The 55,198-nt window shown below is 70.2% G+C and carries 57 protein-coding genes and 1 tRNA gene (1 of these 58 cut by a window edge); 31 read left to right on the top strand and 27 right to left on the bottom strand.

Going from position 1 to position 55,198, the window contains the following annotated elements:
* Window positions 1-986, bottom strand: the 5' portion of a protein-coding gene (locus ACIQM3_RS32520; protein ID WP_401630747.1) for a SulP family inorganic anion transporter. Its footprint begins 547 nt before the window's first position; only the first 986 of its 1,533 coding nucleotides appear in the window; its start codon is at window positions 984-986; its stop codon lies off the left edge, out of view.
* 320 nt (window positions 987-1,306) lie between these two features.
* Between ACIQM3_RS32520 and ACIQM3_RS32515 the strand changes: the two genes are divergently transcribed.
* Window positions 1,307-1,717, top strand: coding sequence for a MerR family transcriptional regulator (locus tag ACIQM3_RS32515; protein WP_401631246.1), 411 nt, complete (start codon window positions 1,307-1,309; stop codon window positions 1,715-1,717).
* A gap of 155 nt (window positions 1,718-1,872) precedes the next feature.
* Window positions 1,873-2,184, top strand: a complete 312-nt coding sequence (locus tag ACIQM3_RS32510) for a hypothetical protein (RefSeq protein WP_401630745.1) — start codon at window positions 1,873-1,875, stop codon at window positions 2,182-2,184.
* Here ACIQM3_RS32510 and ACIQM3_RS32505 read toward each other — a convergent pair.
* Window positions 2,117-2,689 (bottom strand): TIGR03086 family metal-binding protein, encoded by a 573-nt coding sequence (locus ACIQM3_RS32505; protein ID WP_401630743.1) that lies wholly within the window; start codon window positions 2,687-2,689, stop codon window positions 2,117-2,119. The genes ACIQM3_RS32510 and ACIQM3_RS32505 overlap by 68 nt on opposite strands.
* A gap of 73 nt (window positions 2,690-2,762) precedes the next feature.
* Here ACIQM3_RS32505 and ACIQM3_RS32500 point away from each other — a divergent pair, with 73 nt between their 5' ends.
* Window positions 2,763-3,599, top strand: coding sequence for a DUF6597 domain-containing transcriptional factor (locus tag ACIQM3_RS32500; RefSeq protein WP_401630741.1), 837 nt, complete (start codon window positions 2,763-2,765; stop codon window positions 3,597-3,599).
* Window positions 3,600-3,790: 191 nt separating this feature from the next.
* Window positions 3,791-4,540 (top strand): Mut7-C RNAse domain-containing protein, encoded by a 750-nt coding sequence (locus ACIQM3_RS32495; RefSeq protein WP_401630739.1) that lies wholly within the window; start codon window positions 3,791-3,793, stop codon window positions 4,538-4,540.
* Window positions 4,541-4,559: 19 nt separating this feature from the next.
* On the opposite strand, the gene ACIQM3_RS32490 is transcribed toward ACIQM3_RS32495, so the two are convergent.
* Window positions 4,560-5,132, bottom strand: coding sequence for a TetR family transcriptional regulator (locus tag ACIQM3_RS32490; protein WP_401630737.1), 573 nt, complete (start codon window positions 5,130-5,132; stop codon window positions 4,560-4,562).
* Between the two features lie 107 nt (window positions 5,133-5,239).
* Between ACIQM3_RS32490 and ACIQM3_RS32485 the strand changes: the two genes are divergently transcribed.
* Window positions 5,240-6,718 (top strand): FAD-dependent oxidoreductase, encoded by a 1,479-nt coding sequence (locus ACIQM3_RS32485; protein ID WP_401630735.1) that lies wholly within the window; start codon window positions 5,240-5,242, stop codon window positions 6,716-6,718.
* Between the two features lie 32 nt (window positions 6,719-6,750).
* On the opposite strand, the gene ACIQM3_RS32480 is transcribed toward ACIQM3_RS32485, so the two are convergent.
* Window positions 6,751-7,251 carry a hypothetical protein gene (locus tag ACIQM3_RS32480; protein WP_401630733.1) on the bottom strand — a complete coding sequence of 167 codons (501 nt, stop codon included), beginning with the start codon at window positions 7,249-7,251 and terminating at the stop codon, window positions 6,751-6,753.
* A 199-nt stretch (window positions 7,252-7,450) separates the two neighbouring features.
* On the opposite strand from ACIQM3_RS32480, the gene ACIQM3_RS32475 reads away from it, so the two are divergent.
* On the top strand, window positions 7,451-7,786 hold the full coding sequence (locus tag ACIQM3_RS32475) for a YnfA family protein (RefSeq protein WP_401630731.1): 336 nt from the start codon (window positions 7,451-7,453) through the stop codon (window positions 7,784-7,786).
* Between the two features lie 78 nt (window positions 7,787-7,864).
* Window positions 7,865-8,623, top strand: coding sequence for an SDR family NAD(P)-dependent oxidoreductase (locus tag ACIQM3_RS32470; protein WP_401630730.1), 759 nt, complete (start codon window positions 7,865-7,867; stop codon window positions 8,621-8,623).
* Between the two features lie 47 nt (window positions 8,624-8,670).
* On the opposite strand, the gene ACIQM3_RS32465 is transcribed toward ACIQM3_RS32470, so the two are convergent.
* Window positions 8,671-9,864, bottom strand: a complete 1,194-nt coding sequence (locus ACIQM3_RS32465) for an RtcB family protein (protein WP_401630728.1) — start codon at window positions 9,862-9,864, stop codon at window positions 8,671-8,673.
* 172 nt (window positions 9,865-10,036) lie between these two features.
* Between ACIQM3_RS32465 and ACIQM3_RS32460 the strand changes: the two genes are divergently transcribed.
* The 3 genes from ACIQM3_RS32460 to ACIQM3_RS32450 all read left to right on the top strand — a co-directional run bounded on the left by ACIQM3_RS32460 (window position 10,037) and on the right by ACIQM3_RS32450 (window position 13,435).
* Window positions 10,037-10,858, top strand: coding sequence for a DUF3558 domain-containing protein (locus ACIQM3_RS32460; protein ID WP_401630726.1), 822 nt, complete (start codon window positions 10,037-10,039; stop codon window positions 10,856-10,858).
* A 220-nt stretch (window positions 10,859-11,078) separates the two neighbouring features.
* On the top strand, window positions 11,079-11,918 hold the full coding sequence (locus tag ACIQM3_RS32455) for a DUF3558 domain-containing protein (RefSeq protein ID WP_401630724.1): 840 nt from the start codon (window positions 11,079-11,081) through the stop codon (window positions 11,916-11,918).
* Between the two features lie 182 nt (window positions 11,919-12,100).
* The gene (locus ACIQM3_RS32450) at window positions 12,101-13,435 is read left to right on the top strand and encodes a DUF2637 domain-containing protein (RefSeq protein WP_401630722.1); all 1,335 of its coding nucleotides are present in this window, start codon (window positions 12,101-12,103) and stop codon (window positions 13,433-13,435) included.
* Window positions 13,436-13,503: 68 nt separating this feature from the next.
* Here the strand turns inward: ACIQM3_RS32450 and lysS are convergent, their stop codons facing one another.
* Entirely contained in the window at window positions 13,504-15,267 is a 1,764-nt protein-coding gene (lysS, locus tag ACIQM3_RS32445) for a lysine--tRNA ligase (protein ID WP_401630720.1), read from the bottom strand.
* 147 nt (window positions 15,268-15,414) lie between these two features.
* On the opposite strand from lysS, the gene argS reads away from it, so the two are divergent.
* Entirely contained in the window at window positions 15,415-17,184 is a 1,770-nt protein-coding gene (gene argS / locus ACIQM3_RS32440) for an arginine--tRNA ligase (RefSeq protein WP_401630718.1), read from the top strand.
* A 70-nt stretch (window positions 17,185-17,254) separates the two neighbouring features.
* Here argS and ACIQM3_RS32435 read toward each other — a convergent pair whose 3' ends face one another.
* Window positions 17,255-17,740, bottom strand: coding sequence for a carboxymuconolactone decarboxylase family protein (locus tag ACIQM3_RS32435; RefSeq protein WP_401630716.1), 486 nt, complete (start codon window positions 17,738-17,740; stop codon window positions 17,255-17,257).
* 133 nt (window positions 17,741-17,873) lie between these two features.
* Between ACIQM3_RS32435 and ACIQM3_RS32430 the strand changes: the two genes are divergently transcribed.
* Entirely contained in the window at window positions 17,874-18,851 is a 978-nt protein-coding gene (locus ACIQM3_RS32430) for an RNA polymerase sigma-70 factor (RefSeq protein ID WP_401630714.1), read from the top strand.
* A gap of 31 nt (window positions 18,852-18,882) precedes the next feature.
* Here ACIQM3_RS32430 and ACIQM3_RS32425 read toward each other — a convergent pair whose 3' ends face one another.
* Window positions 18,883-20,334, bottom strand: a complete 1,452-nt coding sequence (locus ACIQM3_RS32425) for a helix-turn-helix domain-containing protein (RefSeq protein ID WP_401630712.1) — start codon at window positions 20,332-20,334, stop codon at window positions 18,883-18,885.
* Window positions 20,335-20,727: 393 nt separating this feature from the next.
* Between ACIQM3_RS32425 and ACIQM3_RS32420 the strand changes: the two genes are divergently transcribed.
* Both ACIQM3_RS32420 and ACIQM3_RS32415 read left to right on the top strand, forming a co-directional pair.
* Window positions 20,728-21,462, top strand: coding sequence for a DUF4232 domain-containing protein (locus ACIQM3_RS32420; protein WP_401630710.1), 735 nt, complete (start codon window positions 20,728-20,730; stop codon window positions 21,460-21,462).
* Window positions 21,463-21,572: 110 nt separating this feature from the next.
* Window positions 21,573-22,229 carry a Type 1 glutamine amidotransferase-like domain-containing protein gene (locus ACIQM3_RS32415; RefSeq protein ID WP_401630708.1) on the top strand — a complete coding sequence of 219 codons (657 nt, stop codon included), beginning with the start codon at window positions 21,573-21,575 and terminating at the stop codon, window positions 22,227-22,229.
* Here ACIQM3_RS32415 and ACIQM3_RS32410 read toward each other — a convergent pair.
* Window positions 22,223-22,948, bottom strand: a complete 726-nt coding sequence (locus tag ACIQM3_RS32410; protein WP_401630706.1) for a helix-turn-helix domain-containing protein — start codon at window positions 22,946-22,948, stop codon at window positions 22,223-22,225. The genes ACIQM3_RS32415 and ACIQM3_RS32410 overlap by 7 nt on opposite strands.
* A 223-nt stretch (window positions 22,949-23,171) precedes the next feature.
* Between ACIQM3_RS32410 and ACIQM3_RS32405 the strand changes: the two genes are divergently transcribed.
* From ACIQM3_RS32405 to ACIQM3_RS32395, 3 genes are read left to right on the top strand one after another with little or no spacing between them, the layout of a single operon-like run.
* Window positions 23,172-23,843, top strand: a complete 672-nt coding sequence (locus tag ACIQM3_RS32405) for a DUF4097 family beta strand repeat-containing protein (protein WP_401630704.1) — start codon at window positions 23,172-23,174, stop codon at window positions 23,841-23,843.
* Window positions 23,844-23,854: 11 nt separating this feature from the next.
* On the top strand, window positions 23,855-24,817 hold the full coding sequence (locus ACIQM3_RS32400) for an ATP-binding cassette domain-containing protein (protein ID WP_401630702.1): 963 nt from the start codon (window positions 23,855-23,857) through the stop codon (window positions 24,815-24,817).
* Window positions 24,814-25,599 carry an ABC transporter permease gene (locus tag ACIQM3_RS32395; protein ID WP_401630700.1) on the top strand — a complete coding sequence of 262 codons (786 nt, stop codon included), beginning with the start codon at window positions 24,814-24,816 and terminating at the stop codon, window positions 25,597-25,599. The genes ACIQM3_RS32400 and ACIQM3_RS32395 overlap by 4 nt, the downstream gene beginning before the upstream one ends.
* A gap of 92 nt (window positions 25,600-25,691) precedes the next feature.
* Here ACIQM3_RS32395 and ACIQM3_RS32390 read toward each other — a convergent pair whose 3' ends face one another.
* The gene (locus ACIQM3_RS32390; protein ID WP_401630698.1) at window positions 25,692-26,132 is read right to left on the bottom strand and encodes a glutaredoxin domain-containing protein; all 441 of its coding nucleotides are present in this window, start codon (window positions 26,130-26,132) and stop codon (window positions 25,692-25,694) included.
* Between the two features lie 208 nt (window positions 26,133-26,340).
* Here ACIQM3_RS32390 and ACIQM3_RS32385 point away from each other — a divergent pair, with 208 nt between their 5' ends.
* Window positions 26,341-27,123 (top strand): Scr1 family TA system antitoxin-like transcriptional regulator, encoded by a 783-nt coding sequence (locus tag ACIQM3_RS32385; RefSeq protein WP_401630696.1) that lies wholly within the window; start codon window positions 26,341-26,343, stop codon window positions 27,121-27,123.
* Window positions 27,123-27,365 (top strand): DUF397 domain-containing protein, encoded by a 243-nt coding sequence (locus tag ACIQM3_RS32380; protein ID WP_401630694.1) that lies wholly within the window; start codon window positions 27,123-27,125, stop codon window positions 27,363-27,365. Before ACIQM3_RS32385 ends, ACIQM3_RS32380 begins: the two co-directional genes overlap by 1 nt.
* 23 nt (window positions 27,366-27,388) lie before the next feature.
* On the opposite strand, the gene ACIQM3_RS32375 is transcribed toward ACIQM3_RS32380, so the two are convergent.
* Window positions 27,389-28,522, bottom strand: a complete 1,134-nt coding sequence (locus ACIQM3_RS32375; RefSeq protein WP_401630692.1) for a winged helix DNA-binding domain-containing protein — start codon at window positions 28,520-28,522, stop codon at window positions 27,389-27,391.
* Window positions 28,523-29,036: 514 nt separating this feature from the next.
* Between ACIQM3_RS32375 and ACIQM3_RS32370 the strand changes: the two genes are divergently transcribed.
* The 6 genes from ACIQM3_RS32370 (at window position 29,037) to ACIQM3_RS32345 (ending at window position 33,544) form a co-directional block, all read left to right on the top strand.
* Window positions 29,037-30,956, top strand: a complete 1,920-nt coding sequence (locus ACIQM3_RS32370) for a hypothetical protein (RefSeq protein WP_401630690.1) — start codon at window positions 29,037-29,039, stop codon at window positions 30,954-30,956.
* Window positions 30,953-31,561 carry a hypothetical protein gene (locus ACIQM3_RS32365; RefSeq protein ID WP_401630688.1) on the top strand — a complete coding sequence of 203 codons (609 nt, stop codon included), beginning with the start codon at window positions 30,953-30,955 and terminating at the stop codon, window positions 31,559-31,561. Before ACIQM3_RS32370 ends, ACIQM3_RS32365 begins: the two co-directional genes overlap by 4 nt.
* Window positions 31,558-32,070: a dCTP deaminase domain-containing protein gene (locus ACIQM3_RS32360; protein WP_401630686.1), complete on the top strand. Its 513-nt coding sequence runs from the start codon at window positions 31,558-31,560 to the stop codon at window positions 32,068-32,070. The genes ACIQM3_RS32365 and ACIQM3_RS32360 overlap by 4 nt, the downstream gene beginning before the upstream one ends.
* A 33-nt stretch (window positions 32,071-32,103) precedes the next feature.
* On the top strand, window positions 32,104-32,619 hold the full coding sequence (dcd, locus tag ACIQM3_RS32355; RefSeq protein WP_401630684.1) for a dCTP deaminase: 516 nt from the start codon (window positions 32,104-32,106) through the stop codon (window positions 32,617-32,619).
* A 94-nt stretch (window positions 32,620-32,713) separates the two neighbouring features.
* The gene (locus tag ACIQM3_RS32350; RefSeq protein ID WP_401630682.1) at window positions 32,714-33,064 is read left to right on the top strand and encodes a hypothetical protein; all 351 of its coding nucleotides are present in this window, start codon (window positions 32,714-32,716) and stop codon (window positions 33,062-33,064) included.
* Between the two features lie 72 nt (window positions 33,065-33,136).
* Complete coding sequence (locus ACIQM3_RS32345; RefSeq protein ID WP_401630680.1) at window positions 33,137-33,544, top strand: SRPBCC family protein; 408 nt, start codon at window positions 33,137-33,139, stop codon at window positions 33,542-33,544.
* 21 nt (window positions 33,545-33,565) lie between these two features.
* Here ACIQM3_RS32345 and ACIQM3_RS32340 read toward each other — a convergent pair whose 3' ends face one another.
* A complete protein-coding gene (locus ACIQM3_RS32340; RefSeq protein WP_401630679.1) occupies window positions 33,566-34,882 on the bottom strand; it encodes a hypothetical protein in 1,317 nt (438 codons plus the stop codon).
* Between the two features lie 180 nt (window positions 34,883-35,062).
* On the opposite strand from ACIQM3_RS32340, the gene ACIQM3_RS32335 reads away from it, so the two are divergent.
* The 3 genes from ACIQM3_RS32335 to ACIQM3_RS32325 are packed head-to-tail and all read left to right on the top strand — an operon-like array spanning window position 35,063 to window position 37,706.
* Window positions 35,063-35,899 carry a lysostaphin resistance A-like protein gene (locus tag ACIQM3_RS32335; protein WP_401630677.1) on the top strand — a complete coding sequence of 279 codons (837 nt, stop codon included), beginning with the start codon at window positions 35,063-35,065 and terminating at the stop codon, window positions 35,897-35,899.
* Complete coding sequence (locus ACIQM3_RS32330; protein WP_401630675.1) at window positions 35,896-37,050, top strand: sensor histidine kinase; 1,155 nt, start codon at window positions 35,896-35,898, stop codon at window positions 37,048-37,050. Before ACIQM3_RS32335 ends, ACIQM3_RS32330 begins: the two co-directional genes overlap by 4 nt.
* Complete coding sequence (locus ACIQM3_RS32325) at window positions 37,047-37,706, top strand: response regulator (RefSeq protein ID WP_401630673.1); 660 nt, start codon at window positions 37,047-37,049, stop codon at window positions 37,704-37,706. Before ACIQM3_RS32330 ends, ACIQM3_RS32325 begins: the two co-directional genes overlap by 4 nt.
* Before the next feature lie 16 nt (window positions 37,707-37,722).
* On the opposite strand, the gene hemB is transcribed toward ACIQM3_RS32325, so the two are convergent.
* The 7 genes from hemB to ACIQM3_RS32290 form a co-directional block, all read right to left on the bottom strand.
* The gene (hemB, locus tag ACIQM3_RS32320) at window positions 37,723-38,718 is read right to left on the bottom strand and encodes a porphobilinogen synthase (RefSeq protein ID WP_401630671.1); all 996 of its coding nucleotides are present in this window, start codon (window positions 38,716-38,718) and stop codon (window positions 37,723-37,725) included.
* 77 nt (window positions 38,719-38,795) lie between these two features.
* Window positions 38,796-38,869 (bottom strand) — tRNA-Ala (locus ACIQM3_RS32315).
* Window positions 38,870-38,974: 105 nt separating this feature from the next.
* Window positions 38,975-40,642 carry a uroporphyrinogen-III synthase gene (locus ACIQM3_RS32310; protein WP_401630669.1) on the bottom strand — a complete coding sequence of 556 codons (1,668 nt, stop codon included), beginning with the start codon at window positions 40,640-40,642 and terminating at the stop codon, window positions 38,975-38,977.
* Window positions 40,639-41,625, bottom strand: coding sequence for a hydroxymethylbilane synthase (gene hemC, locus ACIQM3_RS32305; RefSeq protein ID WP_401630667.1), 987 nt, complete (start codon window positions 41,623-41,625; stop codon window positions 40,639-40,641). The genes ACIQM3_RS32310 and hemC overlap by 4 nt, the downstream gene beginning before the upstream one ends.
* Entirely contained in the window at window positions 41,622-43,112 is a 1,491-nt protein-coding gene (locus ACIQM3_RS32300; RefSeq protein ID WP_401630665.1) for a glutamyl-tRNA reductase, read from the bottom strand. The genes hemC and ACIQM3_RS32300 overlap by 4 nt, the downstream gene beginning before the upstream one ends.
* A complete protein-coding gene (locus ACIQM3_RS32295) occupies window positions 43,109-43,891 on the bottom strand; it encodes a redox-sensing transcriptional repressor Rex (protein WP_401630663.1) in 783 nt (260 codons plus the stop codon). Before ACIQM3_RS32295 ends, ACIQM3_RS32300 begins: the two co-directional genes overlap by 4 nt.
* Before the next feature lie 285 nt (window positions 43,892-44,176).
* Window positions 44,177-44,452: a glutaredoxin family protein gene (locus ACIQM3_RS32290; RefSeq protein WP_362928001.1), complete on the bottom strand. Its 276-nt coding sequence runs from the start codon at window positions 44,450-44,452 to the stop codon at window positions 44,177-44,179.
* A 144-nt stretch (window positions 44,453-44,596) separates the two neighbouring features.
* On the opposite strand from ACIQM3_RS32290, the gene ACIQM3_RS32285 reads away from it, so the two are divergent.
* From ACIQM3_RS32285 to ACIQM3_RS32275, 3 genes are all read left to right on the top strand, one after another.
* A complete protein-coding gene (locus ACIQM3_RS32285; protein ID WP_401630661.1) occupies window positions 44,597-45,538 on the top strand; it encodes an HAD family hydrolase in 942 nt (313 codons plus the stop codon).
* 396 nt (window positions 45,539-45,934) lie between these two features.
* On the top strand, window positions 45,935-46,720 hold the full coding sequence (locus ACIQM3_RS32280) for an ECF subfamily RNA polymerase sigma factor, BldN family (protein ID WP_401630659.1): 786 nt from the start codon (window positions 45,935-45,937) through the stop codon (window positions 46,718-46,720).
* Between the two features lie 209 nt (window positions 46,721-46,929).
* Window positions 46,930-48,126 carry a DUF5667 domain-containing protein gene (locus tag ACIQM3_RS32275; RefSeq protein ID WP_401630657.1) on the top strand — a complete coding sequence of 399 codons (1,197 nt, stop codon included), beginning with the start codon at window positions 46,930-46,932 and terminating at the stop codon, window positions 48,124-48,126.
* Window positions 48,127-48,220: 94 nt separating this feature from the next.
* Here the strand turns inward: ACIQM3_RS32275 and ACIQM3_RS32270 are convergent, their stop codons facing one another.
* From ACIQM3_RS32270 to ACIQM3_RS32235, 8 genes are all read right to left on the bottom strand, one after another.
* On the bottom strand, window positions 48,221-49,270 hold the full coding sequence (locus tag ACIQM3_RS32270) for a lysophospholipid acyltransferase family protein (protein WP_362928005.1): 1,050 nt from the start codon (window positions 49,268-49,270) through the stop codon (window positions 48,221-48,223).
* A 16-nt stretch (window positions 49,271-49,286) separates the two neighbouring features.
* Window positions 49,287-50,357, bottom strand: coding sequence for an NAD-dependent epimerase/dehydratase family protein (locus ACIQM3_RS32265; RefSeq protein WP_401631244.1), 1,071 nt, complete (start codon window positions 50,355-50,357; stop codon window positions 49,287-49,289).
* A gap of 228 nt (window positions 50,358-50,585) precedes the next feature.
* Entirely contained in the window at window positions 50,586-50,684 is a 99-nt protein-coding gene (locus tag ACIQM3_RS32260; RefSeq protein ID WP_003948845.1) for a 30S ribosomal protein bS22, read from the bottom strand.
* Between the two features lie 110 nt (window positions 50,685-50,794).
* On the bottom strand, window positions 50,795-51,007 hold the full coding sequence (locus ACIQM3_RS32255) for a helix-turn-helix domain-containing protein (protein ID WP_014046653.1): 213 nt from the start codon (window positions 51,005-51,007) through the stop codon (window positions 50,795-50,797).
* A gap of 128 nt (window positions 51,008-51,135) precedes the next feature.
* Complete coding sequence (locus ACIQM3_RS32250; RefSeq protein ID WP_401630654.1) at window positions 51,136-51,951, bottom strand: phosphatase; 816 nt, start codon at window positions 51,949-51,951, stop codon at window positions 51,136-51,138.
* A 99-nt stretch (window positions 51,952-52,050) separates the two neighbouring features.
* Window positions 52,051-53,223, bottom strand: a complete 1,173-nt coding sequence (locus ACIQM3_RS32245; RefSeq protein WP_401630652.1) for an acetoin utilization protein AcuC — start codon at window positions 53,221-53,223, stop codon at window positions 52,051-52,053.
* Window positions 53,192-54,394: an MFS transporter gene (locus tag ACIQM3_RS32240; protein ID WP_401630650.1), complete on the bottom strand. Its 1,203-nt coding sequence runs from the start codon at window positions 54,392-54,394 to the stop codon at window positions 53,192-53,194. Before ACIQM3_RS32240 ends, ACIQM3_RS32245 begins: the two co-directional genes overlap by 32 nt.
* A gap of 42 nt (window positions 54,395-54,436) precedes the next feature.
* Window positions 54,437-55,084 carry an HAD family hydrolase gene (locus ACIQM3_RS32235; RefSeq protein WP_401630648.1) on the bottom strand — a complete coding sequence of 216 codons (648 nt, stop codon included), beginning with the start codon at window positions 55,082-55,084 and terminating at the stop codon, window positions 54,437-54,439.
* Window positions 55,085-55,198: the final 114 nt, after the last annotated feature.

Here is a 55,198-nt window from a genome sequence, read left to right as displayed (position 1 = left end):
ATGCACAGCACCATGAGGAAGACGCCCGCGAGGAACGTGGACAGCCGGGTGCGGGCACCGGAGACCTTCACGTTGATCATGGTCTGGCCGATCATGGCGCAGCCGCCCATGCCGCCCAGGAAACCGGTCACGATGTTGGCGATGCCCTGGCCGATCGACTCACGGGTCTTGCTGGAATGGGTGTCGGTGATCTCGTCGACCAGCTTGGCCGTCATCAGCGACTCCATCAGGCCCACGAGCGCCATGGCCAGCGCGTAAGGGGCGACGGTGGTCAGGGTGTCCAGGGTGAAGGGCACGTCCGGCAGGCCGGGGACCGGCAGGGACGAGGGCAGTTCGCCCTTGTCGCCGACCGTCGGCACGGCGATGCCCGCGGCGACGGTGATCGCGGTCAGGATGACGATGGAGACCAGCGGGGCCGGGACCGCCCTGGTGATCCTCGGGAAGAGCACCATCAGGACCAGCCCGCCTATGACCAGCGGATACACCGGCCAGGGGACACCGCTCAGCTCAGGGACCTGGCCCATGAAGACCAGGATCGCCAACGCGTTGACGAAGCCGACCATCACGCTCCGGGGCACGAACCGCATCAGCCTGGCGACACCGAGGGCACCGAGGACGACCTGGAAGACCCCGCCCAGGATGACTCCCGCGATCAGGTATCCGAACCCGTGCTCCCTGTTGAGCGGGGCGATCACGAGCGCGACCGCACCCGTCGCCGCGGAGATCATCGCGGGCCTGCCGCCGACGACCGAGATGACGACGGCCATCGTGAACGCGGCGAACAGACCGACCGCAGGGTCGACCCCGGCGATGATGGAGAACGAGATCGCCTCGGGGATCAGCGCCAGCCCCACCACGAGGCCGGCCAGGGCCTCCGTACGGAAGACCTTCGGGGACAGCCAGGAGGGCCGGAAACCGCGCAGCCTGCCGGCCGGGGACGGTACGGATGAGGGCAAGGGAGGCGCGACCTGTCGTTGCTCGGGCATACCCGGCGGACCGGGGCGTGCGGGGGCGCGGGGAGCCGGGCGGCATCCCGCGGATCGTCCACGGCGGCGGACGGAAGTATGAGGGCGGACAGTGCGCTGCAGTCACCGGGCTCGCGCCGAGCGGCCGCGACGCGCCTACACGCTCCACCGGGCGGCCGGGCTCCTGGTCGGGCGGGCCCTGTTCGCTCGGCCCGGACCGCGCCGGGGGCATCGTCGGCCCCGGACAGCTGGCGCCGAGCAACTCTACCCTAACGTTAGGGTAGAGACGGAACGCCGTCCTCCCGTGGTCACGGCGGGAGTCGAGAGGGCACGTGGACACCGTGAGCAACGAGCACATGCAGATCGGCGAGGTCGCCGCGCGCACCGAGCTGTCCCTGCGCACGATCCGGCATTACGAGGACTCCGGGCTCGTGGCTCCCTCCGCCCGCTCCCGTGGCGGGTTCCGGCTGTACACCGAGGCGGATGTGGCCCGGCTGATGGTCATCCGCCGGATGAAGCCCCTCGGTTTCACCCTGGACGAGATGCGAGGGCTGCTTGACGTGGTCACCCGGCTCGACGAGGACGGGGAACTGACCGCGGGCGAGCGGAGCGAACTCCTGGAGCGGGTCAGGGCCTACGAGCGGACCGCGTCCGAGCAGGTCGCCAAATTGCGGGTCCAGCTGGCGCGGGCCGAGGAGTTCGCCCTGGCCCTGCGCATACGCCTGGACCGGAGCGGGCAGCCGGGCGCCTGACCCCTCGGCCCCCTTCCGGCCCGGAGGTGCTCCCGAGTTGCCGCCCTCGGGGCGCGGAGATCACTCTTCGGCCATTGATTGGCCGAAGAGTGATCTCCAGCCGCACCGCAGGGTCTGCCGATGCAAGGAGCACGACCCCCCGAGGAGGCCCCTGCATGGACGACCTGCTGCTGACCCTGGCCGTCCCGGTGGTGGTCATCGCGAGCGGGGTGTACGCCGTCTGCGACTGCCGGCGGCAGCGCCGGCAGCCTCCGCCGCCGTACACCCGCAGGGCGGCCCGTCTCGCGGCACGCGACGTGCTGGAGCGGGCCGAGGCCCTCGTCGACAGCGCGTACGCAGGCCTCGGCAGGCTCTACGCCGACCCGGCAGCCCCCCACCCGGCCGGGAGCGCCCCGGCCGTCAGTGGCCGGCCGGACTCCAGCCGGGATCGCGGCCCGTCACGGCCAGCACCCGCTCGAAAGCGGTAGCTCCGGGCGCCAAGGGGAACGGCTCGCCGAACACCTTCATCTCCCGCGCCTGCGGGGCCATCGCCGCCAGTCCCGGCTCCAGCTCCGTCACCACGACCGGGTCCGGCACGAAGTCCTGGCCCGTGGCCCGGGCGAGGTCCCAGGCGTGCACGGTCAGGTCCCCCAGCACCATGAGCCCCACCGTCCTGGCCGGCATCGCCATGGCTCCGGCTTCCCCTTCCTCCGCCCCTGGCTCGGCCCAGGCCTTCACCAGCTGTGCCGTCCCGTCGTCGAACCGGCCGCGCCAGTCCCCCGTCACGACGTCGTCGGTGCCGCTGAAGTCAGGGGCCCCCTTGGCCGCGAGGACCCGGAAATTGTCGATCACGAGGAAGAGATGGTTCAGCAGGGCCCGGACGTCGTACTCGCCGCACGGCGTGCCGTCGGCCAGCCGGGCGTCGTCGATGCCCCTCACGACGGGGACCGCCTGCGCGGCTGCCTTCTCGAGGAGTTCACTGATCGTCTTCATGTCTCCGACGGTGCACCCGGCAGGCCACGGCGTCTTGAAGAAACACGACAGTGACGCCCCGTAGGATCCGGCCATGGCCGGACCCGGACGCGAGACGCGGGGCATCGTCGACGCCCCTGACCTGTTCACCCGCGTGCATTTCCGCCTCCGCGACCCCGCACCCGCGCTCCGTCCCCACCTGGAGCACTACTGGCTGATCGACTGGGACCTCCCGGCGCCGTACACCTCTCGCGTCGTGCCGCACCCGAGCGTCCATCTGGTCTTCCAGCGGGCGGAGGCGGGCGGCGAGGCGGAGTACGAGGACTCCGCCGAGGTCTACGGCATCGTGCAGGGCATGTTCAGCCGGCGGCTGGAGGGCAAGGGACGGGTGTGCGGGGTGAAGTTCCGGCCCGGGGCCTTCCGGCCGTTCGCCCCGCACCGGCCCGTGTCGGAGTGGACCGGACGCCGGGTCCCCGCCGACGAGGCGCTGGCCGTCCCGGAGCACGGGCGGCTCGCCTCCGCGACGGCGCGGACGGTACTCGACCCGGCCGACGAGGACGCCCGGGTCGCGGCGCTGGACACGTACGCGCTGTCGCTCCTCCCCGCGCCGGACCCCCAGGCGGAACTCGCCACGGAGCTCGCCGAGCTCGTACGCACGGACCGCTCGCTGCTGCGGGTCGACGCCCTGGCCCGCGCGGGGGGCCTGTCCGTTCGCTCGCTGCAGCGGCTGTTCTCCGCCTATGTGGGGGTCGGGCCCAAGTGGGTCATCCTCCGCCACCGCATCCACGAGGCGCTGCAGCGCGCCGGGACGGACCCGGAGCCGGACTGGGCGGAGCTCGCCTCCGATCTCGGCTACAGCGATCAGGCCCACCTGGTCAGGGACTTCACAGCCACGGTGGGTGTCCCCCCGACGGCCTTCGCCCAGCGCTGACGTCCGGCCAGCTCCTGGTCCGCCACGGCCGGCATGTCGCGCTGAGCGAGGACCGGACCGGCCGGGGCAGGATGTTCCGGACCGCCGCGACAAGGCCAGGGCCGGCGGACGGCCCGCCGGCCGTGGCCCGCACCTGCGCGGCGACCGGAAAGCCCTCGCCGCCGCGTCTCGCGCAATGGCATCCTGACCAGGTGAACGGACCCGAGATCACCCTCGAAGTAGCCCCGGAACTGCGGCTCTTCGTCGCCCACGACCGCCGCCGCGGACGCACGGCCGTCACCACGGACGGCTCGTCGACCCTCGGACATGTCGTGGAGTCCCTCGGCGTCCCGCTCACCGAGGCCGGGCAGCTACTCGTCGACGGCCGTCCCGTGTCCGTGTCTCACATCCCCGGATCCGGCGAACTGGTCGAGGTGCGGGCGGTGCGACGCCCCCAGCAGGTCCCGGGCGCACCGCTGCGCTTCCTGCTCGACGTCCATCTCGGCACGCTCGCACGGCGGTTGCGGCTCCTGGGTGTGGACGCCGCGTACGAGAGCGAGGACATCGGCGACCCGGCGCTCGCCACCCTCTCGGCGGAGCAGCGACGTGTCATGCTCTCGCGCGACCGTGGGCTGCTCCGGCGCAGGGAGATCTGGGCGGGGGCGTACGTCTACAGCGACCGGCCGGAGGAGCAGCTCCGCGACGTCCTGGGCCGCTTCGCCCCCGTACTGGCGCCGTGGACCCGCTGCACCGCCTGCAACGGGCAGCTCACGGCGGCCGACAAGGACTCCGTCAGCTCCAGGCTGGAGAAGGGCACGCAGGCGGGTTACGACGTGTTCGCGGAGTGCACCGCGTGCGGCCGGGTGTACTGGCGGGGCGCCCACCATGCCCGCCTGGAAGCCATCGTGACGGAATCCGTGCGCGAATTCGGCGGACCGGGGAGCCAGGCACCGACGGCCTGAGGGGCCGCGGGCGCCCCGCTCAGGGCTGCTCGGCCGTCAGATAGCGCTGAACCGTGGGCGCGAGCCAGGCGACGACCTCCTCCCGGGACATCGCGACGGCCGGCTCGAACCGCAGGACGTACCGGGCGAGCGCCATGCCCAGGATCTGCGAGGCCACGAGCGCCGCACGCCGGGGGGCGTCGGCGGGATCGGGGCAGACGCCCTCGGTGATCGGCCCGAGCTGCGCGGTGAAGACCTCTCGCATCCGCTCGGCCCCCGCTCCGTTGGTGACGCCGACCCGGAGCAGGCCCGTCAGCACGTCGTCCTGCTCCCAGCGGTCCAGGAAATGCCCGACGAGCACCGCGCCGACGTGCTTGCCGGGCAGTGCGCCCAGGGCGGGCAGCCGCAGGTCGAACGCGGAGGCCGCGGCGAACAACCCCTCCTTGGAGCCGAAGTAGCGCATCACCATCGACGGGTCGATGCGCGCGTCACGGGCGATGGCCCTGATGGTGGCGCGCTCGTACCCGTCGGCGGCGAACCGCTCACGGGCGGCTTCGAGGATCGCCGCCTTGGTGGCGTCCGAGCGGCGTGGGGAGGGGGCGCGCACTGTCATGCCAACAACTGTAGGCCAACATCCGTTGACAGGCCATACCCATCCGCCCTACCGTTGCCAACAAGCGTTGACCAACAAGCGTTGGCATTTGCCATACGGAGGCCGCCATGACCGGCACGTCCAGCACGTCCAGCACGGGAGCCAGCCACTCCGGCACCACCGATGTCGTCGTCGTGGGCGCGGGCCCCACCGGCCTGCTCCTGGCGGGTGACCTCGCCGCAAAGGGCCTGTCGGTCACCCTCGTCGAGCGCCGCCCGCGGGAGACGGGCAATCTGACCCGCGCCTTCGCCGTGCACGCCCGCACGCTGGAGCTGCTCGACGCGCGAGGTCTCGCCGACGCGCTGGTCGCGACCGGCACGCGTCTCAGCCGGATGCGGCTCTTCGGCCGGCTCTCGCTCGACCTCACGCGGCTCCGCTCCCGCTTCCCCTTCCTCCTCATCACCCCGCAGTACGAGGTGGAACGCCTGCTGGGCGAGCGCGCACTCAAGGCCGGCGTGCACTTCCGGTACGGGACGGAGCTGCTCGGCCTGAGCCGCCCCGCCGCCGGAGACACGGTCACCGCCGAGATACGCGACGCCGACGGCACCCGCTCCACCATCGAGGCCCGGTATCTCGTGGGCGCGGACGGGGTGCACAGCTCCGTTCGCCGGGCCCTCGGCCTGCCCTTCCCCGGTGAAGCCGTGATCAAGTCCATCGTCCTGGCCGATGTCCGGCTCGCCGAGGCACCCTCCGGGGTGCTCACGGTCAACGGCACGGGCGACGCCTTCGCCTTCATCGCCCCCTTCGGCGACGGCTGGTATCGCGTCATGGGCTGGAACCGCACCCACCAGGCCGACGACAGCGACCCCGTGGAGCTCGACGAACTGCGCGAGATCACACGCACGGCGCTCGGCACCGACTACGGGATGCACGACGCCCGCTGGGTCTCACGGTTCCACAGCGACGAACGCCAGGTGCCCGCCTACCGCACGGGCCGGGTCTTCCTCGCCGGCGACGCCGCCCACGTCCATTCCCCGGCAGGGGGTCAGGGCATGAACACCGGCCTCCAGGACGCGGCGAACCTCTCCTGGAAGCTCGCCGCCGTCCTGCGCGGGCACGCCACCGACCCGGAAGCGCTGCTCGACAGCTACCACGCCGAGAGGCACCCGGTCGGCTCCCAGGTCCTGCGCGCCAGCGGTGCGATCATCCGCCTGGCCATGGCCAGGACCCCGCTGCAGCGGCTCGTGCGGACCGTCCTCACCCGCGCCCTCTCCGTCGCGCGCCCGGCCTCGGACAAGGTCATCGGAAGGATCTCCGGAGTCGGGATCTCCTACGGCGCACCGAAGGGCAGCCACCGTCTCGCGGGCACCCGCGCCCCCGACCTGCGGCTCGCCGAAGGCCGTCTGCCGGAGCTCCTGCGCGACGGCTCCTTCGTCCTGGTCACACCGCGCGGCGCCGCCGCCCCTCCGACCGGACCGGCCCCGCTCGTCCACGCTCACTGGGCGGGCGACCGCACGACCACGCTGCTCATCCGCCCCGACGGATACATCGCCTGGGCGGGCGAGCGCCCCGGCCCCGACGCCCTGCGACGGGCCCTCGGCCGATGACCGGCCCCGGACGGTCCAGCCCCGCCTCAGCCTCAGAAGGCGTACGCGTCGCCCGTGGAAAGGGCCAGCACCTCATGCGTATCGTTCCGCCGGTTCCGGTCGCTCGCGCCGCCGTTCCACAGGGTGTCCACCCGCACCACGACCTCGGCCGGCCGGCTCGCGAGGCGCAGGCCGAGGGCGGTGCGCCTCGCCTCCGCGGCCACGCGCAGCGGACCGGTCCCGCACAGCACCGTCCGGCTGTCGCTGCGCAGACAGCCCTGGGGCAGCCTCTGCCAGGGCGCGAGCGGCACGGAGAAGCGCAGCCGCACGGTCGCGTCGTCGAGTGGCGACGGCCCCCGGTTCCCGGTCCGCAGCTGGATCCCGATCCGCTCCTCCTGGAGAGAGACGCGTCCGTGGTGGGACACGTCCGCCTCCGGCGCGATCCCTCGCGGCGCCGGCTCGGCCACGGCGGAGAGCCCCGGCCCCAGCACCACAGCCGCCACCATCGCCGTCACGACGGGCACGTTCAGTACTGCTCTACGCGTCGCTCGCATCCGCCGAACGTACCGACAGGCCGCTGGTCACCCCTGCCCACCGACCCGTTCGCCGCGCCTGGCCCACTCGCACGGCTCACCCTCACGCCCCGCTCACCGCCCGCCCTCACGCCCCGCTCACCGCCCGCCCTCACGACCCGACACCGTCGGCCGGGCCTCCACGCACCACGGCCTCGTCCCCGCGTGACACGCTGGCCCCATGCTCGTCGCTCGTTCCGTCGCCCTCTTCGTCGTGGCCGCGCTCTTCGAGATCGGGGGCGCCTGGCTCGTCTGGCAGGGCGTGCGTGAGCACCGTGGCTGGATCTGGATCGGCGCGGGTGTCATCGCCCTCGGCGCCTACGGTTTCGTGGCCACGCTCCAGCCGGACGGTGACTTCGGCCGGATCCTCGCGGCGTACGGCGGGGTGTTCGTCGCCGGTTCGATCGCCTGGGGCATGGTCGCCGACGGCTACCGCCCGGACCGCTGGGACGTGACCGGCGCACTGGTCTGCCTGGCCGGCATGGCGTTGATCATGTACGCCCCCCGCAACCACTGAACCCGCAAACCGCTGGGCCCGGGCCGGACGCCCACGCCTATCCTGGGCCCGTATCGATCAGCTGCCCGAGGAGTTCCCATGGCCGCCACCCCCATCGCCGTCATCACCGGCGCGAGCAGCGGCATCGGCGCCGCGACCGCCAGGCAGCTGGCCGCCGCCGGATACCGCGTGGTGCTCACCGCACGCCGCAAGGACCGCATAGAGGCGCTGGCGGCCGAGCTCACCGAAGCGGGCCACCAGGCCACGGCCTACGCCCTGGACGTCACCGACCGCGCGGCGGTCGACGAGTTCGCCACCGCGTTCCGGTCCCTGGCCGTCCTGGTCAACAACGCCGGCGGAGCCTTGGGGGCCGACCCCGTCGCCACGGGTGACCCCGCCGACTGGCGCCAGATGTACGAGACCAATGTCATCGGCACGCTCAACGTCACCCAGGCCCTGCTCCCCGCCCTCACCGCGAGCGGCGACGGCACCGTCGTGATCCTGTCGTCGACGGCCGGTCTCTCCACGTACGAGGGCGGTGGCGGCTATGTCGCGGCCAAGCACGGCGAGCACGTGCTGGCGGAGACCCTCCGTCTGGAGATCGTCGGCACCCCGGTCCGGGTGATCGAGGTCGCTCCCGGCATGGTCAAGACCGAGGAGTTCGCCACCACCCGATTCCGGGGCGACACCGAGAAGGCCGCCAAGGTCTACGCGGGCGTCGACGCCCCGCTCTCCGCCGACGACGTGGCCGACACGATCACCTGGGCCGTCACCCGCCCCAGCCACGTCAACATCGACCTGCTGGTGGTCCGCCCCCGAGCCCAGGCCTCCAACTCCAAGGTGCACCGCACCCGCTGAACCCCCGGTGGGCCGGGGCCGGCACCGCTAGCGGCACCGGCCCCGTCTCAGCCCTTCACGCACACGACCTGCTTGAGCTTCGCGACGACCTCGACCAGATCCCGCTGCTGGTCGATGACCCGCTCGATCGGCTTGTACGCCGCCGGGATCTCGTCCACCACACCGGAGTCCTTGCGGCACTCCACGCCCCGCGTCTGGTCCTCGAGGTCCTGCGTGGAGAACTTCCGCTTGGCGGCGTTCCTGCTCATCCGCCGACCCGCGCCGTGCGAGGCGGAGTTGAACGACTTCGCGTTCCCCAGCCCCTTCACGATGTACGAGCCGGTCCCCATGGAGCCGGGGATGATCCCGAACTCCCCCGAGCCCGCACGGATCGCGCCCTTCCGGGTGACCAGCAGGTCCATGCCGTCGTACCGCTCCTCCGCCACGTAGTTGTGGTGGCAGGAGATGACCGGCTCGAACGTGACCCTGGCCTTCTTGAATTCCTTCCGGACCACGTCCTGGAAGAGGCCCATCATGATCGAGCGGTTGTACTTGGCGTACTCCTGCGCCCAGAACAGATCGTTGCGGTACGCCGCCATCTGCGGGGTGTCGGCGATGAAGACCGCCAGGTCACGGTCGACCAGGCCCTGGTTGTGCGGAAGCTTCTGGGCCTGTCCGATGTGGAAGTCGGCGAGCTCCTTGCCGATGTTCCGGGAGCCGGAGTGCAGCATCAGCCACACCGCTCCGGCCTCGTCGAGACAGAACTCGATGAAGTGGTTGCCCGATCCGAGCGTTCCCATCTGCTTCGTGGCGCGTTCCTGACGGAATTTGACCGCGTCGGCGATGCCGTCGAACCGGGACCAGAAGTCGTCCCAGCCGCTGGTCGGGAAGCCGTGGAGCTTGCCCGGATCGACCGTGTCGTCGTGCATCCCCCGGCCCACCGGGATCGCCTGCTCGATCTTCGACCGCAGTCGTGAGAGGTCTCCCGGCAGGTCGTTGGCCGTGAGCGACGTCTTCACCGCCGACATCCCGCAGCCGATGTCCACGCCCACCGCGGCCGGGCAGACCGCTCCGTGCATCGCGATCACCGAGCCGACGGTCGCGCCCTTGCCGAAGTGGACGTCCGGCATGACCGCGAGGCCCTTGATCCAGGGCAGTGTGGACACGTTCCGCAGCTGCTGCATCGCGACGTCCTCGACCGACGCCGGATCCGCCCACATGCGGATGGGAACCTGCGCACCCGGTACCTCTACATACGACATAACTCCTCGATTCCCCCGAAAAAGACTGAAAGCGCAAAACCGGTGCCTAGGTCGGCATACAGGTCGGCCGACCGGCATTCACAGCGGCGCGTGCGATACACATTGTGTCCATCGGCCGCTATCGAGCGGCAACCCGTTTTCGTACCGAAGGGAGCCTGGGACCGTGCGACACATGGCGTACGTACCCGGCGTCGCGCTTCTCGTGGCGCTCGTCGCCGGCTGCAGCGCCGGCTCCGACGCCGACGACCCCGCCGCCGACAGCAAGCCCGGCAGCCCGACGGTCACGGCCGCGCCTCCCGGGAAATACCGGACGCTGCCCGAATCCTGCCGTGCCGTACCGCTCTCCACGCTCAAGGACCTGCTGCCCGGCGCCGCCGGACTGCCCGAGGAGCAGCAGGAGAAGGTGTACGAGGGCACGGCCGCCGTCACCTACGACACCGACCGCAAGGTCGGCTGCCGCTGGAAGTCGGACGCCCCGGACGCCTCCCGGGATCTGTCCATCGACTTCGAGCGCGTCGTGTCGTACGACCCCGCGGTGAGCGACGACGACCGCGCCCGGGACGTGTACGCGGAGAAGCAGGACGCCGCCGCCCTCCCCACCACCTCGGCAGGTGCCACCCCCAGCGAGACACCCAGCGGATCGGCATCCGCGTCGGCCGGCAGCACACCGTCCGGCTCCCCGGGCGGCTCGTCGTCCGCCTCGCCCTCCGCCGACCCGTCCGGCAGCACCACCGACGCCGACCCCGACGAGGACCTCCGGCCGCGGCTGCTCGACGAGCTCGGGGACGCCGCGTTCCTGGACGACACTCTCACCCGGGCCGGTTCCACCGCGCAGCACCGCACCGTGAGCGTGGTATTCCGCACATCGAACGTCATCGTCACCGTCCACTACACCGAGCAGCCGGCCCGCGTCACGGAGGTTCCCGACAGCAGGGAACTGCAGGAGAAGGCCCAGGCCCTGGCCCGGAAACTGGACGAGGCCCTCAGCGACTGACCAGGCCCCGACGGCCTCCGGCCGGGGTTCGGGGAGCACCCCGGGGCCTCCGGCCGAAGGCGGCATCCGGTCGCCGTCCGTCGTACCGTGGCCCCCGACCGACACACCGACCGACATACCGCGAGACACACCGCCCGACGTAGCGAACCGACGCAGCGACCGGCGTACCGCCCGACCACCCGCACGACCGAGACCGCCGTGCCGTCCGAGTGAAGGAACCATGCACCGATCAGCCCCGCGACTGTCCCGCATACTCGCCTGCGCCGCCGTTCCGGTGATGCTCGTCGTCGCCGGCTGCTCGTCGGACTCCGACGACGCGAAGGGCTCCGCCTCCTCGGCCTCCCCGAGCGCGAAGAAGTCCGAGCCCACCGTCGAGCCCGCGAAGTTCACCACGCTGCCCGACGCCTGCACCTCGATCGGGAAGAAGACGATCGAGGACCTGGTTCCGAAGGCCAAGACCAAGGGCGGCACCCCGAGCAAGTCCAGCGACACCGCGAGCCGTGGCGGCTGCTCCTGGAACGGCCTGGACGACAACGGCGTCAAGGGCTCGCAGTACCGCTGGCTCGACGTCGGCTTCACCCGCTTCGACTCCGACCAGTCCCTGGGCAGCGGGGCCAAGCGCGCGACGGACGAGTACACGAAGCAGGTCTCCAAGGCGCAGGCGACCGAGGGTGCCGAGAAGGCCTCGGCCAAGCCCGCCACCGGCCTCGGTGAGCAGGCCACCTCTGTCACGTACGGGCTGAGCAAGTCGAGCGAGGACTTCGAGTACGCCACGGTCGTGGCCCGCACGGGGAACGTCGTCGTCACCGTCACCTACAACGGGGCCGGGTTCGCCGGCTCCAAGACGCCCTCCGCCGCCGACATCCTCAAGGGCGCCCAGAAGGCTGCCAAGGAGGCCGTCGCCGCGGTCGGCGACGACGCCGGAGCAGGGAAGTCCTCGGCCTCCCCCTCCGCCAAGGCATCGTCCTCCCCGTCGTCGAAGTCGTCGGCGAAGACGTCCGCGAAGTCGCCCTCCAAGTCGCCCGCCAAGTCGTCCTCCAAGGCCGTCGACAAGTCGTGACCTGAGCCCCGCAGGAGCGCCAACTCCCCTGCCCAGAGGCGCCTTGACGTAGCCCGGTACTTCCCCGAGTACCGGGCTACGGCCCCTCCCCACGCAACACGTCCGGCCGGCGTGTGCCAGGCTGTGCGCGCGCCGGGTGCCGAAGTGGAACCGGTTCATCCAAGTCGGGAGGGGATTCGCGGGTGGCCGCCATGCAGCTGACACGCACACACCGCGTGCTCATCGGGGTCGTCGTCGCCGGGGCCGTGCTCATCGCCGCGATCGGTTTCGCGGGCTCGTACGCCGCTGTGCGCGAACTCGCGGAGGAGAAGGGCTTCGGCGAGTTCTCGGTCGTCTTCCCGATCGGCATCGACGCGGGCATCTGCGTCCTGCTCGCGCTGGACCTGCTGCTGACGTGGATGCGCATCCCCTTCCCGCTGCTGCGTCAGACCGCCTGGCTGCTGACCGCGGCGACGATCGCCTTCAACGGCGCCGCCGCCTGGCCCGACCCGCTGGGCACCGGCATGCACGCGGTGATCCCCATCCTGTTCGTCGTCGCCGTCGAGGCCGCACGGCACGCGGTGGGCCGGATCGCGGACATCACGGCCGACAAGCACATGGAGGGCGTCCGCCTCACCCGCTGGTTGCTCTCCCCCGTCCCCACCTTCAAACTGTGGCGCCGGATGAAGCTGTGGGAGCTGCGCAGTTACGAGCAGGTCATCAAGCTCGAACAGGACCGGCTGATCTACCAGGCCCGCCTCCAGGCCCGCTTCGGCCGCAACTGGCGGCGCAAGGCACCCGTCGAGTCGATGATGCCGCTGCGCCTGGCGAAGTACGGCGTCCCGCTCGCCGAGACCGCCCCGGCCGGCCTCGCCGCCGCGGGCATCGAGCCGGCCCTGCTGCCGCCCGCACCGGCAGCCGTGGAGACGGAGCAGCAGCACCCCCAACTCCCTTACGCCCCGGAGTCGCAGCCGCAGCCGCAGGAGCAGCCGGCCCCGTACGACGCGTACGACCAGCAGCACCAGGAGCAGCACCAGCAAGCCCAGCAGCAGTACCCCCACGAGGACCCCGGTGCGCACGACAGCCCCTGGTTCGCGGCCTCCAGGGTCCTGGACGAGACGTACGAGGGCGCGTACGACCCGGAGTACGACGAGGGCATGGAGCCCGCCCCGGTCATGATCCCCTCGGGCGCCGGCAACCGGACCCGCCCGCTGGGCAACGTGGGCACGATCGGCGCGTTCCCGCACCCCCGCTCCGCCGAGCCGGGCCCCGGACAGGAGCAGGAGCAGGACGTGGCCCAGGAGCCCGACCCGACCGAATGGGCCGAGGCCGAGGCCGAGTTCAGCAAGTTCGCGTACGAGGCGTACGCCGAGTACACGCACCAGCACCAGACCCACCCGAGTGCTGAGGCGCTCGACATAACCCTTTCGGACGTCCACAACGTCCACCACCCGCGCAGCGCCGCCCTGCTCCGTCGGCTACTGCCCGGCTTCAAGCAGCGCTTCGACAGCGAGATGGCCGCGGACCACATCGCGTAGAAGCGGAAGCGGACAGAAGGAAACGGGCGGGCCGCTGAGCGGCCCGCCCGTTGTCGTATCCCGTGGTGCTACGCGCCGAGCAGCGTCCGCACCCGGTCCGCTCCGACCGCCAGAAGGAGCGTGGGCAGGCGCGGCCCGGTGTCGCGGCCGACGAGCAGCCGGTACAGCAGCGCGAAGAAGGAGCGCTGGGCGACCTTCAGCTCGGGCGTCGGCTTGGCGTCCGGCGCCAGGCCCTCCAGCACCTTCGGCACCCCGTAGACGAGCGTGGTCAGACCGTCCAGCGACCAGTGCGAGTCGAGCCCTTCCAGCAGCAGCCGCAGCGACTCACGGCCCTGCTCGTCCAGGGAGCCCAGCAGCTCCTTGTCCGGCTCGTCACGGACGATGGTGCGGGCTTCGGCCGGCACCTGGGTGGTGATCCAGTTCTCGGCGCGGTCGAGCCGGGGCCGTGCCTCGTCGAGCGAGGTCAGCGGGTTCTCCGGGTCGAGCTCGCTGAGGATGCGCAGCGTCTGGTCCTCCGCGCCGGCGGTGATGTCGGCGACCGAGGCGAGCGTGCGGTACGGCAGCGGGCGGGGGGTGCTGGGCAGTTCCCCGGCGGCCGTGCCGATGGCCCGGGCGTACGCGGCGGCGTCGGCGGGCAGCACCGTGCCGTCCGCCACCTTGCGGGCCAGCGAGTCCCACTCGTCGTACAGACGCTGGATCTCCTGGTCGAAGGCGATCTTGAAGGACTGGTTCGGCCTGCGGCGCGCGTACAGCCAGCGCAGCAGCGGCGCCTCCATGATCTTCAGCGCGTCGGCCGGGGTCGGCACGCCGCCCTTGCTGGAGGACATCTTCGCCATGCCGGAGATCCCGACGAACGCGTACATCGGCCCGATCGGCTGGACACCGTCGAAGACCTCGCGCACGATCTGGCCGCCGACGACGAAGGAGGAGCCCGGCGAGGAGTGGTCCACGCCGCTGGGCTCGAAGATCACACCCTCGTAGGCCCAGCGCATCGGCCAGTCGACCTTCCAGACCAGCTTGCCGCGGTTGAACTCGTTGAGCCGGACCGTCTCGGCGAAGCCGCAGGCCGAGCAGGTGTAGTTCAGCTCGGTCGTGTCGTCGTCGTAGGACGTGACGACGGTGAGGTCCTTCTCGCAGTTGCCGCAGTAGGGCTTGTACGGGAAGTAGCCGGCGGCGTTCGAGCTGCCGTCGTCCTCGTCCGCCGCGCCGGAGCCCTCGGCGGCCTCCAGCTCGGCCTCGTCGACCTTCTTCTGCTGCGGCTTCTTGCCGCCGCCCTTGGCGCCCGCCGCACCGTCCTTCTTGGTGCGGTAGCGGTCCAGCACGGCGTCGATGTCCGCCCGGTGCTTCATCGCGTGCAGGACCTGCTCGCGGTACGTGCCCGCCAGGTACTGCTCGGTCTGGCTGATCCCGTCGTACTCCACGCCGAGCTCGTCCAGGGCCTGGGTCATCGCGGCCTTGAAGTGCTCGGCCCAGTTCGGGTACGCCGACCCGGCCGGGGCGGGCACCGAGGTCAGCGGCTTGCCGATGTGCGCCTGCCAGGAGTCGTCGACGCCCTCGACCCCGTTCGGCACCTTGCGGTAGCGGTCGTAGTCGTCCCAGGAGATCAGGTGCCGCACGGTGTACCCGCGGCGGCGGATCTCGTCGGCGACCAGGTGCGGGGTCATGACCTCGCGGAGGTTGCCCAGGTGGATCGGGCCCGACGGGGAGAGCCCGGACGCGACGACGACCGGTTTGCCAGGCGCACGTCGCTCCGATTCGGCGATGACATCGTCCGCGAAGCGGGAGACCCAGTCGGTCTCGGTGCTGCTCTGACTCGAAGCCACGGTCGGCACGTCCTTCTCTCGTGTAGGACTCGTAGGGGCGTCCCCCATGAGGGGCACCCCCATTCTCCCAGGTACCGACCGCAGCGCGAAAACGGCTTTACACCCCGTGGGATACTGGGGTGATCCTTTGTCCTCTACCGAAACGGCAGCCGGCTCATGGCTTCGGTCCCTTCCCTCGCTTCCACGCTCCAGCAGCAGCTGGCGGACGCCCTGACGGCAGCACTGCCGGATGCCGGCACCGCGGACCCGCTGCTGCGCCGAAGCGACCGGGCCGACTTCCAGGCCAACGGGATCCTCGCGCTCGCCAAGAAGCTCAAGGGCAACCCGCGTGAGCTGGCCTCCAAGGTCACCGCGGCCCTCCCGGCAGGTGACCTGATCAAGGACATCGAGGTGTCCGGCCCCGGCTTCCTGAACGTCACGCTCACCGACGGGGCGATCATCCGCACGCTCGCCGCGCGCGCCGCCGACGGCGACCGGCTCGGCGTCCCGCTGAAGGCCTCCCCCGGCACGACCGTGATCGACTACGCCCAGCCGAACGTGGCCAAGGAGATGCACGTCGGCCACCTGCGGTCGGCGGTCATCGGTGACGCGATGGTCCAGATCCTGGAGTTCACCGGCGAGAACGTCGTCCGGCGCCACCACATCGGCGACTGGGGCACCCAGTTCGGCATGCTCATCCAGTACCTCTTCGAGCACCCGGACGAGCTGAAGCACGAGAGTGACGCGGCCGACGGCGAGGCGGCGATGTCGTCGCTGAACCGCGTCTACAAGGCGTCGCGGGTCCTGTTCGACTCCGACGAGGAGTTCAAGGCCCGCTCCCGTGACCGGGTGGTGGCCCTCCAGGCCGGTGACCCGGAGACGCTGGCGCACTGGCAGCGCTTCGTCGACGAGTCGAAGATCTACTTCTACTCGGTCTTCGACAAGCTCGACATGGAGATCGACGACCCCGACATCGTCGGCGAGTCCGGTTACAACGACATGCTCGAGGAGACCTGCCGGATCCTGGAGGAGACGGGCGTCGCCGTCCGCTCCGAGGGCGCCCTGTGCGTGTTCTTCGACGACGTCAAGGGCCCCGACGGCAACCCGGTCCCGCTGATCGTCAAGAAGACCAACGGCGGCTACGGCTACGCGGCGACCGACCTCTCCGCGATCCGCAACCGGGTGCAGGACCTCAAGGCCGACACCCTGCTCTACGTCGTGGACGCCCGGCAGTCCCTGCACTTCAAGATGGTCTTCGAGACGGCCCGCCGCGCCGGCTGGCTGAACGACGACGTCAAGGCGCACCAGCTCGCCTTCGGCACGGTCCTCGGCAAGGACGGCAAGCCGTTCAAGACCCGTGAGGGCACCACCGTCCGGCTGGAGGACCTCCTCGACGAGGCGGTCGAGCGGGCCACCGCGGTGGTCCGGGAGAAGGCCGAGAAGGTGGGCCTGTCCGAGGACGAGATCGTCGAGAACGGCCGGTACGTCGGTGTCGGCGCCGTGAAGTACGCGGACCTGTCGACCTCCGCCGTGCGGGACTACAAGTTCGACCTTGACCAGATGGTGTCGCTCAACGGCGACACCTCGGTGTACCTCCAGTACGCCTACGCCCGGATCCGCTCCATCCTCCGCAAGGCGGGCGACGCGAAGCCCGCCGCGCACCCGGAGCTGGACCTGGCGCCGGCCGAGCGTGCGCTGGGCCTGCACCTTGACCAGTTCGGCGCGGTCCTGGACGAGGTGGCCGAGGGGTCCGAGCCGCACAAGCTGGCCGCGTACCTCTACCAGCTGGCCTCGCACCTCACCACGTTCTACGACCAGTGCCAGGTGCTCAGCGACGAGAACGCTCCGGAGGTCGTCGAGAACCGGCTCTTCCTCGTGGAGCTCACCGCCCGCACCCTGCACCAGGGCATGAAGCTGCTCGGCATCAGGACGCCCGAGCGCCTCTGACCCTTCGGCTGCCCGCACGGGCCCGGCCGGGATCACTCGATCCCGGCCGGGCCCGTTCGCGTTCCGCCGGTCAGTCGAACGCGGCGGCGAAGGCGCCGGACTCGTAGGAGCCCCCCTTCAGGTGCGTGATCACGGCGAGCCGGTTGGCCGCGTTCATCAGGGCGACCAGGGAGATCAGCGCGGCGACCTGGTCGTCGTCGTAGTGCTTGCGCACCTGCGCCCAGGTCTCGTCGGACACACCCGGCTGGGCGTCGGCGAGCCGCGTGCCCTCCTCGGCGAGCGCCAGTGCCGCCTGCTCGGCCTCGGTGAACACGGTGGACTCGCGCCAGGCGGCGACCAGATGGAGCCGGACCGCGGTCTCGCCGGCGGCCGCCGCCTCCTTGACGTGCATGTCGATGCAGTGCCCGCAGCCGTTGATCTGGCTGACGCGCAGCGACACCAGCTCCTGCGTGGACTTCGGCAGCGCCGACTGCTGGACCACCAGCCCCGTGCCGGCGAACCGCTTGGCGAACTTCATACCGATCTCGTTCTCGAAAAGGTTGAACCGTGCGTCCATGACGTCGTCCTCACTCGTGGTCGTGCACTCGGACGAACACGAGATGCCGCCGACGCGTCCCCTGTGACGGGACCACCCCTGTGACCTGAATCACCGCTCGCCGATGTCACGGAGTGGCGGCCGCCGGCATCTTGTGCGCGTGGCACCGTCGACAGCGGACAGACAGGAGCAGCCGGTGGAGAGCGAACGAGCACACAGCAGGGACGCGGCCGGGCAGCTCGCCGGTGAGGGGCGCCCCGACCCCGCGACCGAGGCGTTCGTCGCCCACCGCAACCTGCTGTTCACCGTCGCCTACGAGATGCTCGGCTCGGCCGCCGACGCGGAGGACGCCCTCCAGGAGACCTGGCTGCGGTGGGCGGACGTCGACCTCGGCACGGTGCGGGATCCCCGGGCCTACCTCGTCCGGATCGCCACGCGGCAGGCGCTGGGCCGGCTGCGCACGCTCGGCCGCCGCAAGGAGTCCTACGTCGGCACCTGGCTGCCCGAGCCACTGCTCACCGCGCCCGACGTGGCGGACGATGTCGAGCTGGCCGACAGTGTCTCGATGGCGATGCTGCTGGTGATGGAGACGCTCACACCGGCCGAGCGGGCGGTGTTCGTGCTGCGCGAGGTGTTCGCCCTCGACTACGAGGAGATCGCCGAAGCCGTGGGCAAGAGCCCCGCAGCGGTCCGCCAGACCGCCCACCGGGCACGGTCACACGTCGCGGCACGCCGCCCGCGCGGGACGGTTTCCCCCGCCGAGACCCGGGGCGCGCTCGAAGCGTTCAGGCGCGCGGTGGAAACGGGCGATCTGCAGGGCCTGCTCGACGTACTCGCCCCCGATGCCGTCCTCCTCGGGGACGGCGGCGGAGTCAGACAGGCCGTCCTCCGGCCCGTCGTGGGGGCCGGCAAGGTGGCCCGGCTGCTGATCGGCGGGCTGGGCAAGGCCACCGCGCTGTCGCTGCGGACGGCAGACGTCAATGCCTGCCCGGCGCTGGTCGTCAGGGTCGGCGGCACGCTCGACACCGTGGTGACGGTACGCATCGACGACGGCCTCATCACCGGTCTCTACGCCGTGCGCAACCCCGAGAAGCTGTCACGCATGGAGCAGGAGACCGTCCTGAGCCGCTGAGGCCGCGGCCGGGCCGCACCGTGCCCGGCCGTCACTGATCCTCCGGGCCCCACTCCTCCGGGACCCACTGGGCCGTGTCCGAGCGGTAGTAGTACGACGGCCGAGCCTTGAGGCTGCTCGTACGGAAGGGCTTGCCCCCGTCGTCGATGCGCAGCATCCCGCTCCTGCCACCGCTGGTCCACTCCAGCTCCAGGTACCAGGTGACGTCGTGCCCCTCCACATGCGCGTCGAGGTGGAAGACCTCCACGTCGGTGGAGCTCACCCGGTACGGGAAGTCCTTCGCGGGGACGGCCACGCCGGCGTCCTCGCCCGCGACGGGCTTGGTACGCGGCCGGCTGTCGTCCAGGTCGATGTCGAAGGTCTGCGGCGTGATGCCCCCTCCACAGCCGTTCCCCATCGAATACGCGCCCCAGGCGAGCGGGGCGTTGCGTCCCAGCACCCGTACGTGCAGCCCGTTCAGCACGACCGCCTCGCCGGACGTCCCCTGGAGGGTGAGTTCGAGCTTCATGTCACCCCCGTCCACACCGTCGAGGACCCGCGCCCAGCCACGGGTGTCCTGAGGCGGGGGCGCCGGCGGCAGGTCGTCGGGCGCCTGGTCGAACAAGTAGTACTGCCCGCAGGGCGATTCCCAGTTGTACGAACTGATGGTCGCGTGCACGGGTACGCCACCGCCGCTGCTCTCCGGCCGGCGCGAGGACGGCGAAGGTCTGGCGCTCTTCCCGCCGGCCGTCGGGGAAGCGGTTCGGCTGGACTCGGCGGACGGGCTGCCGCTCTTGCTGGGCTTCACGCTCCCGCTCGCCCTGCCGGTGGGCACGACCGGCGAGATGCTGAGCCCCACCTCCGCCCGTCCGTCGTCCGAAGGCTCGTCACTCCCGAGGCCGCGGACGGTGAGAGCCGCGGAAACGGTGAGCGCCACGACCGCCACGGCGGTGAACAGGACGCGCAGCTTCCTGCTGGTGCGGCGACGCGGAGCGGGTACGCCGCCGGGCCGCGGTCCCTGGGGTGTCACGTCCTCCGATACGGATTCCGTTTCGGTCCGCGCCTGTGGTTCCGCTTCTTCCCGGGAAGAGACGCCGTCGGTAAGTGCCGGCCCAGGGCTCGCCGGTTCGGTCGCGGCGGGCTCGGACTCCGCGAGCGCGGGAGCGGGTACGGAACCGGGAGCGGGTGCGTCGGACGCGTCGGGCTCGTCAGGGGTCCCGCCGGCGGCCCCGGCCGCCTGCGGCTTCCGAGGCCCCCGCCGCTTCGCCTCGTCGGCCAGGATCCATTTCCGGTGAAGGGCCATCAACTCGTCGGAGGTGGCCCGGCACACCCGCGCGAAGCGCTCGACGGGCGCGTAGTCATGAGGAACGGCGTCACCGTTGCAGTACCGGTGCACGGTCGAGGTGCTCATGTGCAACTTCTGGGCGAGCGCCCCGTAACTGAGCCCGGACCTCTCCTTCAGCTCCCTGAGCAGCGCCGCGAAGTCCTGGATCTCTGTGCCCACTTCGACCGTTCCCCTTCCGTGCGTTCCCGGAGCGCGTTCCAGGGACGTGGTGTCCGCGCAGGTCAGAGTACGTGGAGACGTTCCAGCGTCCCGCATGCCCCGCCAGCCGTTGCAGCGGGAATCCGGGCCTGGACAAGATGTGGACACACCGCGGCGTTCCCCGCGATCCGTACATCCCACCCTCGTCCGTCCCGGGAGCCGCCATGCGTACTCGACCTGCGCTCAGCCTGACCGACGCAGTCGCCGCAGCGGTGCTGATCGTCTGCATCGCAGTCGTCATCGCACTCCTGCAGAACCTCTGATCACGCGTCACCGACCAGTAGACCCGCCCGCACAACAGGGTGCCAAACGGCGCCCCGGGCACATGCCACCTTCGAACGGGGAGAACCACTCATGCGTAACCTTCACTTCCGCCGTGCCGCCCGCACCTCCGTCCTGGGCACCGCCGCCCTGATCGCCGCCCTGTCCCTGACGGCCTGCCAGAGCGACAGCCCGGCCCCGGCGGCGTACGACGCCGAGGCCCCGGCGCCCCAGAAGCCGGCCTCCGGCGCTTCGGCGGCCCCGGCATCGGACACGGGCAACGGCAAGGAGACGGCCGGAGACACCGGCACCTCCGGTTCCGGTTCCGAAGGCGCCAAGGATTCCGGTTCCGAGAGCGCCAAGGGCTCCGGTTCCGCCGCTGCGAAGCAGCAGCGCAGCAGCGCGTCCCTGCCCACCTGCACCGGCGAGAACACCAAGCTCACGATCACCGGCGTCAAGCGCCCGGTCAACCACATGCTGCTCACCGTGACCAACACCGGATCGAAGGCGTGCAACGCCTTCTACCACCCGGTCCTGCGCTTCGGCGAGGCGCAGTCCGTCCCCCCGGTCGTGGAGGACAGCAAGCCGCAGGCCGTCGTCACCGTCGCGCCCGGCGAGTCCGCCTACGCCGGAGTCATGACCTCGTCCGCCGACGGCAGCGGCACGGGCGGCTATTCCACCCAGGACCTGAGCGTCGGCTTCCTGGACGCGGAGTCGAAGTCTGCGGGCGACATGGTGAACGTCCCGCTGTCCAAGGACGTGTACGTCGACAGCACGCTGACCGTCACCTACTGGCAGACCGAGATGGACGACGCCCTCATGTACTGACCGTTCCCGCACCGAGGCTCCGCGGCCTCCAACGACGGGCGTGACACCGCAGCATCGGTGTCACGCCCGTTCACCCGTGTCAGGGGCGTTCGGGCCGCTACGGTCCACGGATGCGTATGTATCTTTCGTCCTTCCGGACAGGGGACCATCCGGAGCAGATGCTGGCACTGCTGCACCGCCCACCCGCCTCCGAGATCACGGTCGCGGTGATAGCCAACGCGGTCGACGCACTGCCGGCCGGCGAGCGCGAGGCGGCGGTGGAGCGGGAGCTCGGAGCGCTTTCCGGGCTCGGGCTGCGGCCGGTCGAGCTCGACCTGCGTACGTTCTTCGAGCAACCCGGGGCGCGGATCGCGGCCGCTCTCGCCCGGTTCCCCCTGGTCTGGGTCCGCGGCGGCAACGTGTTCGTCCTGCGCCAGGCCATGGCCCGCAGCGGGGCCGACCGGGCCCTGGTGGACCTGCTGCGCCAGGACGCCTTCGTCTATGCGGGCTACAGCGCCGGCGCCTGCGTCCTGGCCCCCGGTCTGCGGGGCCTGGAGGAGTGCGACGCCCCGGAGGCGGTGGGCACCGCGTACGGCGACGAGGCCCGCTGGGACGGGCTGGGCCTTCTCGACTACGTCGTGGTGCCCCACATCGACTCGCCCGGGCATCCCGAGACGGAGATCCTCGGCACCGTGGCCGGCCGCTACCGGGCCGAGGGCATCCACCACCGGACCCTGCGCGACGGCCAGGCCCTCGTGGTCGACGGCCGTATCACCCGCGTCTACTGACCGGACGAGTCCGGTTTGGTGTGGAGGACGTCACGGGCCTGGTCGGCGGCGCGCATGATGTTCTCGGTGACGAACGCCATGAAGCGGGCGATGTTCTCGAGGCGGGTGGCGGCCGGAGTCCCGGCGCCGAGGACGCCGACACCCTGCTCCGCGGTCTCCACTATCTGGGCGCTGGACCGGGCGCTGGCGACCATCGACTGGTACCAGACGTCGTTGTCGACGATGTAGCGATCGCGGCGGCGTTCGTCCCGTTCCCGGCGGATGAAGGCCTGCTCCTCCAGGTAGGCGATCGCCTTGGAGACGGACGCCGGGCTGACCTGGAGGCGTTGGGCGAGTTCGGACGCGGTGAGGGTGCCCGTGTCGGTGACGACGAGGCAGACGAGCACCCTGGACATCATCTTGGGCATGCCCGACTGCACGAGGACGGTGGTGAACACCTCCTCGAACGCGAGCACCTCCCCGGCGTCGCGCCCCCCGGCCTGCCGGGGTTCTTGAATCCCCCGGCGCGCGGCCTGGCTCCGCCGGGTGGCCCGGTGCCCGGTGGCGCGGTGGGCGACATCGGCGCGGTAGGCGGTGGGCCCTCCGTTACGCATCACCTCCCGCGTGATCGTCGAGGTCGGACGGTCGAGGCCTCTCGCGATCTCCGCGTAGGCGAGGCCGTCGGCCAGTCCCAGCGCGATCTGCTGGCGTTCCTGCTGGGTGAGTCTGCCTCCGGGCATCGCGATGTCCCCTTCATGGTCCGTGAGAACGCCAGCATAGCGTTCACTTCCACTCCATTGCAACGCAACGAGGGCAACCCGTTGCATTAGGCTTAAGCCCATTGCAATGAAATCCCTCCATCTACCTGCAATAACAAGGGAGATGCGCAACAAGGTCGTTGCTCACTCAGTGAATGCAACGTAGCGTTTCTCTCATCGGAAACACGAACCGAAGGAGCGCACCATGCAGACGTTCACCACTCCCGCCCCGGTCGCGGCCATCCTCGACATCCCCGCGGGCCGCATCCAGTTCATCGCTGCGGACCGGGCCGACACCACGGTCGAGATCCTGCCCGCGAACGCCGCGAAGAGCCGCGACGTGAAGGCCGCGGAGCAGACCGAAGTCGCCTACAGCGACGGAGTCCTGCGCATCGAGGCCCCGGCAGCCACGAACCGGGTCCTCGGCAGTTCCGGATTCGTCGAGATCACCGTCCAACTGCCCGCCGGCTCCCGCATCGAGGCGAAGTCGGCCAGCGCCGAGGTCCGGGGCGTCGGACGGCTCGGCGACGTCACCCTCGAGAGCGCGCAGGGCTCGGTCAAGCTCGACGAGACCGAAGGCGCCCGCCTCTCCCTCCAGGCGGGCGACATCTCCGTCGGCCGTCTGGGCGGCCCGGCACAGATCAGCACCGTGAAGGGCGACCTCCGCATCACCGAGGCCGTACGCGGCGCGGTCACACTGCGCACCGAGTACGGCGAGATCTCGGTCGGCGCCGCCCGCGGGGTCTCCGCCTCCCTCGACGCCGGCACCAGCCACGGCCGGATCCACAACACGCTCATGAACTCGGACGGCGCCGCCGCTGCCCTGAACATCCACGCGACCACCGCCCACGGCGACATCACCGCACGCAGCCTCTAAGGAGCCTCCTCATGACCAACTCGGCCATCGCAGCACACGGGCTGCGCAAGTCCTACGGCGACAAGACCGTCCTCGACGGCATCGACCTGGTCGTCCCCGCAGGGTCCGTGTTCGCACTGCTCGGTCCGAACGGCGCCGGCAAGACCACCGCCGTGAAGATCCTCTCGACCCTCATCACCGCAGGCCCGGGCACCGGCGCCGTTCACATCGGCGGCCACGACCTGGCCACCGCACCCCAGGCGGTCCGTGCCGCGATCGGTGTCACCGGACAGTTCTCCGCCGTCGACGGTCTGATCACCGGCGAGGAGAACATGCTCCTCATGGCCGACCTGCACCACCTCTCCCGCAGCGAGGGAAGGCGCGTCACCGCCGAACTCCTGGAGCGCTTCGACCTGGTCGAGGCGGCGAAGAAGCCGGCGCAGAGCTACTCCGGCGGCATGAAGCGCCGTCTGGACATCGCCATGACGCTGGTCGGGGGCCCGAGAATCATCTTCCTCGACGAACCGACCACCGGTCTCGACCCCCGCAGCCGCCACAACATGTGGGGCATCATCCGCGAACTCGTCTCCGACGGGGTCACCGTCTTCCTCACCACCCAGTACCTGGAGGAGGCTGACGAACTCGCCGACCGCATCGCCGTGCTGAACGACGGAAAGATCGCCGCCCAGGGCACCGCCGACGAACTCAAGCGGATGATCCCCGGCGGACACGTGCGGCTCCGCTTCACCGACCCCGACACCTACCGGTCCGCCGCCTCCAGCCTGGGCGAGGTCACCAGGGACGACGAGGCACTCGCCCTGCAGATCCCCAGCGACGGCAGCCAGCGCGAACTGCGCGCCGTCCTCGACCGGCTGGACTCGGCCGGCATCGAGGCGGACGAACTCACCGTGCACACCCCCGACCTCGACGACGTCTTCTTCGCGCTCACCGCCGGCACCGCCATCCCCGACCAGCCCAAGGAGAACGTCCGATGAGCACCCTCTCCCTCACCGTGCGCGACTCGTCCACCATGCTGCGCCGCAACCTGCTGCACGCGAGGCGCTACCCCTCCCTCACCCTCAACCTCCTGCTCACCCCGGTCATGCTCCTCCTGCTCTTCGTCTACATCTTCGGGGACACGATGAGCGCCGGCATCGGCGGCGGCGACCGCTCGGCCTACATCGCCTACATCGTCCCCGGCATTCTGCTCATGACCATCGGCTCCACCGTGGTCGGCACCGCCGTATCGGTCTCCACCGACATGTCCGAGGGCATCATCGCCCGCTTCCGGACCATGGCCATCCACCGTGGCTCCGTCCTTTTCGGACACGTCGCCGGCAGCGTCCTGCAGGCCATCGCGAGCGTCGTCCTCGTCGGCGCCGTCGGCGTCGCCATGGGCTTCCGCTCCACGGACGCCACCGTCCTGGAATGGCTGGCAGCGTTCGGGCTGCTGGCGCTGGTCTCCCTGGCCTTCACCTGGATCGCGGTCGGGATGGGCATGGGCAGCCCCAACGCGGAGGCAGCCAGCAACAACGCCATGCCGCTGATCCTCCTGCCCCTCATCTCAAGCGCCTTCACCCCGGTCGAATCCATGCCGGGCTGGTTCCAGCCCATCGCCGAGTACCAGCCCTTCACCCCGGCCATCGAGACCCTGCGAGGACTCCTCCTCGGCACCGAGATCGGCCACAACGGGTGGCTCTCGGTCGGATGGTGCCTGGCGCTCACGGTCCTCGGTTACCGCTGGTCCAAGGCCCAGTACGACCGCGACCCCAAGTAACCGTCATGACAGCGCGGGCCATGACCCGCACCTCGTCCCGCCCAAGGCGGCGTACACCGGCAACACGCCGGAGTGCGCCGCCTGTTCGTCTGTCAGCCCTCGGGGGAGGAAAGCTGTTCGCGGAGCCACGCGTGGTCAGGGTTGACGTGCGGCCGGCCCGCCACGAACACGGTCGGCACGGTCTCGTTGCCGTCGTTGACCTCTCGCACCGCTGCCGCGCCGGCCGGGTCACGCCAGATGTCCACCCAGTGCAACTGACGGGCCCTGCGGCCCAACCGGAAGCGCAACCGCATGCAGTACTTACAGCCCGCCCGCCAGTAGATGACCGGCTTGCCGTCGACCGCGCTGCGGCGTTGAGCTTCCAGCGCACCCATGGACCTGGGGAAGAACAAAGGTGAGTTCACGCCCGCGAGCAGCACGAACGCCAGGAGGAACACCGCGGCTTGGACAGGACTCCCCTGAAAAATCAGGCCGGTCGCAACGACCGAGCCACACAGCACCAGCAGTATCGGCAGTATCCACGCGCGTGTCATGAAGACGCAGGCTATCCGTGCTCAGGTCCCGCGTGGCCGCTGTGGCGTGCGCACACATCGAAGACTGTCACTCTCTGTGTATATCCTCATGCGTTGAGTGAACCCGTACGGATTTCTTGTACGGGTCGCGCATGCGTGAACTACGTACGAGGGCGGGGAGTTCGACCGTATGCACCCCAGGAAACGGCAGCGCAAGAACGCGTCCGCCATGAAGCTCGTCGGCAAGCTGGTCGGCCTCTTCCGCGTCGCAGCGGGCCTGACCCAGGTCCAGCTGGCCGACCGAGCAACCGTGCAACTGGAGACGATCGCCTCCATCGAACAGGGCCGCCGCTCCCTCCTGCCCGACCTGGCCCGCCGCCTGGACCAGATCCTGGACACGAAGGGCGCGCTGGAGACGGCGGTGGACAACATGCCGGAGGTGGACCTGATCCCGGCGTGGGCGGAGCGGTACATGGACCTGGAGCGGGAGGCGCTGGCGCTGTCGTGGTACGAGAACCAGGTGCTGCCGGGGCTCCTCCAGACCGAGAGTTACGCGCGAGCGGTGTTCAGAACCGATGTTCCAGCCCTCGGCGACGAGGAGATCAGCAAGCGGGTGGCCACACGCATGGAGCGAAGGGAGATCCTTCACCGGCATGAGCCTCCCACTGCAAGCTTCGTCATCTCGGAGGCCGTCCTTCGGGACCGCTTGGGCGGGGACGACGTGCACGCAGAAACCCTTCGCCACCTGCGGGAATGCACTGATATCCCTGGAGTTACCATGCAGATCATGCCCCTGGGCCGCCACACGCACGCGGGCCTCTCCGGACCCTTCATCCTCCTGGAAACGCTCGAACATCAGCGTCTCGCTTACACAGAGACCCAACGCGGCAGTCAGCTGATCTCGGCCCCGGATGACGTGAGCATCCTGGAACGCAAATATGCGATGCTGCGAACACAGGCCCTCAACACCGAAGAGACACGCGGCCTGTTGGGCCGGCTTCTGGGAGAGTGATGAGCAGCGCACGTGCGTGGTTCAAGTCGAGCTACAGCAGCGAGCAGGGCGGCGCCTGCCTCGAAGTCGCCTACGACTGGCGCAAGTCCAGCTACAGCGGCATCGAAGGCGGCCAGTGCGTAGAGGTCGCCGCGCACCCTTCCGCCGTCCACGTCCGGGACTCCAAGGCCACCGAAGGACCCACTCTCACCGTCTCCCCCACCACCTGGGTGGCCTTCGCCGCCTTCGCCGCCCGGGGCTGACCGGGATCATCCAGCAGCCGCCGTCAGCCCTGGACGATCACGCGCTCGGCACCGGGTATCCCCTTGTCCCACCAGTGCCCGTAACGCCCGTAGACCGCCGGATCGCGGTCGGCGAGCAGCGCCGACAGCCTCTCCGCCTCCTCGGTCAGGCCCTGCCACGCCGCCCTGCTGAGCGCACGGAAGGCGGTCAGTTCCAGGCCGCCGCCCTCGGCCGCACGCCACACACCGGCGACCTGGCCGTCGACGAGGAGACAGGGCAGTACGTCGCCGTTGCGCCGGACGACCAGCGGCCGGTACTCCTCGGGTACGACGCGGCCGGCGCCGGCGTGTGACAGCAGCGTGCTGTCCCACATCGGCAGCAGTCTCGGCGGCGCCGGGGTGTCCTCGGCGGGCACGGTGGCGTCCGCCAGGTCGTACAGGACGGCACGGCCGGGGCCCGGCACCGGCACCACCTGGCCCTCGAGCTCGCTCAGCGCCTGCGTGATCGGCGGACGGTCCAGCATGGTGAACCGGGCGAAGTCCTGGGTGGAGGCCGGCCCGAACGCACGCAGGTAGGAGAGGAGCAACCGCCGCACCCCGGCGGCCGCTTCCTGTGGCCCGCCCTCCGGGGCGGCGAGGTAGCTGTTGCGCTGCGCGAAGGACCACGGGCCACCGGCCGGCGCGTGGTGCACGGGCCCGTACGTGCGCAGCGCCCACCACACGCGGTGCGCGTGCTCGCCGAACCGCCCCGCGAACTCCCCCTCCACCTCGGCGCCGGAGCGGGGCTGCTCCAGGAACCCCGCGAGCTCCGGGAGCAGCGCGTCGGCATCGGTGTCCGCCAGGCCGGTCGAGGTGAAGCGGCGGTCGTAGAGCCGAGACGACCGCAGACGGCTCACCATCGCGGCGTGGTACGGCGCGTAGTCGTCGGCGTGGACGGCGTGCAGTGTGATCCGCATGAGGGACGCCTTCACGACCCGGCGGTCCGCGAACGCCGCGTCGAGGTCCTCGGGCACGAAGTCCCGCACGCGGTTCCACAACGCGAGGTACGGCGACGCAGGGGACTGGGCCTGGAGCGCGCAGACCCGGCGCACCGCCTCCGCGACGTCGAGGTGCCGTCGTTCGAGCAGGAGCTGCCGGTCCAAGGTGGCCAGAGCGAGCTGGCGGGCGGTAAGACTCATGGGGGGATCATGCCGTCGGCCCTGGTACGCCAGGCACCCTTTTCGCAGGGCCCCGAACCAACGGACGACCGCCGACGTGGCCGCGACGTCGGCCCCCCCGATACCGCGCGCCCTCGTAGTCGACCGGGGCAGACACACACGCGGAGCGCTGCATGGGCGGGGAATCGGCCTTGTGGCTGCCCGTGCCGGTGCGCGAAGGAGACCGCTCGTATCCGTCGCTCACTCGTGAGCGGCAGCACGAAAGTGACCCGCGGCACGGCCTCGGGGCTACCCTCCGGGCCTTCGTGGCGGCTCCTCCCAACCCGCAGCGCTACCCCGCCAGAAGAAGGTGCCCCGCACACGTTGTGGGGCGGCGGTTTAGGCGGCATCCGGCAGGGACAGATCGTGAGGTGTTGAGACGAGACTGCTACGTGCAGATGATTCCGGGACGTTCCCGATCGCGGCGAAAGAAGATGTACGAATGGCGTCGGAGAGTCTTCGAAGGGAGCGAGTGAGCCAAAATCCCCTCTCACCCGTGCGCGATGCCGTGCACGGCCTCATCGACACATCCGATACCCCAGCCGGTTTCGCGTCCCCGATCATCGACCGCATCATTCAATCGCGCCCCGTCCAGCGGCTGCGGCGGGTCAAGCAGCTGGGATTCGCCTCTCACAGCTTCGTGGGAGCCGACCACAGCAGATACGCCCATGCCATCGGCACCATGCACATCATGCGTAAGCTCCTGCGCCAGGTCGGGTCTGCGGATTCGGAGTTCTTGGCCACGTTGGAGGCCGAGTACGCCCGAATCTATCAGCCGGACCATCCCCCCGAGACTGAATGGCTCTACGAGCACGTTCTGGTCGCTGCGCTCTTGCAGGATGTGGGCGAGCTTCCTTATCAAAGCGCCACTCGAGGGCTCTATGTTCCAGACGACGACATTCGTTCCTGGGTCGGCCTGAAGATCGGCCGAGATACCTCTCTCTGGCCCGCCAAGCCGGTTTTCACCCTGGCTTGTCTGTTCGGATCCGAGATCGATCCTCTCCTGGCGCCGCTGAACAGCACCTTCATCGCTTTCCTGATGACGGCTGACTACTGGCCCGATACCGACCTGGCCACCGCGTTCCTGCCTGTGCGCCATATGCTGGACGGCGAGATCGACGCCGACCGGATTGATTACGTACATCGCGACGCACACCACACCGTCGGCATGCTGGGCAATTCGGACGACGTCATCTCCGCGATCATCACGTACGACGACCGAGGCCCCATCTGCTCGGACCCAGCGCCGTTCGCCAACTTCCTGGCCACGCGTGCGCATCTGTATTCCACAGTCTATTTCGCACCACAGAACCGATTCAGAGTCATGCTGGTCAAGAGCATCCTCAGGGGCGTACGCGAGTCCGATGAGCTACGTCTGGCCTTCCCTCTGATCTCGAACCAGCACATGAGCACCGACTCCTTCCTGGACATCGACGACGTTCGGCTCGAAGAAGAGATCATCAAGCTCAGCCAAAGCGTCCTCAAGAGAAAGCTGAGCAAGAGGGCCGGTACGGCTCTGACGGAGTTCACCACGGGCACGAAGCTGTATCGGCACTTCTGGCTTCGGGATGTGGAAGCCGCAGACGCTCCGGCCCGAACGGCCGACGTCCCAGTGCCGCACGATCTCTTCTTCGAGGTGTTCGGGGCCGACGCTCCCCCGAGCAGCGGAGTTCGCTTCTCCATGGAGGGCCCCGACGGCGAGGTGGAGCTCACCGGCATAGGGGAATGCAACGGCCCGCACTTCGGAGTCACCAGCAATGCACGCGCAACGCTGCCCATTCTTGGTGACGTCCTGGTCTTCTATCCGAACAACAGCAAAGGCGAGGACATCAAAGCGGTGCGGGCCGCCTACACCGACCGCACCCTACGAGCCGCCCTGTTGCAGAGGGCCCGGAACGAGTGGGACGGAATTCCGCCGGACACCAGGAGTCTGAAGGGCTTCAACGGTCCGACGATCTTCATCTCCTACTGCACCGATGACATCGCAGAGGTACGACGTCTGGTGTCACATCTGCATCACTTCCGGCGACGCTACTTCGTCATCATGGAGGCGAACCAGGGGATCGGAGGAACGACGGCCCGCAACAGCATCGACGGGGTCATGAGCACTGATTCGGCGATCCTGGTCGCTTCACGCTCGTATCAGCAGCGGTGCTCCACCCAGCTGAACGGGAACATCATGCACGAGATCCGTACAATGCACGATCGCCGCTCCTCTTCCCCCACGGACTATCCGGTCGTCCCCGTCTCCGTTCACCCGCATCACGACGTGACCAATATCCCCTGGTCGTTGCTCGGGATGGACGCCCCTCCCTTCACAGGGACCGTCATCGGAATCGCGTCCGACACGGAACTGAGAACGACGGTAGAGGCAGCCTTGGCCGCGATCGACGCGGAGATCGGCAGCCGCCCATGAGCCAGCTCTCTCAGCCCACGAGCCAGCGCATATTCCGAATCGCCTTGTTCGGTCTGCCCGGTTCAGGGAAAAGCACCTTCTCGTCCCTCGCGAAATCGTGGGCCGCGAAAAATGAGGCCGCCGTGCATATCATCACGCTCGCGGGGCCTTTGTACCGTGCTCAGGCTGCGGTCTACGAGTCCGCAGGACGCCCCCTGCACACCGCGGAAGGAAGACAGGACGGCGCCCTGCTCAATTTCCTCGGCTCACACATGCGAAAGATCAACCCTCGTGTCCTCGAAGAGCACTTCCTGTCAGAAACAGCACGCATCTACTCGGCATGCGAGGGCAGCACCCGACCTAACCTGGTCATCTGCTCCGATGCCAGGCCGGCCGACCTCCCCTACCTACGGCGGAGCGGGTTCCACCCTGTGGTGATCACTGTTGACGAAGAGGTGGCCCGAAAACGGAAGGAAGCACGGGGCGATCTGACGCTCGGCGACTCACGGCATTCGACGGAGAACGGGCTGGAGCAGATACATCCGAGTACCCAGGTGGACAACAGCGGCACGCTGGAGGAATTCTCCACCGCCACCACCGCACTGTTGGATGCAGTGGCCAGGTGATACTGACCGGGCGCCAGATCGAAGCAGCCGTCGAGGCAGCGGAGATCGTCATCCGCCCATTCGACCCGAGCCGCATGAACCCGAACAGCTACAACTACACGCTGGGTAGTCAGCTCAGGTTCGCGGAGGGTGTCCTGGATGCCCGCCGCGAGGTGACCTGGCGCTCGGCCACCATCGGGGACGAGGGCTACGTCCTCATGCCGGGACAGCTCTATCTCGCGAGTACGGCTGAGGTCATCGGCAGTGACACCTACGTGACCAGTCTGATCGGAAGGTCGTCGCTCGGCCGACTCGGGCTCTTCGTCCAGGTGACCGCCGACCTCGGGCATCAGGGAGCCGTCCACTGCTGGACCCTGGAACTCACCGTCGTCCAACCACTCCGGGTCGTGCCCGGCATGCCGCTGGGCCAGGTCAGTTTCTGGAGTACGGCAGGGGCTGCCAGCTCCTACTCAGGCGTGTACGGGCAGACCTCGTCACCGAGGCCTTTCTGGCCACCGAGCCTCGCTTGAAGAGCCAGCCTCCCCTCGGAAAGCGAGCGCACAGTGATATTGACCGGCAAGGAAATCATCCGGCAGCACCACCTTCGGCGGATCGAGATAGATCCGTTCGACCCTGCACAGGTCAACCCGAACAGCTACGACTTCCGGCTCGGCACGGAGCTGCTCACCTACCGGAACAAGGAGCTGGACGTCAGGATCCAACAACCCACCGTACGCACGCATCTGACCGAGGCGGGCCTCGTCCTGCAGCCGGACCGTGTGTACCTCGGGTCCACCATGGAGAAGATGGGCAGTGACCACTACGTCCCCATCATCAGAGGCAAGTCGTCGCTGGGCAGGCTCGGCCTCTTCGTGAACATCACAGCCGATCTGATCGACATCGGCTCGCACAACAACTGGACACTGCAGTTCCACGCTGTGCAGCCGGTCCGGATCTATCCGGGGATGCGCATCGGCCAGGTCACCTTCTGGGTCCCGGTCGGCAGCATCAAGCTGTATACGGGCAAGTACCAAGGCTCCGTGGGGCCGCGCCCGTCCGAGGCCTTCCGCGACTTCTGAGGCGCCCGGCCCGAAGACGCCCCGGCCCCCGCCGTGCGCCGTCTGAGTACGAGCGCTCATGTGCGGCGCTGGACCGTGGAGTTGACTCATACGCATGTCGGAAGAACTTCATGACCCCCGCTCCCCGCACGCCTGGGCCGGACCGCTGATCTCCACGCTCGTCACCCTGCCCGCGGCGGCACTCGCACTGTTCTTCGGCGGCCTGTCCCCCACGGCGTGCGACTCCTGCGACGGCGCACAGGCCGACCGCTTCACCGACTCCTTCGACGCGGCATGGGCCGTGCTCTGCACCGGTCTCGTGCTGTCCCTGATCGTCCTCGTGGCGAGCTGGTCCCCGCCCTGGCGTCAACGGCAGGCCGCGGCCCGGGTGCTCCTCTCCCTGGCCGCACCCGCCGTCGTCCTCACCGCCTACGTGGCGTTCATGGCCCTGGTCGACTGGCCCTGACCAGGCGGCCGGACGGCCCGGTGTCCGATCCGTTCAAGACCACGGCGCCCGGGCCTGGGTAGCGTCGCAGCCATGAGCACTTCGGACACCGGAACCCGTCACCTCGGCATCCGCATCGACCGCCCCGCCGACGAGGTCTACGACTACGCGTCGGACCCGGCCCACCTGCCCGAGTGGGCGGCGGGCCTGGGCAGTTCCATCGAGAAGACCGACGGCCGGTGGATCGCCGACTCCCCCATGGGACGGGTCGTGGTCGACTTCGCTCCCAGGAACGACTACGGCGTACTCGACCACCACGTCACCCTGCCGTCGGGCGAGACCGTCCACAACCCCGTGCGAGTGATCGCCGACGGTGCCGGGTGCGAGGTCGTGTTCACCCTGCGCCGCCGGCCGGACGTGAGCGCCGACGAGTTCCGGCGTGACGAGGCCGCGGTGACAGCCGACCTCGCGACACTCGCACGCCTCATGGAAGAACGCTGACCCAGCGGCCTCGCCGCCTGGTCAGAGGAAGCGTGAACTGGTCACCGGGCCCGGTGACCGGAGTCCTGCCCGGTCTCCCCGGAGCCAGGTGCCGCGCACGGCCGAGACGAAGTCCGTCAGCTTCTCGACGGGGTCGGCGGGCGTCTCCCCGTCCCCGCCGTCCGGCGTCGGATCGGCGCCCACGATGTCGGCTGCGATCTCCGCCTCCGGCCTCCCGTCGGCCTCCGCGCGCTCCGCCTCGCCGTCGTCGCCCAACCGAAGGGTCTCCCCCCACGGGGGCACGACCGACTGATGGAGCAGCGTGACACTGTCGGCGGTGACGCCGGGCGGGTCGGTCCAGCAGCTCGCGTGCTCGTGCAGCACCTGGCCCGGCACCCGGTGGAGGAGCTGCCGGCTCACCTCGGGTCCCTGGGCGGCGCGCGCGGTGTCGCCGAGGTCGTAGGCGATGACGACGGTGTCCTCCCGCCCGGCCGCGAAGGGCTCCGCCGGCAGGCCCAGCACCTCGGCCGCCGCCAGGCCCAGGATCCTGCTCCCCCGGTCCGGCAGCAGGGACACCGAGGCCGGCCGCGCTCCTGCGGCCGTCAGCACCGCCTTGAGCCGCAACAGGCCCTGAAGGCACTGGTCGTGGGAGTCCTGGAACCAGGCGTATCGGCCGGTCATCCCGGCGTCGTAACCGTGCGGGGACAGCGTGCCCAGCACGGTGCCGCCCATGACGTACTGCCAGCCGCGGAGGTCCGAGTGGTCCAGCGGACTCACCGGCCCCGCGGTCGCGGCACGCTCCAGCACCCGGTTCTGCCGGTCCCGCGCGCCGAGCCAGACGTCCTCGTCCGGGGCGGGCAGACGGGCGTGCTGACGGCGGGCCAGCTCCAGGTCTCCGGCCAGGACGGCGTTGAAGACCAGGAGGTAGCGATCGGGCCAGTCGGCGAGGCCGCCCTCGTGTGCGAGCAGTGCGTCGGCCGCCTCGCGGTGCCGGCCCTCGTCCTCGTACGCCGAGACCAGTTCCCGCAGCGTGCCGGAGGAACCCGGCGCCAGGCGGAGCGCCTCCCGCAGCGCGGGTATCGCCAGGTAGGGCACGCCGCGCTCCACGCACGCGTACCCGTAGTCGTGGAGGAGCCGCACCCGGTCGGGGTGCACGGCCAGCGCGACGGCAGCCCGCCGGAGGTCGTCGAACCCGGCCGCCCCGGCGGCCCGGCCGACCACGGCGGCGACCTCCCCCAGCGGCGCCGACGGGGTCTGCCGCAGTCGGCGCAGCGCGCCCGGTACGTCACCTCCGTCGAGGCACTCCCAGGCCGCGGCGAGTTCGGGGGACGTGGGGCGGCGATTCCTGCGCGAGAACATGCGGGCGATCCTCCCCGTAGCCGGGAACGCCCTCAACCGAATTGATCGCCCCGCGGTGCCTGTCCCCCGTGCGAGCTACGCGCAGGTGTCCACCGTGAGGTGACGATCGCGGACCGCCGGATCCGTAGCGTTCGAGGCGCGCCGCGGCACCCCGGCCGCGGATCCGTCGAAGGAGCGTTCATGAGATTCGTCTGGCAACTGCTGGCTGTCGTGCTGGTCACCGCGATCGGCGGTCAGGCCGTCGCCGCCCTGGAGGACAGCCCGTGGCTGCAGTTCGCCCTGGGGCTCCTGACCGCCGTGGCCGCCGTACTCGTCTACGGATGGGTGGTGCGCAGGACGGAGCACCGCCCGCCAACCGAGGTGGCCCGCAAGGGTGCCGGGGCCGCGTTCGGCAGGGGTCTGCTGATCGGCGTCGCGATGTTCGGCGCCGTCATCACGAACATCTACTTCAACGCGCACTACGAGATCAACGGCCTGGGCTCCCTCACCGGCGCCGTCGGACTGGCCGGCTTCATGGCGGCCGCCGCCGCGACCGAGGAAGTGATGTTCCGTGGCGTCCTGTTCCGGATCATCGAGGAGCGCACCGGTACCTGGATCGCGCTGACCCTGACCGGAGTCCTGTTCGGCGCCTCGCACCTGCTGAACCCCCATGCCGACCTCTGGGGCGCCGTCGCCATCGCGATCGAGGCCGGCGGGATGCTCGCCGCCGCCTACGCCGCGACCCGCAACCTGTGGGTGCCGATCGGCCTGCACTTCGGCTGGAACTACGCGGCGGCCGGCATCTTCAGCACCGAGGTCTCCGGCAACGACACCCCGCAGGGACTGCTGGACACCGTCACCTCGGGCCCGGAATGGGTCACCGGCGGCGACTTCGGACCGGAAGGCAGCGTGTACTCGGTGGTGTTCGGAGCCCTGATCACCGCCGCGTTCCTGTGGCTGGCCCACCGGCGCGGCAACCTGGTGCCCCGCCGCCGCGGCGCCGACAAGGCCGCCGCCGCCACTACACTCCCTCGATGACCGGACTCCCGCGTATCCCGGAACGGTGGCGCCGGCCGGACGCCGCACTCTGGTACGCCCCGCTGGCGCTGCTGCTCCTCACCGCCTCGTTCCTGCCGGGTTTCCGCAACAACGGTACGGAGCTCGGCGGCCTGCCGAACCGCCCCTTCGACACCCTGGCCGTCGTGGCGATCGCCCTCCAGTGCCTCCCGCTCGCCGGGCGCCGGCGGTGGCCGGTCATCTGCTTCAGCGCGGTGTCGCTCGGCTTCGCCCTCGACCAGCTCCGCGGCTACCACACGCTCGCGGGCACCGCGCTGCCGATCGCGCTGATCAGCGTGGCGTCCCTCGTGGAACACCACCGGCGGGCCACCGCGATCGTCTTCTCCGCGGCGTACGTCCCGCTCGCGGTCGCGCTCCACCGGCTCGGGCCGGGCGACCCGCCGAGCGAGTTCGTGACGTTCTACCTGGCCGTGGCACTCGCCTGGGGCGTCGGGGTATGGCTGCGCAACACCCGGGCCGTGGAGGCCGATCGCCGTCGCCGCGTCGCCGAGGACACCCGCGCCGCCGAACGGGCGCGCATCGCCCGCGAACTCCACGACGTCGTGACGCACCATGTGACGGCGATGGTCGTACAGGCCGAGGCGGCCCGCTATCTGACCGCCGCACCCGACCGCCTCGACCAGAGCCTGACGGCCGTCACGGACACCGGCCGACGGGCCATCACCGACCTGCGGCACCTGCTCGACCTGCTCAACCCCGACCACGGCCCCCAAACCACACCGCCGCCCGTCGGCAGACTCCTCACACTCGTCGAACAGACGCGCCGAGCCGGGCAGCCGGTGGAGTTCACGGAGGAGGGCGCACCCGCCGAGTCGACCGGCAGCGCCGACCTCGTCGCCTATCGGGTGGTGCAGGAGTCCCTGACGAACGCCCTCAAGTACGCTCATGGCAGCGCCACTTCGGTCCGCGTGCGCCACTGCGAAAAGGAGATCTCCGTGGAGGTCAGCACGGACGGCTCCGGTTCGAAGGCCGCGCCCACCGGCGGAAGCGGGCGGGGCCTGGCCGGTCTCCGCGAGCGCGTCGACGTGCTGGGCGGCGACTTCAGCGCGGGCCGCCGGCCTGACGGCGGCTTCGTCGTCCGGGCCCTCATACCCGCCGGGAGCCCCTCGTGACCGAGCCGGTCCGTGTCCTGATCTGCGACGACCAGGTACTGATCCGCACCGGACTGGCGACGATCATCGACGCACAGCCCGACCTCGAGGTCGCAGGCGAGTGCGGGGACGGGCGGACGGCGGTCGACCTCGCAGAGAGACTGCGCCCGGACGTCGTGGTCATGGACATCCGCATGCCGGTGCTCGACGGCATCGCCGCCACCCGTCTGCTGGCCGGCGCCGGAGTGCCCCACCCCGTCAAGGTCCTCGTGGTGACGACGTTCAACCTGGACGAGTACGTCTACGAGGCGCTGCGCGCAGGCGCGAGCGGGTTCCTCCTCAAGGACGCCCCGCCGGACCGGCTGCTCCACGGCATCCGGACCGTGGCCGCCGGTGCGGCACTCCTGGACCCCGAGGTGACACGCCAGCTGGTGGGCCGGTACGCCGCCCGGATCCGGCCCACCGAGGACAAGGGCCACGACATCCCGCTGACCCCCCGCGAACTGGAGGTCCTGCGCCTCATCGCGGACGGCCTCTCCAACAACGAGATCGCCGCGTCCCTCGTGATCAGCCGGGAGACGGTCAAGACCTTCGTCTCACGCATCCTCACCAAGCTCGGGCTCCGCGACCGCGTCCAGGCGGTCGTCTACGCGTACCGCCAGGGCCTGGTGTCCTGAACGGGCCCGGCCCGCTTCAGCGCCCCAGCTTCTGCGCGACCTCCGTCGCCCAGTACGTCAGGATCATCCGCGCACCCGCGCGACGGATACCCGTCAGGCTCTCCAGGATCGCCGCGTCCCGGTCGATCCAGCCCTTCTCCGCGGCGGCCTCGATCATCGCGTACTCGCCGCTGATCTGGTACGCCGCGACCGGCACGTCCACCGCGTCGGCGACCTTGGCGAGGACGTCCAGGTAGGGACCGGCCGGCTTGACCATGACCATGTCGGCGCCCTCCTCCAGGTCCAGCGCCAGCTCGCGCAGCGACTCCCGGAGATTCGCCGGATCCTGCTGGTACGTCTTGCGGTCCCCCCTGAGCGAGGAGCCCACCGCCTCCCGGAACGGACCGTAGAACGCCGAGGAGTACTTCGCGGTGTAGGCCAGGATCGACACGTCCTCGTACCCGGTCTGGTCCAGGGCGTCCCGGACCACACCGACCTGGCCGTCCATCATGCCGCTGGGGCCCACCACATGCGCACCCGCGTCGGCCTGGACCTGGGCCATCTCGGCGTACCGCTCCAGCGTGGCGTCGTTGTCGACGCGGCCGTCCCCGGTCAGCACCCCGCAGTGGCCGTGGTCGGTGTACTCGTCCAGACAGAGGTCGGACATGATCACCAGGTCGTCCCCGACCTCTTCCCGCACCGCCCGCAGGCCGACCTGGAGAATGCCCTCCGGGTCGGTACCCGCCGTGCCCCGCGCGTCCTTCTTCTCGTCCAGCGGGACGCCGAAGAGCATGATCCCCGAGACACCGGCCGCGACCGCGTCGACGGCGGCCTTCCGCAGCGTGTCCAGGGTGTGCTGCTGCACGCCGGGCATGGCCGAGATGGCGACCGGGGCGTCGATACCCTCGCGTACGAACGCGGGCAGGATCAGATTCGCCGGGTCGAGCCGGGTCTCGGCGACCATGCGCCGCATGACGGGGGTCGTCCGCAGCCGGCGGGGCCGCGAGCCGGGGAAGTTTCCGTAATCGGTCATCCTCCGAGACTAGACCCGTACACATCACCGATTTACCGACACCCGAGCCGGTAAAAGCGTGCCCTCGGAAGGTGGAACGGGACCGGCCGGATTCGAACCGGCGTCCTCCTACATGCCGTGAAGGCGCGACGACCACTGCGCTACGAGCCCCGTCCCGCCCGGGATCGTACGCGACGCGCGAACCCGCGGACCGGAAACAGGACGGGCCCGGCCGCTCCACGAGGAAGCAGCCGGGCCCGCACATCCGTCCGACCTATCAGGTCGTCGTCCGGCGACGGCGCGCGCCGGGGCGCCGTTCGCTCGGCCGGGTCACCGGGTCACCGGCCTCCTTGGCCGCGTCCCGGCGCTGCGCGCCGAAGTCCGCCAGCGCCTGGGCCAGCTTGTGGACCGACGGCTCCGGGGACAGCACGTCGACCCTCAGGCCATGCTCCTCGGCGGTCTTCGCCGTGGCCGGACCGATGCACGCGATCACCGTGACGTTGTGCGGCTTACCCGCGATACCGACCAGGTTGCGGACGGTCGAGGACGAGGTGAAGAGCACCGCGTCGAAACCGCCGCCCTTGATCGCCTCCCGGGTGTCGGCCGGCGGCGGCGAGGCGCGGACCGTGCGGTACGCGGTGACGTCGTCGACCTCCCAGCCCAGCTCGATGAGCCCGGCCACCAGGGTCTCCGTGGCGATGTCGGCACGCGGCAGGAACACCCGGTCGATCGGGTCGAAGACCGGGTCGTACGGAGGCCAGTCCTCCAGCAGACCCGCCGCCGACTGCTCACCGGACGGCATCAGGTCCGGCTTCACACCGAAGTCGACCAGCGCGGCGCCGGTCTGCTCACCGACGGCCGCGACCTTGATCCCGGCGAAGGCACGGGCGTCGAGCCCGTACTCCTCGAACTTCTCCCGTACGGCCTTCACCGCGTTGACCGAGGTGAACGCGATCCACTCGTAGCGGCCCGTGACCAGGCCCTTGACCGCGCGCTCCATCTGCTGGGGCGTACGCGGCGGCTCGACGGCGATCGTCGGGACCTCGTGCGGCACGGCACCGTACGAACGCAGCTGGTCGGAGAGCGACGCCGCCTGCTCCTTCGTACGCGGCACGAGCACCTTCCAGCCGAACAGCGGCTTGGACTCGAACCACGCGAGCTGGTCACGCTGGGCGGCGGAGCTGCGCTCCCCGACCACGGCTATGACGGGCAGGTGCCCGTCCGGCGACGGGAGGACCTTGGCCTGCTTCAGGACCTGGGCGATCGTCCCGAGGGTCGCCGTCCAGGTCCGCTGGCGGGTCGTCGTCCCGGCGATCGTGACCGTGAGCGGGGTGTCGGGCTTGCGGCCCGCCGAGACCAGCTCACCGGCGGCCGCGGCCACCGAGTCGAGCGACGCGGACACGACGGCCGTCGCGTCGCTCGCACCGACCTCGGACCAGCAGCGGTCCGACGCGGTACGGGCGTCGACGAAGCGCACATCGGCGCCCTGCGCGTCACGCAGCGGAACACCGGCGTACGCGGGCACACCGACCGCGTTCGCGATGCCGGGCACGACCTCGAAAGGCACACCCGCGGCGGCGCAGGCGAGCATCTCGGCACCCGTGTTGCCGTCCAGGCCGGGGTCGCCTGTGACAGCGCGCACCACCCGCCTGCCGCCCTTCGCTGCCTCCATGACAAGATTGGCGGCATCCCTGAGGACGGGTACTCCGGCGGGTGTTGACGCCATGTCAACAACCGTCATCTCAGGCGTGCTTACCCCTGCCCGCGCGTGGCAGCGAACGACGTCGAGAACGTCCGGTTCGGCTACAAGGACGTCCGCGCTCGCGAGCGCCTCGACAGCGCGCAGAGTCAGCAGTCCCGGGTCGCCGGGACCGGCGCCGAGGAAGGTGACATGCCCTGAGGACAGGACAGGGAAGTCGGATACGACAGGGCCGGTGGGGCTCAAAGTGCTCGCTCCCCCATAAGACCGGCCGCACCCTTGGCAAGCATCTCGGCCGCGAGCTCGCGACCGAGGGCCGCCGCGTCGTCGTGCGACGTGGGGACGGGACCGGTGATGGACAGCTGCACCAGGGAAGTGCCGTCGGTTGAACCGACGACACCGCGCAGGCGCAGTTCGTTGACAACCTGCCCGTCGGCCAGGAGGTCGGCCAGCGCACCCACAGGTGCGGAACAGCCGGCCTCCAGGGCGTTGAGCAGGGCGCGCTCGGCGGTCACGGCGACCCGGGTGTACGGGTCGTCGAGCTCGGCGAGGGCTGCGGCGAGGTCCGCGCTGCTTTCAGCGCATTCGATCGCCAGTGCTCCCTGGCCGGGAGCGGGCAGGACGGTGTCGACCGGCAGGAAGCCGGTGACCTCGTCCGTGCGTCCGAGGCGGCTGAGCCCGGCGGCGGCGAGTACCACCGCGTCGAGCTCCCCGCTTCGTACAAAACCGATACGCGTATCGACGTTGCCGCGGATCGCGACGGTCTCTATCTCGAGGCCGTGCGAGCGGGCGTACGCGTTGAGCTGCGCCATGCGGCGCGGCGAACCTGTGCCGATACGGGCGCCGGCCGGCAGCTGCTCGAAGGTCAGCCCGTCCCGCGCCACCAGCGCGTCGCGCGGGTCCTCGCGCACCGGCACCGCGGCCAGCACGAGGCCCTCGGGCTGCGTGGTCGGCAGGTCCTTGAGCGAGTGGACGGCGAAGTCCACCTCGCCGCTCAGCACCGCTTCACGCAGAGCCGCGACGAACACACCCGTCCCGCCGATCTGCGCCAGGTGCTCCCGGGAGACATCCCCGTACGTGGTGATCTCGACGAGATCGACGGCACGCCCGGTCACCTCGCGGACCGCATCAGCGACCATGCCGGACTGCGCCATGGCGAGCTTGCTGCGCCGGGTGCCTAGCCGGAGCGGTGTTGTGGTCTCCCCGCCCAGGGGTGAGTTGTCGGTCATGACCGCCCTCTATTCGGGTCGTTCAGGTCTGCCCGGGAGACGGCGGCCACCGTCTGCGGGTCGAGGTCGAAGAGTTCCCGCAGCGCATCGGCGTACCCGGCGCCGCCGGGCTCGCTGGCGAGCTGCTTGACCCGCACGGTGGGCGCGTGCAGGAGCTTGTCGACGACGCGGCGCACGGTCTGCGTGATCTCGGCGCGCTGCTTCTCGTCCAGGTCGGGGAGGCGTCCGTCGAGCCGCGCGATCTCGCCGGCCACCACGTCGGCGGCCATGGTGCGCAGGGCGACGACGGTCGGGGTGATGTGCGCGGCGCGCTGGGCGGCTCCGAAGGCGGAGACCGCGTCGGCGACGATGGTGCGCACCTGGTCCACATCGGCGGCCATCGGGGCGTCCGCGGACGCCTCGGCGAGCGACTCGATGTCGACGAGGCGCACACCGGCGACGCGGTGCGCCGCTCCGTCGATGTCGCGCGGCATCGCGAGGTCGAGCAGGTGGAGCCGGGCGGGACCGGTGGAGGCCGGACGTGCGGGCGCCCGGCGCACGGCCCGGGCCTGTGCGGCAGCGGCGGCGGATCCGTTCTCCACCCACGCGGCGTGCTGGTCCAGCTCGTCGGTCACGGCGGCCGGGGCGTCGGCCGCCCGCTCCGCGGTGTCGAACTCGACGCCGAGCGCACCGGCGACGGCCTCCGCGGTCAGCACGAGACCGGTCGCGCCGGTACAGGACACGACGACATCGGCACGTGTCAGTTCACCCGCGACGCCGTCCATCTCCACGGCGCGCGCCGTCGGGACACCGGCCTGGCCGAGGATCTCGACGAGCCGGTCGGCACGCGCCCGGGTCCGGTTGGCGACGACGATCTCGTCGACGCCCGCACGGGCCAGCGTCGCGGCGGCCAGCGAGGACATCGAGCCCGCGCCTATCACCAGGGCTCGCTTGCCGGCCGCCCACTCGGTGACCTCGGCGCCGTCGGCCAGCTGCTCGAGACCGAAGGTGACGAGCGACTGCCCGGCACGGTCGATCCCCGTCTCGCTGTGGGCGCGCTTGCCGACCCGCAGGGCCTGCTGGAAGAGGTCGTTCAGCAGACGGCCGGCGGTGTGGAGCTCCTGCCCCAGCGCGAGCGCGTCCTTGATCTGACCGAGGATCTGGCCCTCGCCGACGACCATCGAGTCCAGCCCGCACGCCACCGAGAAGAGGTGGTGGACGGCGCGGTCCTCGTAGTGCACATAAAGATAGGGAGTGAGCTCGTCCAGCCCGACCCCGCTGTGCTGCGCGAGGAGGGTGGAAAGCTCGGCGACACCCGCGTGGAACTTGTCCACGTCCGCGTACAGCTCGATGCGGTTGCAGGTGGCCAGGACCGCGGCCTCGGTCGCGGGCTCCGCGGCGAGGGTGTCCTGAAGCAGCTTCGTCTGGGCCTCGGCCGCCAGGGACGCCCGCTCCAGCACGGAGACGGGGGCGCTGCGGTGACTCAGCCCTACGACCAGGAGACTCATGCCGGCATCACGGCGGGCATGTCCCCGTCAGGTCCCTTCCGGCCGGAGGGCGTGGCACGCATCGGCGGCGCCTCGTCGGCGTCCTCGTCGCCCGCCCTGCCGTCGGCAGCGGCCTCCTCGCCGGCCTTGCGCTGCTCGTGGAAGGCGAGGATCTGCAGCTCGATCGAGAGATCGACCTTGCGCACGTCGACACCGTCGGGCACGGAGAGCACCGTCGGCGCGAAGTTCAGGATGGAGGTCACACCCGCGGCGACGAGCCGGTCGCAGACCTGCTGGGCCGCGCCGGGCGGGGTGGTGATGACGCCGATGGACACACCGTTGTCGCTGATGATCCGGTCCAGGTCATCGGTGTGCTGGACGGCGATCCCGGCCACGGGCGTACCCGCCATGGTGGGGTCGGCGTCGATCAGCGCGGCGACCCGGAACCCGCGGGAGGCGAAACCGCCGTAGTTGGCGAGCGCGGCGCCGAGGTTACCGATACCGACGATCGCGACCGGCCAGTCCTGGGTCAGCCCCAGTTCGCGCGAGATCTGGTAGACGAGATACTCGACGTCGTACCCGACACCACGCGTGCCGTAGGAGCCCAGGTAGCTGAAGTCCTTACGCAGCTTCGCGGAATTGACTCCCGCCGCCGCGGCGAGTTCCTCGGACGAAACCGTGGGAACCGAGCGCTCGGAGAGCGCTGTCAGTGCGCGGAGATACAGCGGAAGCCGGGCGACGGTGGCCTCGGGAATTCCTCGGCTACGGGTCGCCGGTCGGTGAGTTCGGCCAGTTGCCACGGTGCTCCTGCGGGATGAGCGGGGCTGCAGGCGGCCGTATGTCCAAAGACCGCCCCGTCCACAGCAGGCTATGTCTTTGTGAACGCGTGCACAAAGATGGTGTCCGTTTTGTCTGGTCAAAGTGACCGGGGTCACGCATATTCCCTGCGCGGTCCCGGAACCCGGGACGGCATCAGTCCGTTGCAGGCCCGAAGGGGGCAAGACGGTACACACTCCTCATGTCCACGCCCCCGAGACCACTCAAAACGCCCATGATGTTAACCGGGTTTCGCCCAGGAAGCCCCCTCACGTACGCAGTGCGGTGCGCAGCCGCGCCGGATCCACCCGCCAGAAGGTGTGCTGTTCGTCATCGATCAGGACCACCGGGATCTGCTCCCAGTACTCCTTGTACAGCGCCTCGTCCCGCGTGATGTCCTTCTCCACCCAGGACGCGCCGGTCTCCTCGCAGACCTCTCTCACCACCAACCGCGCATCGTCACAGAGATGACACCCGGGCTTCCCCACCAGGGTCACCACCCGGTCCGCGGGGTTCTTCCTCGTACGACGCAGCAGAGCACTCATACCTTCATTCTGCTCCCCCCGGCGGACCCTTCCGGACCCCCCGGAGACGCGGAATCACCCGTTTAACGCCCCGGTCCCGGAGAGTTCACACCGCCGCATCCCGCCAGGTCGGGAAGAGCCGAACAGAATGGCTATGCTCACCGCATGGCCGCTCTTGGATGGCTCACCCCCCGCAGGCGCCCCGCCACAGCACGCAGCGTGCTCGCAGGCGAGGCCGCAGCCGAGGCCGCGCAGAAGTCGGCACTGCCGGCCGGCGCCGAAGAGCTCCTCATCACCCCTGTCGAGGCCCGGGAGCCCGTCTTCCCGGTGGCCGGGGACACCCGCGCCGCGGCCTTCTTCGACCTGGACAACACCGTCATGCAGGGCGCCGCGATCTTCCACTTCGGCCGCGGCCTGTACAAGCGGAAATTCTTCCAGCGGCGCGAACTCACCAGGTTCGCCTGGCAGCAGGCCTGGTTCAGGCTGGCCGGCGTCGAGGACCCGGAGCACATGCAGGACGCCCGCGACAGCGCCCTGTCCATCGTCAAGGGCCACCGCGTCTCCGAGCTGATGTCCATCGGTGAGGAGATCTACGACGAGTACATGGCCGATCGCATCTGGCCCGGCACCCGTGCCCTGGCCCAGGCCCACCTCGACGCGGGCCAGAAGGTCTGGCTGGTGACCGCCGCCCCGGTGGAGACCGCCACGATCATCGCCCGCCGCCTCGGCCTCACCGGCGCCCTGGGCACGGTCGCCGAGTCGGTCGACGGCGTCTACACCGGCCGGCTGGTCGGCGAGCCCCTGCACGGCCCGGCGAAGGCCGAAGCCGTACGCGCGCTGGCGGCCGCCGAGGGCCTGGACCTGGAGCGCTGCGCCGCTTACAGCGACTCGCACAACGACATCCCCATGCTGTCCCTGGTCGGCCACCCGTACGCGATCAACCCGGACTCCAAACTGCGCAAGCACGCCCGCTCCCTGGACTGGCGGCTCCGCGACTACCGCACCGGCCGCAAGGCGGCCAAGGTGGGCATCCCCGCCGCGGCGGGCGTCGGCGCGCTGGCCGGTGGCACGGCGGCCGCCGTGGCGATCCACCGCCGCCGCCGCTGACCCCTTCTTACGGAGGCCTCCCGCACGGAGACCTCTCCCCTGCGGCGTCCTTCACCGCCCCGCAGCGGCACGCCCGGGTGCGTACGCCCAATCGGGAGCGGAACAGTGGCACGGGCACCCATCGCCCCGGCCAGTCGCGTTGCGTACGGACGACCACAACCCGTCGCCGCCATAGGCAGATCCCGAAGCGATTCGATCAATAACCGGTCACGATGTGCCACTTGAACCGTCACTTAGAGGTTACGGAAGCGACCTAATCGGTGATTTGAGCAACTGGGTGTAGCACGGCCTGTACGAAGCGTTATTCTCCTCAGACGCACAAGGAACCCGTCATCCGCTACCACGAGTGACGGTTTTCCAACTGCACGTGATGGAAGCTCTGCCTCTGGGAGTCCCGTGTACCCACACGTCGGGGTTGACACCTCGGGCCTGGCTACGCTGCGCGCAACGGTCCTCGACCGCTTGCGCGGCTTCGTCCCCACCGCGTACGCCGTCCCCCAATTTGCCACCCCTGTACCTGCCGGCCCTTGCTATGCGCTGGCCGAACGCAGCGCGGCCGTCGGAAGACGCACTAACCGCGGCGCTGCGGCTGCTGCGTCGTCGGCTCCCGTCCGCCGTCCGACAGCCGACAGCGACAGCGCGCGCATGATGGATCTCGTCGAGCGCGCGCAGGCCGGTGAGGCCGAGGCCTTCGGCCGCCTGTACGACCAGTACAGCGACACCGTGTACCGGTACATCTACTACCGCGTGGGAGGCAAGGCGACAGCGGAGGACCTCACCAGCGAGACGTTCCTGCGCGCACTCCGCCGCATCTCCACCTTCACCTGGCAGGGCCGCGATTTCGGCGCGTGGCTGGTCACGATCGCCCGGAACCTGGTCGCCGACCACTTCAAATCCAGTCGTTTCCGACTGGAAGTGACCACCGGCGAAATGCTCGACGCCAACGAGGTCGCACGGAGCCCGGAGGACTCCGTCCTGGAATCCCTCTCCAACGCCGCACTACTGCAGGCCGTACGCCGGCTCAATCCACAGCAGCAGGAGTGCGTGACCCTGAGATTCCTGCAGGGTCTCTCGGTCGCCGAGACCGCCCGGGTCATGGGAAAGAACGAGGGCGCGATCAAAACCTTGCAGTACCGAGCCGTGCGAACGCTCGCACGACTCCTGCCGGACGACGCCCGCTGACGTCACCATCCGTGACGTGTCCGTGACACACCGATCGGATCATCCGTCGTCCGTAACCCAACTGCCGCGCCACTCGTTGTGCCGGATGCAGGCCCCCTGTCGCCACACCTGACCGTTTCCACTCGCTCGTTCGTGTGGAAACGTCTCCGGTGGGCAACCTTCCGGACCCTCAGGGGAGTCGACCGTCATGACGAGAGGAGGTGCCGCCAGTGATCGCAAACGTTTCGGCACACCGGCGGGCGAACGCCTTCGCCCAGGCCCTGGAGGAGCAGTCCCCCCAGGGTGCGGCGGCCGTACAGCCCGAGGACCCGGCCCAACCGGCCGACCACGGAACGCTGTTGGCCCTGGCGAACGGCCTCGGTGAGCTACCGGCGCCGGAATTCGATCCCGAGGTCAAAGTGGTGCAGCGAGCCCAGCTCCTCGCGGCCATGGAGACCATGTTCGCCGAAGGCGGTGCGTCCACGGGCCCTTCAGTGCCCGAACAACGGAGCAAGGGAGCCCACCGGGCCTCCCCGATCCGGAGGCTGCGTCCCCGCTCCCGCTGGGCGAAGGGCCTCACCGCCGGCGGACTCACCGTCGGTGTGGCCGCGGGAGCGTTCGGCGGAGTGGCCGCCGCCAGTTCCGACGCCCTGCCGGGTGATTCCCTCTATCCGCTCAAGCGCGGCATGGAGGACATCAGTCTCGGCATGTCCAGCGGCGACGCCGACCGGGGTGAGGCCTACCTCGACCAGGCGTCGACCCGCCTCGGCGAAGCCCGCCGGCTGATGGAGCGGGCCCGCTCCGGCGAGATGGACCACGAGTCGATCGGAGACGTCAGGCGCGCGCTCGACGGCATGACGCACGACGCCACCGAGGGCCACCGCCTGCTCCACGCCGCCTACGAGCGCGACGGCGCCATCGGGCCCATCCAGACGCTGGACTCCTTCTCCCGCTCGCACCGCGCGAGCTGGAGCAGCCTCCGCGACCGGCTGCCCGTCCAGCTGACCGACATCCGCGACAAGGTCAGCTCCGTCTTCGAGGCCATGGACCAGGAAGTCGCACCGCTGAAGTCCCTGCTGCCCCGCACACCGGGCACCGAGAGGGACGCGCCGCCCGCCGGTGCCACGCAGGAGGACCGGGACTCCAGGGCTCCGGAGAAGGCTCCTTCCTCCTCCGCGGCCCCGGACGACAGCGCGTCCACCAGCAGCAGCCGGCCGAAGCCCTCGGGCTCCGGCTCCACCCCCGCCGACGGCCTGCTCGGCGGCGGCTCCGACGGCCTGCTGGACGACCTCCCGACGGACGGCACCACCCCGTCGTCCCCGGGCGGCGCACCCGGCGCCTCCCCCGCGCCCGACGTCACCCTGCCGCCGCTGCTCCCGGGCCTGCTGCCCGGCCTGGGCATCGACAGCGAGGACGTCGAGCCGTAGGGACCACCGCACGTGAGGAGGGCGCCGTCCGGACCGGGCGGCGCCCTCCTCACGTCGGCCGTGCCGGCCGTGCGGTCCTGCGATCGGCGTGCGGTCAGAAGAAGACCGACCGGCGCTGCACCAGCAGCTTGTAGAGCGTGTGCTGGATCTGCTCCCGCACCTGGTCCGTCAGGTTGAACATCAGCATCGGGTCCTCCGCGGCCTCCGGCGGATACCCGTCCGTGGGGATCGGCTCCCCGAACTGGATCGTCCACTTCGTCGGCAACGGCACCGCACCGAGCGGTCCCAGCCACGGAAAGGTCGGCGTGATCGGGAAGTACGGGACCCCCAGGACCCTCGCCAGCGTCTTCGAGTTGCCGATCATCGGGTAGATCTCCTCGGCGCCCACGATCGAGCACGGCACGATCGGCACCCCGGCCCGCAGTGCCGTCGACACGAAGCCGCCCCGCCCGAAGCGCTGCAGCTTGTACCGCTCGCCGAACGGCTTCCCGATGCCCTTGAAGCCCTCCGGCATCACCCCGACGACCTCACCGCCCTGCAGCAGCCGCTCGGCGTCCTCCGCGCACGCGAGGGTGTGCCCGGCCTTCCTCGCCAGCTCGTTGACCACCGGGAGCATGAAGACGAGGTCGGCCGCGAGCAGCCGCAGATGCCGCTCGGCCGGGTGATTGTCGTGGACCGCGACCTGGAGCATCAGCCCGTCCAACGGCAGCGTCCCGGAGTGGTTGGCCACGATGAGCGCCCCGCCGTCGGACGGGATGTTCTCGATGCCCTTCACCTCGACCCGGAAGTACTTGTCCGCGAGGGGCCGCAGCATCGACATGAGGACCTGGTCGGTCAGCTCCTTGTCGTACCCGAACTCGTCGACCTCGTAATCCCCCGTGAGCCGGCGCCGCAGAAACGCGAGCCCGCCCGCGATCCGCCGGTCCCAGCCGCTCCCGGGCCCCTCCCCACCGTCCTGGGAGGCGGCACCCGTGGCCTCGGCGGCCCCTTCAGGCACCTGGCCGCCCGGCAGGGCGCTCACGGGCGCGGGACCGGCCGACGCGGGCTGCTGGGCCCTTCCGGCGCCCGGCAGCGCTCCTCTGCGCCGTCCCGCGCCGGAGCGCGAACGGTCGTCGTCGAAGGGAATGACCTTGGCGTCCGCCATCGTCGGTCGCGCTCCTCTACCTGGCGCCGTGAGTCGAATGTGTCCTGCCTGCCGGTCCCCCACCGAGCGGCAGCTCGGCCAGCCTCCCGACCGCCCTGCCCACCCGCTCGGGAGGCAGCAGCCCCGGCCCCCGGCTCCGAGCGAACTCCGCGAACGTCTCGGCCGTGGTGAACTTCGGCCGGAAACCCAGCGTCTCGCGCATCTGGACGGTCGAGACCACCCGGCCGTGCGTGAGGAGCCGGATCTGCTCCGGCGAGAAATCCGTCATACCGATCGTACGGAGCGCCGACCCCACCCAGGTGACGGCCGGCAGCAGCACCGGCACGGTCGGCCGCCCCAGCCTGCGCGAGCACTGCGAGAGCAGCAGCACACCGGCGCCGGCGATGTTGAACGTGCCGCTGTTCAGCGTGCCGCGCCGGGGTTCGCGGGCCGCGATCTCCAGTACGTCGACGACGTCGTCCTCATGCACGAACTGCAGCCGGGGGTCGTACCCGAGGACCGTCGGAAGGACCGGCAGCGCCAGGTAGTCGGCGAGCGGCGAGTCCGGCTCGGGGCCCAGGATGTTCGCGAACCTCAGCACGCACACGGCCACGTCCGGCCTGCGGCGCGCGAAGCCGCGGACATAGCCCTCGACCTCCACCGCGTCCTTGGCGAAACCGCCGCTGGGCAGGGACTTGGGAGGCGTCGTCTCGGTGAAGACCGCGGGGTCGCGCGGGGCGGAGCCGTACACGTTGGTGCTGGACTTGACCACGAGCCGCTGGACGGTCGGAGACTTCTGGCACGCACCGAGCAGCTGCATCGTGCCGATGACGTTGGTCTCCTTGACCGTCGTCCGCCCGCCCGCACCGAGCGCCTTCGCCGACACGTCCAGATGGACGACCGTGTCGACGGAATGCTCCGCGAGGACCCTGGCGATCGCCGACTGCCGGATGTCCGCCAGGACGAATTCGGCGTCCCCCAGCTCATGCCCCGGCGCGACCGCGTCCACGGCGATCACGCGGTCCACACCGGGATCCCGCTGGATACGCCGCACGAAACGGCCCCCCAGCTGCCGGGCCGCGCCTGTGACGAGCACGATCTTCCCCAAGATCAGCGCCTTCCGTCGATCGTTCACCGAGCGGGGTCTTCCCCTGGCCGTCACCGTAGTCGGTGGATGTTCCCCTGTGATGACCCCGGGCGGGCTTTACCGAAGCTGTGGCGGGAATACCACCGGATCCGCCGCACACCGCCGGGGCCCGGAACACCCGCCCGGAAACGCGCCGAGGCCCTCCCGCCAGGACGGCGGAAGGGCCTCGGACTCACGAACTGCGTTCGCTTACTTCTTGTTGCGACGCTGAACGCGCGTGCGCTTGAGCAGCTTGCGGTGCTTCTTCTTGGCCATCCGCTTGCGCCGCTTCTTGATAACAGAGCCCACGACTACCCTCGCTCACTTCTTCTTCACTGGTGCGGGGCGTCTGGGCCCACACGACCTACGTCGGCCTAGCCTACCCGCCACAGAGTGAGGGGCGTAATCCGAGGGCGACGTCAGGCCGACTCCACCCCCACGAAGGACTCTCGGAGATACTCGTGAACCGCTTGCTCCGGGACCCGGAAGGACCTTCCCACCCTGATCGCCGGCAGATGACCGCTGTGCACCAAGCGGTACACGGTCATCTTCGACACCCTCATGACCGAGGCGACTTCCGCCACGGTCAGAAACTTGACCTCGTTGAGAGGCCTCTCGCTGCCAGCAGCCATGACCCACCTGTACCTTCCGCACGAGACGCGCACCGGCTTCCCCTCCGGTGACTCTTCGTCGTTGTGCGCTCACTCCCCAGATTAGGGGCGGGTGATGCGAGTGGGGAAGAGGTGAGACGATCGGCCGCCTACTGTGACAGACACGCCCGATTGAGCACATACCGAGTAAGAGGCCGGTAGTAGTCCGACCGCACGCCGTCATCAACCGGAACGGCGACGGACACCCGCCCCTCCGCCTCACCCACGAACAGCGCTGGGTCATCCGTATCCGCCAGCCCGATGGCCTCGATGCCCAGCTGACCTGCCCCGCAGACCCATCCGTGGTCCCCCACCACCAGCTCGGGCAGCGCTCCCCGGGCGTTCACCGCCTCCTCCAGCACGGCCCGAACCGGGAGCGGTGAGTGGGTGTGTGCGCCGGTGGCACTCCCCGGAACCCGCACGCCCGGTTCGCGCACCAGCGCGACGCCTTGTACGTAGTCGAGGTTGTACGTGCGTACGCCGAACCGGGTCGTTATGTCGACACATCGGCCCTGCGCGGGAGTGAGCACCGCGCACCCGGCCGCCGACAAAGCGTCTGCCAGTCCGGCGTAGAACCCGAGCAGCCGGTGCGGATGCCCGGTGCCCAACAGCACCGGAGCCCGTCTCTCCGCAGCCCGGGCGAGCCGTTCCGCGAACGCGTCCAGCGCGGCCAGGGTCCGCTCCGGATCGATGACGTCAGAACCTGACACATGATCAGGATCGTCCGACACCCCGCACTTGTCGGCCATCAGCCGCAGCAGGTCACGCTCACCCCACGCCCGGTCCGGATCCAGCCCGAGCAGCACACGAGGGTCTCTCGCCGCGAAAAGCCGATAGCTCCGCAGACTCGTCTCCCGCGGCGTGGCCACGGGCCCGGCGAGCCGGGCCGCCAGCAGATGAGCGCGCAGCGCTCCGGTGCTCAACACCCTCCCGATGCTCCCGCACCACGAGCACCCCCGGGCCGGAACCCGGATACCGCACCACCGTTGGCGTAACGGCCTCGCGGGTGGGGCCGTGACCCTCCCTCAGGCCAGCAGCCCACGCAGCGGGAACGCCGACCGCCGCGTCGCCAGCACCGCCTGGTCCAGCCGGTCCGCCGGGTCGTACCCGTCCTCCCAGGGCTTCCACGACGGCGTACGGCCGTCCGTCATCCGGGCCGGGCCCAACTGCCGCGTACGGGCGTAGACCTCGTCCCGCCACGACGGCGGGATGACCGACTCCGGTGCCACCGGCGCGTGTGCGGCGATCCCCACGAGATGGGTCCAGGAGCGCGGCACCACATCCACCACCGCGTAACCGCCCCCGCCCAGCGCCACCCAGCGCCCGTCCTCGGCATAGGTGTGGGCGAGATCGTGGCAGGCCTCCATGACGGCACGCTGGGCGTCCAGCGACACCGCGAGGTGGGCCAGCGGGTCCTCGAAGTGCGTGTCCGCCCCGTGCTGGGTCACCAGCACCTGCGGCCGGAAGTCCTCCAGCAGCTCGGGCACCACCGCGTGGAACGCGCGCAGCCACCCGGCGTCACCCGTACCCGCCGGCAGCGCCACATTCACCGCACCGCCCTCACCCGCCCCGGAACCGGTCTCCTCCGGCCAGCCGGTCTGCGGGAACAGCGTGCGCGGATGCTCGTGGAGCGACACGGTCAGCACCCTGGGGTCCTCCCAGAACGCCGCCTGCACCCCGTCCCCGTGGTGGACGTCCACATCGACGTACGCCACCCGCTCCGCGCCCAACTCCAGCAGCCGTGCGATGGCGAGCGCCGGATCGTTGTACACACAGAAGCCCGAGGCCGCCCCGGGCATCGCGTGGTGCAGCCCGCCCGTGAAGTTCACGGCGTGCGCGGTCTCCCCGCGCCAGACGGCCTCCGCGGCTCCCACCGAGAGCCCGGCGATCAGCGCGGACGCCTCGTGCATCCCCTCGAAGGCGGGATCGTCGATCGTCCCGAGCCCGTACGCCTGGTCGGCGGCCCTCGGATCCGCGGACGCCGCCCGGACGGCCGTCACGTAGTCCTCACGGTGCACGAGCCGCAGCGTGGAGTCCCCGGCCGGCTTGGCCGCCCTGACATCCACCGACCCGTCCAGCCCGAACGCCCGCACCAGTCCCATCGTCAGGGCGAGTCTGACCGGATCCATGGGGTGACTGGACCCGAAGTCGTATCCCGTTACTGCCTCATCCCACATCAGCCGCGCGCGCCCGCTCATGCCCGCCACCGTATCGGGCGGGCTCCGCGCCGAACGACCGGGCGTACACGAGCGTCGCGAGGACCAGCACCATGGGCACGAGCATCGCGCCGCGATAGCTCCACGCGTCGCCGAGCGCCCCCACGAGAGGCGAGCCGACGAGGAAACCCACGTAGTTGAAGACGTTCAGCCGGGCGACGGCCACATCACTCGCCCCGGGGAACATCCTCCCCGCCGCCGCGAAGGTCTGCGGCACGATCACACAGAGCCCCAGCCCCAGCAGCGTGAAGCCGAGCATCCCCCACCAGGCACCGGGCGCCACCGCCACCACCGCGAAACCGACGGCGGCCAGCACACTGCCGCCCCGCACCACGGCCACGGCCCCGAACCGACGCACCCCGACGTCCCCGACGGCACGTCCCAGCAGCGTCGTCACCATGTAGACGTTGTACGGAAGCGTCGCCAGCTGCTCCGAGCTGCCCAGGACATCCTGCAGATACTTCGCGCTCCAATTGGAGACCGTCGAGTCCCCGATGTACGCGAACGCCATCACCAGGCAGAGCGGCAGCAGCAGCCTGAACGGCACGGAGCCACCCTGCCCGGGCTCCGCCCCCGCCGGATCGCCGCCGGAACCGCCCTCCGCGTACCACCTGCTGCCGATCAGAGCCGCGGGCAGCAGGACGACCACCACGGGCAGATAGGACACGAGCAGCGACAGGTCCCAGTGCGCACCTGCCCATGCCATGGACGCCCCGGCGATGCCGCCCAGGCTGTACGCGGCGTGGAAGCCCAGCATGATGCTGCGCCCGTAGGCCCGTTGCAGGCTGACGCCCATCATGTTCATCGAGGCGTCCAGGGCCCCGACCGCCAGCCCGAAGACCCCGAGCGCGACGACCGCCTGCCAGACCTCGCTGCCGGCACCCACGCCGAGCAGGGCGAGCAGCACGACGGGCTGCGCCCACCTGAGCACGACCCTGGGCCGTACCCGCGCGACCACCTTCTCCGTGGCGACACTGGCGACCCCCGCCAGGACAGGCACCGCGGCCAGGAAGGCGGGCAGCAGCCCGTCGGATATCCCGTACCGGTCCTGGATGGCGGGGATGCGCGTCACGAGCAGGGCGAAGGCCACCCCCTGCACCAGGAAGCTGAGCGCCAGGGAGGCTCTGCCGTACCGCAACCGCGCATCCGTCATGGCCGCGAGCGTAGAGCCCCTGTCTACCGCTGGGTAGATCGGTCAGGCGAGCAGTTTCGGGAGCTGCGACATGTCGGAGAAGTGCCCGGTGACCCCGACGAGCCGGTCCGCCGGCATCATGGAGGTGAACCCGTACACCTCCATCCCGGCCGCGCGCGCTGCCTCGACGCCGAGCGGACTGTCCTCGATCACGACACACCGCTCGGGGGCGACGCCCATCCGTTCGGCGGCGTGGAGAAACAGGTCCGGGGCCGGCTTCCCCCGCCCCACGTCCTCGGAGCTGAAGATCCACTCCTCCTCGAACCACTGGTCGAGCCCGGTCTTACGGTGCCCGGCCGCGATCTTCTGGTGGCTTCCGGACGAGGCGACGCAGTACGCCACCCCGTCGGCGACGAGCTCGCCCAGGAGTTCGTGGACCCCGTCCACCGCTGTCAGCTGCTCCGCCTCGAACGCGGCGAGGGTGCGGCGGTGCAGCTCCTCGTCGAAGTCCGCGGGGAGCTTCTGGCTTGTCCGCTCGTCCACCAGGTCGTGCACCCGGTGGATGGCGGCCCCCATGTAGTCGCGGAGGGACTCCTCGTACGAGGTGGGGTGACCGAGCTCCGTGAGGTAGCCGGCCAGGACCGTGTTGGAGATCGGCTCACTGTCGACGAGCACGCCGTCGTTGTCGAAGATGACCAGTTCGTAGCGCATGGTTCGACCCTAGACGCTCTGAACGCAGAAAAGCCCCGTGCCACAAGGGCACGGGGCTTTCCCGGAATAATTGTTCGGCGGCGTCCTACTCTCCCACAGGGTCCCCCCTGCAGT

The sequence above is a fragment of the Streptomyces sp. NPDC091271 genome (assembly GCF_044757505.1).
Lineage (GTDB): Bacteria > Actinomycetota > Actinomycetes > Streptomycetales > Streptomycetaceae > Streptomyces.
This window is presented reverse-complemented; position numbering and strand designations above follow the sequence as displayed.

Bases quoted from the DNA above. Each gene is read 5' to 3' on its own strand.
- ACIQM3_RS32510 (WP_401630745.1), top strand. From the start codon at position 1,873: ATGGACGACCTGCTGCTGACCCTGGCCGTCCCGGTGGTGGTCATCGCG.
- ACIQM3_RS32505 (WP_401630743.1), bottom strand. From the start codon at position 2,689: ATGAAGACGATCAGTGAACTCCTCGAGAAGGCAGCCGCGCAGGCGGTC.
- ACIQM3_RS32500 (WP_401630741.1), top strand. From the start codon at position 2,763: ATGGCCGGACCCGGACGCGAGACGCGGGGCATCGTCGACGCCCCTGAC.
- ACIQM3_RS32490 (WP_401630737.1), bottom strand. From the start codon at position 5,132: ATGACAGTGCGCGCCCCCTCCCCACGCCGCTCGGACGCCACCAAGGCG.
- ACIQM3_RS32485 (WP_401630735.1), top strand. From the start codon at position 5,240: ATGACCGGCACGTCCAGCACGTCCAGCACGGGAGCCAGCCACTCCGGC.
- ACIQM3_RS32480 (WP_401630733.1), bottom strand. From the start codon at position 7,251: ATGCGAGCGACGCGTAGAGCAGTACTGAACGTGCCCGTCGTGACGGCG.
- ACIQM3_RS32475 (WP_401630731.1), top strand. From the start codon at position 7,451: ATGCTCGTCGCTCGTTCCGTCGCCCTCTTCGTCGTGGCCGCGCTCTTC.
- ACIQM3_RS32470 (WP_401630730.1), top strand. From the start codon at position 7,865: ATGGCCGCCACCCCCATCGCCGTCATCACCGGCGCGAGCAGCGGCATC.
- ACIQM3_RS32465 (WP_401630728.1), bottom strand. From the start codon at position 9,864: ATGTCGTATGTAGAGGTACCGGGTGCGCAGGTTCCCATCCGCATGTGG.
- ACIQM3_RS32460 (WP_401630726.1), top strand. From the start codon at position 10,037: ATGGCGTACGTACCCGGCGTCGCGCTTCTCGTGGCGCTCGTCGCCGGC.
- ACIQM3_RS32455 (WP_401630724.1), top strand. From the start codon at position 11,079: ATGCACCGATCAGCCCCGCGACTGTCCCGCATACTCGCCTGCGCCGCC.
- argS (WP_401630718.1), top strand. From the start codon at position 15,415: ATGGCTTCGGTCCCTTCCCTCGCTTCCACGCTCCAGCAGCAGCTGGCG.
- ACIQM3_RS32435 (WP_401630716.1), bottom strand. From the start codon at position 17,740: ATGGACGCACGGTTCAACCTTTTCGAGAACGAGATCGGTATGAAGTTC.
- ACIQM3_RS32420 (WP_401630710.1), top strand. From the start codon at position 20,728: ATGCGTAACCTTCACTTCCGCCGTGCCGCCCGCACCTCCGTCCTGGGC.
- ACIQM3_RS32415 (WP_401630708.1), top strand. From the start codon at position 21,573: ATGCGTATGTATCTTTCGTCCTTCCGGACAGGGGACCATCCGGAGCAG.
- ACIQM3_RS32410 (WP_401630706.1), bottom strand. From the start codon at position 22,948: ATGCCCGGAGGCAGACTCACCCAGCAGGAACGCCAGCAGATCGCGCTG.
- ACIQM3_RS32405 (WP_401630704.1), top strand. From the start codon at position 23,172: ATGCAGACGTTCACCACTCCCGCCCCGGTCGCGGCCATCCTCGACATC.
- ACIQM3_RS32400 (WP_401630702.1), top strand. From the start codon at position 23,855: ATGACCAACTCGGCCATCGCAGCACACGGGCTGCGCAAGTCCTACGGC.
- ACIQM3_RS32395 (WP_401630700.1), top strand. From the start codon at position 24,814: ATGAGCACCCTCTCCCTCACCGTGCGCGACTCGTCCACCATGCTGCGC.
- ACIQM3_RS32390 (WP_401630698.1), bottom strand. From the start codon at position 26,132: ATGACACGCGCGTGGATACTGCCGATACTGCTGGTGCTGTGTGGCTCG.
- ACIQM3_RS32385 (WP_401630696.1), top strand. From the start codon at position 26,341: ATGAAGCTCGTCGGCAAGCTGGTCGGCCTCTTCCGCGTCGCAGCGGGC.
- ACIQM3_RS32380 (WP_401630694.1), top strand. From the start codon at position 27,123: ATGAGCAGCGCACGTGCGTGGTTCAAGTCGAGCTACAGCAGCGAGCAG.
- ACIQM3_RS32375 (WP_401630692.1), bottom strand. From the start codon at position 28,522: ATGAGTCTTACCGCCCGCCAGCTCGCTCTGGCCACCTTGGACCGGCAG.
- ACIQM3_RS32365 (WP_401630688.1), top strand. From the start codon at position 30,953: ATGAGCCAGCTCTCTCAGCCCACGAGCCAGCGCATATTCCGAATCGCC.
- ACIQM3_RS32350 (WP_401630682.1), top strand. From the start codon at position 32,714: ATGTCGGAAGAACTTCATGACCCCCGCTCCCCGCACGCCTGGGCCGGA.
- ACIQM3_RS32345 (WP_401630680.1), top strand. From the start codon at position 33,137: ATGAGCACTTCGGACACCGGAACCCGTCACCTCGGCATCCGCATCGAC.
- ACIQM3_RS32340 (WP_401630679.1), bottom strand. From the start codon at position 34,882: ATGTTCTCGCGCAGGAATCGCCGCCCCACGTCCCCCGAACTCGCCGCG.
- ACIQM3_RS32335 (WP_401630677.1), top strand. From the start codon at position 35,063: ATGAGATTCGTCTGGCAACTGCTGGCTGTCGTGCTGGTCACCGCGATC.
- ACIQM3_RS32330 (WP_401630675.1), top strand. From the start codon at position 35,896: ATGACCGGACTCCCGCGTATCCCGGAACGGTGGCGCCGGCCGGACGCC.
- hemB (WP_401630671.1), bottom strand. From the start codon at position 38,718: ATGACCGATTACGGAAACTTCCCCGGCTCGCGGCCCCGCCGGCTGCGG.
- hemC (WP_401630667.1), bottom strand. From the start codon at position 41,625: ATGACCGACAACTCACCCCTGGGCGGGGAGACCACAACACCGCTCCGG.
- ACIQM3_RS32300 (WP_401630665.1), bottom strand. From the start codon at position 43,112: ATGAGTCTCCTGGTCGTAGGGCTGAGTCACCGCAGCGCCCCCGTCTCC.
- ACIQM3_RS32290 (WP_362928001.1), bottom strand. From the start codon at position 44,452: ATGAGTGCTCTGCTGCGTCGTACGAGGAAGAACCCCGCGGACCGGGTG.
- ACIQM3_RS32285 (WP_401630661.1), top strand. From the start codon at position 44,597: ATGGCCGCTCTTGGATGGCTCACCCCCCGCAGGCGCCCCGCCACAGCA.
- ACIQM3_RS32270 (WP_362928005.1), bottom strand. From the start codon at position 49,270: ATGGCGGACGCCAAGGTCATTCCCTTCGACGACGACCGTTCGCGCTCC.
- ACIQM3_RS32255 (WP_014046653.1), bottom strand. From the start codon at position 51,007: ATGGCTGCTGGCAGCGAGAGGCCTCTCAACGAGGTCAAGTTTCTGACC.
- ACIQM3_RS32245 (WP_401630652.1), bottom strand. From the start codon at position 53,223: ATGAGCGGGCGCGCGCGGCTGATGTGGGATGAGGCAGTAACGGGATAC.
- ACIQM3_RS32240 (WP_401630650.1), bottom strand. From the start codon at position 54,394: ATGACGGATGCGCGGTTGCGGTACGGCAGAGCCTCCCTGGCGCTCAGC.
- ACIQM3_RS32235 (WP_401630648.1), bottom strand. From the start codon at position 55,084: ATGCGCTACGAACTGGTCATCTTCGACAACGACGGCGTGCTCGTCGAC.